Annotated in this window: 44 protein-coding genes (1 of these 44 running past the window's edge); 11 read left to right on the top strand and 33 right to left on the bottom strand. The window is 38.9% G+C overall.

Annotated features, from left to right (window positions below; all coding sequences use genetic code 11):
* The 3 genes from BAU15_RS07295 to rpsP all read right to left on the bottom strand — a co-directional run.
* A protein-coding gene (locus tag BAU15_RS07295) for a hypothetical protein (protein ID WP_237580152.1) crosses the window boundary here: on the bottom strand, window positions 1-488 show its 5' portion. 367 nt of this gene lie to the left of the window's left edge; only the first 488 of its 855 coding nucleotides appear in the window; it begins with the start codon at window positions 486-488; its stop codon lies beyond the left edge, outside the window.
* A 364-nt stretch (window positions 489-852) separates the two neighbouring features.
* Entirely contained in the window at window positions 853-1098 is a 246-nt protein-coding gene (locus BAU15_RS07300) for a KH domain-containing protein (protein ID WP_161842082.1), read from the bottom strand.
* A gap of 11 nt (window positions 1099-1109) precedes the next feature.
* The gene (rpsP, locus tag BAU15_RS07305; protein WP_010769040.1) at window positions 1110-1385 is read right to left on the bottom strand and encodes a 30S ribosomal protein S16; all 276 of its coding nucleotides are present in this window, start codon (window positions 1383-1385) and stop codon (window positions 1110-1112) included.
* Window positions 1386-1765: 380 nt separating this feature from the next.
* Here rpsP and BAU15_RS07310 point away from each other — a divergent pair, with 380 nt between their 5' ends.
* Window positions 1766-2323, top strand: coding sequence for an NADPH-dependent FMN reductase (locus tag BAU15_RS07310; RefSeq protein WP_161842083.1), 558 nt, complete (start codon window positions 1766-1768; stop codon window positions 2321-2323).
* Between the two features lie 103 nt (window positions 2324-2426).
* Here the strand turns inward: BAU15_RS07310 and BAU15_RS07315 are convergent, their stop codons facing one another.
* Complete coding sequence (locus tag BAU15_RS07315) at window positions 2427-2957, bottom strand: dihydrofolate reductase family protein (RefSeq protein WP_161842084.1); 531 nt, start codon at window positions 2955-2957, stop codon at window positions 2427-2429.
* A gap of 309 nt (window positions 2958-3266) precedes the next feature.
* On the opposite strand from BAU15_RS07315, the gene BAU15_RS07320 reads away from it, so the two are divergent.
* The 4 genes from BAU15_RS07320 to BAU15_RS07335 are packed head-to-tail and all read left to right on the top strand — an operon-like array spanning window position 3267 to window position 6302.
* Window positions 3267-3656 (top strand): GntR family transcriptional regulator, encoded by a 390-nt coding sequence (locus BAU15_RS07320; protein ID WP_161842085.1) that lies wholly within the window; start codon window positions 3267-3269, stop codon window positions 3654-3656.
* Window positions 3646-4533: an ATP-binding cassette domain-containing protein gene (locus tag BAU15_RS07325; protein ID WP_161842086.1), complete on the top strand. Its 888-nt coding sequence runs from the start codon at window positions 3646-3648 to the stop codon at window positions 4531-4533. Before BAU15_RS07320 ends, BAU15_RS07325 begins: the two co-directional genes overlap by 11 nt.
* 9 nt (window positions 4534-4542) lie before the next feature.
* The gene (locus BAU15_RS07330; protein WP_161842087.1) at window positions 4543-5775 is read left to right on the top strand and encodes a SoxR reducing system RseC family protein; all 1233 of its coding nucleotides are present in this window, start codon (window positions 4543-4545) and stop codon (window positions 5773-5775) included.
* Between the two features lie 2 nt (window positions 5776-5777).
* Window positions 5778-6302, top strand: a complete 525-nt coding sequence (locus BAU15_RS07335; protein WP_161842088.1) for a VanZ family protein — start codon at window positions 5778-5780, stop codon at window positions 6300-6302.
* A gap of 104 nt (window positions 6303-6406) precedes the next feature.
* Here BAU15_RS07335 and ffh read toward each other — a convergent pair whose 3' ends face one another.
* From ffh to BAU15_RS07350, 3 genes are read right to left on the bottom strand one after another with little or no spacing between them, the layout of a single operon-like run.
* A complete protein-coding gene (gene ffh / locus BAU15_RS07340; protein WP_161842089.1) occupies window positions 6407-7825 on the bottom strand; it encodes a signal recognition particle protein in 1419 nt (472 codons plus the stop codon).
* A 15-nt stretch (window positions 7826-7840) separates the two neighbouring features.
* Window positions 7841-8179: a putative DNA-binding protein gene (locus BAU15_RS07345; protein WP_161842090.1), complete on the bottom strand. Its 339-nt coding sequence runs from the start codon at window positions 8177-8179 to the stop codon at window positions 7841-7843.
* A 10-nt stretch (window positions 8180-8189) separates the two neighbouring features.
* Window positions 8190-8663, bottom strand: a complete 474-nt coding sequence (locus tag BAU15_RS07350) for a 2-thiouracil desulfurase family protein (RefSeq protein WP_161842091.1) — start codon at window positions 8661-8663, stop codon at window positions 8190-8192.
* A 296-nt stretch (window positions 8664-8959) separates the two neighbouring features.
* Here BAU15_RS07350 and BAU15_RS07355 point away from each other — a divergent pair, with 296 nt between their 5' ends.
* Together BAU15_RS07355 and BAU15_RS07360 are read left to right on the top strand one after the other, a co-directional pair.
* Window positions 8960-9670, top strand: coding sequence for a response regulator transcription factor (locus tag BAU15_RS07355; protein ID WP_161842092.1), 711 nt, complete (start codon window positions 8960-8962; stop codon window positions 9668-9670).
* Complete coding sequence (locus tag BAU15_RS07360) at window positions 9667-11475, top strand: sensor histidine kinase (RefSeq protein ID WP_161842093.1); 1809 nt, start codon at window positions 9667-9669, stop codon at window positions 11473-11475. Before BAU15_RS07355 ends, BAU15_RS07360 begins: the two co-directional genes overlap by 4 nt.
* 99 nt (window positions 11476-11574) lie before the next feature.
* Here the strand turns inward: BAU15_RS07360 and BAU15_RS07365 are convergent, their stop codons facing one another.
* From BAU15_RS07365 to BAU15_RS07395, 7 genes are all read right to left on the bottom strand, one after another.
* Entirely contained in the window at window positions 11575-12462 is an 888-nt protein-coding gene (locus tag BAU15_RS07365) for a phosphate ABC transporter substrate-binding protein (RefSeq protein ID WP_161842094.1), read from the bottom strand.
* A gap of 184 nt (window positions 12463-12646) precedes the next feature.
* Window positions 12647-14101 carry a glycoside hydrolase family 1 protein gene (locus BAU15_RS07370; RefSeq protein ID WP_161842095.1) on the bottom strand — a complete coding sequence of 485 codons (1455 nt, stop codon included), beginning with the start codon at window positions 14099-14101 and terminating at the stop codon, window positions 12647-12649.
* A 21-nt stretch (window positions 14102-14122) separates the two neighbouring features.
* A complete protein-coding gene (locus BAU15_RS07375) occupies window positions 14123-15997 on the bottom strand; it encodes a beta-glucoside-specific PTS transporter subunit IIABC (protein WP_161842096.1) in 1875 nt (624 codons plus the stop codon).
* A 117-nt stretch (window positions 15998-16114) separates the two neighbouring features.
* Entirely contained in the window at window positions 16115-16969 is an 855-nt protein-coding gene (licT, locus tag BAU15_RS07380) for a BglG family transcription antiterminator LicT (RefSeq protein ID WP_161842097.1), read from the bottom strand.
* 380 nt (window positions 16970-17349) lie between these two features.
* Entirely contained in the window at window positions 17350-17556 is a 207-nt protein-coding gene (locus BAU15_RS07385) for a PF20097 family protein (protein ID WP_161842098.1), read from the bottom strand.
* 193 nt (window positions 17557-17749) lie between these two features.
* Window positions 17750-19204, bottom strand: coding sequence for a ribosomal protection-like ABC-F family protein (abc-f, locus tag BAU15_RS07390; protein WP_161842099.1), 1455 nt, complete (start codon window positions 19202-19204; stop codon window positions 17750-17752).
* Window positions 19205-19371: 167 nt separating this feature from the next.
* Entirely contained in the window at window positions 19372-20547 is a 1176-nt protein-coding gene (locus BAU15_RS07395; protein ID WP_161842100.1) for a pyridoxal phosphate-dependent aminotransferase, read from the bottom strand.
* A gap of 232 nt (window positions 20548-20779) precedes the next feature.
* On the opposite strand from BAU15_RS07395, the gene BAU15_RS07400 reads away from it, so the two are divergent.
* A complete protein-coding gene (locus BAU15_RS07400; protein ID WP_161842101.1) occupies window positions 20780-21496 on the top strand; it encodes a DUF2087 domain-containing protein in 717 nt (238 codons plus the stop codon).
* 191 nt (window positions 21497-21687) lie between these two features.
* Here BAU15_RS07400 and BAU15_RS07405 read toward each other — a convergent pair whose 3' ends face one another.
* The 10 genes from BAU15_RS07405 to BAU15_RS07450 form a co-directional block, all read right to left on the bottom strand.
* Window positions 21688-22155, bottom strand: a complete 468-nt coding sequence (locus BAU15_RS07405) for a hypothetical protein (RefSeq protein WP_161842102.1) — start codon at window positions 22153-22155, stop codon at window positions 21688-21690.
* 245 nt (window positions 22156-22400) lie between these two features.
* Window positions 22401-22913: a type II toxin-antitoxin system Phd/YefM family antitoxin gene (locus BAU15_RS07410; protein ID WP_161842103.1), complete on the bottom strand. Its 513-nt coding sequence runs from the start codon at window positions 22911-22913 to the stop codon at window positions 22401-22403.
* 56 nt (window positions 22914-22969) lie between these two features.
* Window positions 22970-24343 (bottom strand): hypothetical protein, encoded by a 1374-nt coding sequence (locus tag BAU15_RS07415; RefSeq protein ID WP_161842104.1) that lies wholly within the window; start codon window positions 24341-24343, stop codon window positions 22970-22972.
* Between the two features lie 164 nt (window positions 24344-24507).
* A complete protein-coding gene (locus BAU15_RS07420; protein ID WP_420022123.1) occupies window positions 24508-26667 on the bottom strand; it encodes a heavy metal translocating P-type ATPase in 2160 nt (719 codons plus the stop codon).
* A 183-nt stretch (window positions 26668-26850) separates the two neighbouring features.
* Window positions 26851-29034: a heavy metal translocating P-type ATPase gene (locus BAU15_RS07425; RefSeq protein WP_161842105.1), complete on the bottom strand. Its 2184-nt coding sequence runs from the start codon at window positions 29032-29034 to the stop codon at window positions 26851-26853.
* Window position 29035: 1 nt separating this feature from the next.
* Entirely contained in the window at window positions 29036-29245 is a 210-nt protein-coding gene (gene copZ / locus BAU15_RS07430) for a copper chaperone CopZ (protein WP_161842106.1), read from the bottom strand.
* 130 nt (window positions 29246-29375) lie between these two features.
* On the bottom strand, window positions 29376-29816 hold the full coding sequence (locus BAU15_RS07435) for a CopY/TcrY family copper transport repressor (protein ID WP_161842107.1): 441 nt from the start codon (window positions 29814-29816) through the stop codon (window positions 29376-29378).
* A gap of 273 nt (window positions 29817-30089) precedes the next feature.
* Window positions 30090-31541: an APC family permease gene (locus tag BAU15_RS07440; RefSeq protein WP_161842108.1), complete on the bottom strand. Its 1452-nt coding sequence runs from the start codon at window positions 31539-31541 to the stop codon at window positions 30090-30092.
* Window positions 31542-31850: 309 nt separating this feature from the next.
* Window positions 31851-32033: a hypothetical protein gene (locus BAU15_RS07445; protein ID WP_161842109.1), complete on the bottom strand. Its 183-nt coding sequence runs from the start codon at window positions 32031-32033 to the stop codon at window positions 31851-31853.
* 7 nt (window positions 32034-32040) lie between these two features.
* A complete protein-coding gene (locus BAU15_RS07450) occupies window positions 32041-33267 on the bottom strand; it encodes an MFS transporter (protein ID WP_161842110.1) in 1227 nt (408 codons plus the stop codon).
* Between the two features lie 283 nt (window positions 33268-33550).
* Here BAU15_RS07450 and BAU15_RS07455 point away from each other — a divergent pair, with 283 nt between their 5' ends.
* The gene (locus BAU15_RS07455; RefSeq protein WP_161842111.1) at window positions 33551-34207 is read left to right on the top strand and encodes a Crp/Fnr family transcriptional regulator; all 657 of its coding nucleotides are present in this window, start codon (window positions 33551-33553) and stop codon (window positions 34205-34207) included.
* A 58-nt stretch (window positions 34208-34265) separates the two neighbouring features.
* Here BAU15_RS07455 and BAU15_RS07460 read toward each other — a convergent pair whose 3' ends face one another.
* The 9 genes from BAU15_RS07460 to BAU15_RS07500 form a co-directional block, all read right to left on the bottom strand.
* Window positions 34266-34925, bottom strand: a complete 660-nt coding sequence (locus BAU15_RS07460) for an SGNH/GDSL hydrolase family protein (protein WP_237580153.1) — start codon at window positions 34923-34925, stop codon at window positions 34266-34268.
* Window positions 34926-35161: 236 nt separating this feature from the next.
* Complete coding sequence (gene asnS / locus BAU15_RS07465; RefSeq protein ID WP_161842113.1) at window positions 35162-36460, bottom strand: asparagine--tRNA ligase; 1299 nt, start codon at window positions 36458-36460, stop codon at window positions 35162-35164.
* 49 nt (window positions 36461-36509) lie between these two features.
* A complete protein-coding gene (locus BAU15_RS07470) occupies window positions 36510-37700 on the bottom strand; it encodes a pyridoxal phosphate-dependent aminotransferase (protein WP_161842114.1) in 1191 nt (396 codons plus the stop codon).
* A 32-nt stretch (window positions 37701-37732) separates the two neighbouring features.
* Entirely contained in the window at window positions 37733-38236 is a 504-nt protein-coding gene (locus BAU15_RS07475) for a cell wall elongation regulator TseB-like domain-containing protein (protein ID WP_161842115.1), read from the bottom strand.
* Window positions 38237-38356: 120 nt separating this feature from the next.
* Window positions 38357-41134: a helicase C-terminal domain-containing protein gene (locus BAU15_RS07480; protein ID WP_161842116.1), complete on the bottom strand. Its 2778-nt coding sequence runs from the start codon at window positions 41132-41134 to the stop codon at window positions 38357-38359.
* A gap of 222 nt (window positions 41135-41356) precedes the next feature.
* On the bottom strand, window positions 41357-43468 hold the full coding sequence (locus BAU15_RS07485) for an ABC transporter permease (RefSeq protein WP_161842117.1): 2112 nt from the start codon (window positions 43466-43468) through the stop codon (window positions 41357-41359).
* On the bottom strand, window positions 43440-44213 hold the full coding sequence (locus BAU15_RS07490) for an ABC transporter ATP-binding protein (RefSeq protein ID WP_161842118.1): 774 nt from the start codon (window positions 44211-44213) through the stop codon (window positions 43440-43442). Before BAU15_RS07490 ends, BAU15_RS07485 begins: the two co-directional genes overlap by 29 nt.
* A 318-nt stretch (window positions 44214-44531) precedes the next feature.
* Complete coding sequence (locus tag BAU15_RS07495; protein WP_161842119.1) at window positions 44532-45527, bottom strand: sensor histidine kinase; 996 nt, start codon at window positions 45525-45527, stop codon at window positions 44532-44534.
* On the bottom strand, window positions 45524-46210 hold the full coding sequence (locus BAU15_RS07500; protein ID WP_161842120.1) for a response regulator transcription factor: 687 nt from the start codon (window positions 46208-46210) through the stop codon (window positions 45524-45526). The genes BAU15_RS07495 and BAU15_RS07500 overlap by 4 nt, the downstream gene beginning before the upstream one ends.
* A 277-nt stretch (window positions 46211-46487) precedes the next feature.
* Here BAU15_RS07500 and BAU15_RS07505 point away from each other — a divergent pair, with 277 nt between their 5' ends.
* Window positions 46488-46970 carry a MerR family transcriptional regulator gene (locus BAU15_RS07505; RefSeq protein WP_161842121.1) on the top strand — a complete coding sequence of 161 codons (483 nt, stop codon included), beginning with the start codon at window positions 46488-46490 and terminating at the stop codon, window positions 46968-46970.
* 68 nt (window positions 46971-47038) lie between these two features.
* Window positions 47039-47815 (top strand): SDR family NAD(P)-dependent oxidoreductase, encoded by a 777-nt coding sequence (locus BAU15_RS07510; protein WP_161842122.1) that lies wholly within the window; start codon window positions 47039-47041, stop codon window positions 47813-47815.
* Window positions 47816-47898 lie beyond the last annotated feature (83 nt).

Here is a 47898-nt window from a genome sequence, read left to right on the forward strand (position 1 = left end):
GTTGCTTCTGCTACACTATTAAATGTGTTTTTTAAATAAGAAGCCACCGGGGTTTCCATATTTAATTGTTTCGAATTTAAGACTAACGGTCTGTCTAAAGCAAAGTATAGGACAGAAAGCTTTTGATTGTTCCCGTCAGATGCGACATTTAGATAAGCACCTTCGTTGATTGGTACCGTTGTTGGCAGTAAAACCTCGGGGTACGCGGAAACCAATTGTGCCGGTGCATCGGTTGTTGCTTCAGAACCTGTTTGATTATTCGTAGAGCTAGAAGTTTCAGAGTTTTTTGTAGATGAGCTGTTTTTCGATTCGCTACTTTTTTCAGATGTTTCACTTGTTTTAGTCGTAGAACTTACGTTGCTGCTTGTACTAGTCGAGCTTGCTACGACAGATGAGTTACTTGTTGACGATTCTTCGGTATTGTTCGTTTTTCCACAAGCACCTAGAATAAACGGCACAAGTAGTAAAAGTAAATAAGTCTTTTTCATTGAGAACGCCTCCTTTGACACAATTATACCCTTTTTTATTTTAAGAAAAAAGGAAAACACTCGAATCCTAAGAAATGAGTGAGGAAATAAGGTAGAAAAAATACCAAGTGTAACATTATTAATCTTTATCGTCCTCAGTTGTTCAAGATTTATAGTCTCCATTCATCTATCTACCTTGCCAGATGAAAATAACACAGGCAATCTGTGTAGTAGCTACCATATCAGCAGGCCTCTGTCCTTCTATAAACTATAGCTCAATCATATTAGCAGAAAAAAACATAAAAGCTTGCCCCTTTTTTGCCCCTTTTGGTGTTCAACACAAGAAAAAAAGCGCCTAAACACTATGGTCTAGGCACTTACAAATTTATTTTCCGTCTAAGATGTTTAGACGAACCTTTTTTGGTCCTTCTGTTCGAACGCCGTAAACAATGGTTCTGATTGCTTTCGCAACGCGCCCTTGTTTGCCGATGATGCGGCCGATATCTTCAGGAGCCACAGTCAAATTGTATTCATAGAAATCATCAGATTCTACAATGTTCAATTCAACTTCTTCTGGTTTAGAGACAAGTGGACGAACGATCGTTAAGACTAATTCTCGCAAATCTTTCATATCCAATCACCCTATTTCTTTACGAATTTAGCTTCGTGGTGTTTCTTCATAACGCCTTCTTTTGAAAGGATGTTACGAACAGTATCAGAAGGTTGCGCACCTTTTGACAACCAGTCTAAAACTAAATCTTCTTTTAAAACTACTTCTGCAGGATCTTTCAAAGGATTGTAAGTCCCTACAGTTTCGATGAAACGTCCATCACGAGGAGAACGAGAATCAGCTACAACAATACGGTAAAAAGGACTCTTTTTAGAACCCATACGTTTTAAACGAATTTTAACTGCCATTATATAATTACACCTCCATTAATTTATTCACAAGAGCTAGTTTACCAGTTTTTTTGTGACCTGTAAAGCTTTTTTTCTTTACAGCTGATAAAAAGCTGAATTCTTTTATTATTTACAGGAAAACGGTCTGGAATTTAAAGAGTACATACAGCTAGAACGTTCGCTAAAAACCCTGCCCTTTTTCGGAATGTATTTGTGGAAAATAGCCAAAATATTTCTAACCTATCTTCAGATTTTTTCATCAGCGATATTCCTACTTATCTCACGATTTCCCAAAAATAATATGAGTTATAAATTCGCGAGTGTCTTTCTTTGCAAATTTCCCGAGCCAGACTTATCATTAGTAAGTAGAGTTGATTTAAACAAGGAGGAAATATTTTATGACAAAAAAAATTGGATTTTTAGTAGGTAGTTTAAGAAAAGATTCATTCAGTAAGAAAGTTGCTAAAGCAATTGCAGGCTTATTCCCTGCGGATTTCGAGCCAGTTTTCATCGCATTAGATGAGATTGACATGTATAACCAAGATTTTGATGATGAAAATCGTGTCCCTGCTTCTTGGACAACTTTCCGTAATGAAGTGAAAGAAATGACTGGATTTGTTTTCGTGACACCTGAGTACAATCGTTCAGTTCCAGCTGTCTTGAAAAATGCTTTAGATGTGGGTTCAAGACCTTATGGTGAAAGTGCGTGGGATGGCAAACCTGGTTTAGTCGTTAGTGTTTCACCTGGTGCGATTAGCGGATTTGGTGCCAACCATCATTTACGTCAATCATTAGTCTTCCTAAATGTTCCTACTTTGCAACAACCAGAAGCTTACCTAGGTAATGTCACAGAAATGTTTAATGAAGATGGTACAATTATTGAAGGTACTATGAACTTCTTGAAAACAATTGTGGATACGTATGTTCCTTTCTATGAAGCAAATAAAAAAGCCTAATCCAAAGGTGCAACTAGACATGACTTTGAAATTTTATGAATAATTAATTGAAAAGTGTGAGACAACCAGCAAAATAGTCGGTTGTCTCACACTTTTTTTGCCTTTATTCAGCTTGTTTCTTACGCAAATGCAGTTCCGCGAAATTACCAAGTTTTTCGACTTCCAGTAGTTCTAATTGATTGCGATAAGTTCCCTCTTCGAATAAACGAATGCCTTTTCCTAAAAGAACCGGTGTAAATTGAATCCACCACTCATCGATCATATCCTCTTCTAACAATGGTTTTAACAAATTGCCACCACCGATAATCCAGATATCTTTGCCCTCTTCTGCCCTTAATTTCTTTACGAATTGGACTAGATCTTCTGAAATAAAAGTAAAACCTTCTTTATCTTCTTGAGAACTACGTGAAAAAACGTAATTTGTTTGATCTGGATAAAGATTTTCTCCTTCAGAATACATTAAGGCCTCTTCAAAGGTTTTTCTGCCCATAATAGTTGTATCAATTGTATCTATAAATGCCTCATAATTCATGGGTGTCCCATTATCAGCATCAAATAGCCATTGTAAGCTACGCGACTCATCCGCAAGGTAGCCATCTAAACTAACACCACCGTAAAAAACAATTTTTCTCATAGAATCGTTCCCCTTTTCCTTTGTGTCTATTGATATTCTACCAAAGATTGAGTTTTTCATGGGGATTTTTGTACTTTTAGTTTTTGCCTAAAAACTTCCTGTGCAAAATTTCTGTCATGGGATCACTGCCTCTCTTTTTCACTTGATTCACCTCTTAAAAGGTTCTGAAACTATTCGCTTACCGATTATTTTATTTTTATTAAGTTTTTATTGTATTCCTTAATAAAAAGAAATAAGTTATTTACTATTTCAAGTGTACTATGTATACTAGTACACGTAAACACACTTTGATTGTGAAAGGAGCTATCAATGGTTTCTATTAATAAAACCAGTAGTAAGCCTTATTATGAACAGTTGATGTTAAGTATCAAGCAAGAAATTTTGCAAGGTGTCTTAGTCGCTGGGGATAAACTTCCGTCTGTTCGCGAGCTGGCTCGTGATTTAATGATGAATCCTAACACCATTAGTAAAGCTTATAAGTTACTGGAAAATGAACAAGTATTGATTACTGTTAAAGGAAAAGGAACGTTTGTAAAAAAGTCTGATTCCACTCAACGTGATGACTTTCGTATTCAAATGCTCAAAGGGAAGCTGAAGGATTTATTCATTGAAGCGGGGCATTTACAGGTTACTCATGAAGAATTAGTTGAGTGGATACAAGAATCCGAAGAGATGTGGGGAATGAAAAATGAAGATTGAGATGGTTTCAAAAAAGATTAATGGTAGACAAATTTTGTCAGATATTAATTTTACAACAAATACCAATGAAATAATTGGTTTGATTGGTCGAAATGGATCTGGAAAGACGAGTCTTTTTCGGACGTTAGCTGGACATTATCTTGTAGATAGTGGAGAAGTTTTAATTGAAGGGAAAAATATTTTTATCCATCCGGAGTTAAAGACACATATCTTTTACATCGATGAGCAGATTAACTTCTTCTCTACCTATTCGTTAAAAAAGATTGGGAAGTTTTATCAGACTGCCTACCCTAACTTTGATGGGAAACAATTTTCGGAGTTAATGAAAAGCAATAATTTGCCTATTAATAAAAGTTTTCGGACAATTTCAAAAGGAATGCAGGGCTTATTCAAAATTGTTCTAGCGATTTGTTCGAACGCCCCCTATATTCTCTTAGATGAACCCTTTGATGGACTTGATGTGATTGTCAAAAAGAATGTCATTCGTTTACTATTGGAAAGTCTATCTGATGGTGATCGAACGGTCATTATTTCTTCGCACAATTTAAATGAGTTAGAAGGTATTATTGACCGAGCGTTAATTATAAAAGACGCGACCATCAAGCTAGATTACCAGTTGGAAGAGATGCGCGCACAGGCTAGAAAAGTTCAGATGGTCTTTCGTACCAAGAAAGTACCTCCTTTCATTAAAGAAAATTGCAAGCTGCTGCGGATTCAAGGACGCGTAATTATCGCCATTTTCGAGAATTACACCGAAGAAGTAGAGCAGAAAATTCGTGAAGTAGATCCGGTGTTATTTGAGGAATTACCGCTCACATTAGAAGATTTATTTGAAGCAAATTTGAGTCAAGAATCAGACTACCAATTGTTTAACTAGGAGGACAAAATGAACGTACAAGTAAAAGAAGTCATGAAGGAACGATACGGGAAAGTCGTTCTTATAGGTGTTATATTAATCGCGTTATACTATATTTTTGTGATTCAAAGTGGCATCAGTAATTGGCATTCCGAACAACAATATTATCAATCAGAGGAGTTCGTGCAGCTTTATAACGAGGATCCGGAATCTTATGCCCGAGATTGGGATAACGAGACCCCCATTCCTTACGACTCGATTGAGCACTATATCAAGGATCAATCCTATCTTTATGATAGCTATCCACTCGGTTCACAATTGGTAACTGATATTGATAAAAGTCAAAAAACGTTGGATTATGAGACTGGTTATAGCAGTATGACGATGTTTGAAAATGCTCAAATCTTTTTAGTTATCTTTTTTTTCATCGGATTTCTGTTATTTTTTATAGACTTAAAAACGAATTTTAATACCTTCTTATTTTCTCTCGGAACGACACGGACACAAATTTTTAAAGAAAAACTAAAAGCGGTGGCGCTGCCTTTATTTGGTATATTATTGGTGGGTAAGCTCGCCTTCATCGCAAGTATCTATATTTTTATCCCCAATCAATTTGTCAATATTCAGCTGAGTACCTTGTTATTGACGGCATTATACGGCTATGTCGCGACATTTTTCTTCTTTGCTTGGGGCATGTTCATTGGCACATTGTCCGGCAATCTTATTTTCGGCAGTGGTATGGCTCTCGCTTTTATTAGCTCGTTGATCTTCCTCGGGCCACCGGTCATCATGCAATTGACCTACGTTAAAGATAATTTTCATTATCATAACGATTATGTGACTCCAAGCACGTATTTCTCGCTGAACTTCGATATTGATAAATACAGCCCAACGGCGATTGTCTATCTGTTCTTTCTAGCGATTGGCGTGATTCTCTTGTTTGCTAGCTGGCGCGCCTATCAGCACATTTCTCTGGAAAATAGTAGTCAAACGATTCTCGTTGATAAATATCGCCTACCTATTACGTTATTGATTACGGCCTATTCTTGTTTCATTATTTGGTCGTTGAATTATAGTGCTGCTCTGACAATTTTGCCTGGAAAACCGCGGTATGTATCCTACTTTATTTCCCGCATCATTATTTCTGGACTAATCATCGGACTAGTCACTTATGGCATGGTCTACTTTGTGCCAATAAAAAATAAAATCCGTGGTTGGCGAGAAAAACGTCGTCAGGCAAAAGGATTATCAATAGGAGAATAATTATGCGTAAAAACCGACTAGAGAATACTTTCTTTTGGGGAATGTTCTGTATCTATCTATTCTTATTACTTCAGGTGGTTTTCTTTAGTCGTATGGAATCATTAGGAGTCGGTCTTCGTTTAGTTAATCTGACCCCCTTTGATTCCATTAAAGACTATATTACCGTAGAGGAAAGCACGGGTTATCGCTTGGACGTCAATATTTGGGGCAATATCTTACTTTTTCTTCCATTGGGAATTTATGTACCTTTGATTAGAAAGAAACGAGCTTTTTTTACCACGATGAGTTTACTGATGGGTCTAAGCGTTTTAATCGAGATTTTGCAATATTCCCTAATGATTGGCAGTGCCGACATTGATGATATCATTTTAAACGTCTTTGGTGGTTTGATCGGTTGGCTCATTTATTGCTTACTTCTAGCCATCAGTAAAACGCCGGAACGAGTCAAAAAAGTCATGGCAGTCCTCAGTACTGTCGCCGGCGTGCCACTGATTCTTATCGTTAGCTACCTGTTTTTAAGAAATTAAGAATTACCTAGTTTAGCAGAAATACAAATATTCCCATGAATAGCACAGCAAAAAAGACTTTATCCTCATTATATTTACGAGGATAAAGTCTTTTTGCAATATTTTTATTTTTTTTTCTTTTTCTTCTTCTTGTTTTTCTTGACCATACGGTTCATCGCCATCTTACCTAGCTTACCTTTAACACCGCCACCAAACATTTGATCCATACCAGGAATGTTCATATCGCCTTTAGACATTTGTTGCATCATCTTGCGAGATTCCTTGAATTGCTTGATCATACGGTTGACTTCTACCACGCTGTTTCCAGAACCTGCCGCAATTCTTCGGCGACGACTTGGATTTAATAAATCTGGGTCTTCTCTTTCAGCCGGCGTCATAGAATAGACCATAGCTTTTTTGCGTTCGACATCTTTTGGATCGACTTTGACGTTTTCGATACCTGGCATTTGGTTCATCCCTGGAATCATTTTTAGTAAATCTTCGATTGGCCCCATGCCCATTACTTGATCAAGCTGCTCGATGAAATCATTAAAGTCGAAGCTGTTTTCACGCATTTTTTGCGCCAGCTCTTCAGCTTTTTTCTCATCATAGTCTTGCTGAGCTTTTTCGATCAGGGTTAGCATATCGCCCATTCCTAAGATTCGGCTAGACATCCGATCTGGATGGAAGATTTCTAAGTCAGTTAATTTTTCACCAGACCCGATAAATTTAATCGGTGCACCGGTCACAGAACGGATTGAAAGTGCCGCCCCACCACGTGTATCGCCATCAAGTTTAGTGATAACAACCCCAGTAATCCCTAACTGTTGGTTAAAGCTATCGGCAACATTGACCGCATCTTGTCCGGTCATAGCATCGACAACTAACAGGATTTCGTTTGGTTCGGCGATTTCTTTGATTTGTTTTAATTCATCCATCAAGGCTTCGTCAATATGCAAACGACCGGCCGTATCAATCAGAACATAATCATTTTTCTTTTCGCGAGCCACGGCCATCCCTTGGCGAACAATCTCAACTGGGCTGACATCAGTGCCCATATCAAAGACTGGGACATCTAATTGTTGACCTAAAACTTTCAATTGGTCAATCGCAGCTGGACGATACACGTCACCAGCAATCATTAATGGGCGAGCATTTTCAGTTTTCATCAAATGCTTAGCTAGTTTCCCAGCAAAAGTTGTTTTACCGGCCCCTTGTAAACCGACCATCATGATGACTGTCGGGATTTTTGGTGATTTGTTTAATTCGACTGTTTCAGAACCTAGTGTTTTAGTCAGCTCTTCATCAACGATTTTGACGATTTGTTGGGCGGGTGATAAGCTATCTAACACTTCTGCCCCAACGGCACGTTCACGCACCCGTTTAGTAAAATCTTTTACAACTTGTAAGTTTACATCGGCTTCAAGTAAAGCTAGGCGGATTTCCCGCATCATTTCCTTGACATCAGCCTCAGATACTTTGCCTTTTTTACGTAATTTGCTCATCGCCTGTTGGAGGCGTTCAGTTAAGCTTTCAAATGCCATAGTTTATTCAGTCCTTTATTCATCAATTTCTTGTATTTTTTTTACTAACTCAGAAAGTGTCTCATCTTTTGGATAATGTTCACTCACATAACTATCTACCTTATCTAGTAATTCCCCTCGGACGATATAATCCGAAAATAAATGCAGCTTTCGCTCATAATCCTCGAGAATTTTTTCGGTCCGCTTGATATTGTCATAAACCGCTTGCCGACTGACCTCATACTCTTCAGCAATCTCCCCTAATGAAAAGTCATCTGCATAGTAAAGCTCCATATAGTTCATTTGCTTTTCTGTCAGCAGAGTAGAATAAAATTCAAAGAGTGCGTTCATCCGATTCGTTTTTTCGATTTGCATGTTTTTCGCCTCATTTTTCAAGTTTTCGCCCTTGTTGCGCCAACCATTCTTCGTCTGATAAAACAATCAGATTTTGCTGTAGAAAGTAGGCTGTAGCTACTCCCACACCGGTTTTACTCTGCCCACTGAACTGGCCATCGTAAATCGTATGACGACCACATGAAGGACTTTTTTCTTTGGTAATCAGTTGTGTGATCCCTTGTTCTTTTAATTTTTTATAAGCAAGAATTGCCCCATTTTTGAAATCTTCAGTAACATCTTTCCCCGTATTAGTCACGACACTTGCTTGACCACGCCAAACATCATAGCCATCACCACCGACAATTTCGGCGGGCTCTCTAGGAATGGGTAGCCCTCCGAGCACTTCTGGGCACACCATAATAGCTGCTCCTTGCTCGACAAGACGTTTCAACGGCTCGACTGTTTTTACTTGTCCATCATAGCGGCATAACACACCACCTAAACAGGCACTGATTCCAATCATAGTGAGACTCCTTTTTATTAGTATAGGCGAATATAAACGAAAAATAAAATCGCTCCCCCATTATACCATTTATTGTGCGCTGACAATAGTCCTAGAAGTCTATTCTGTGCTAAAATGAGGAAGTATGAACTATTTGAAAAAAGATCAATGCTTCATGCTTAATAGAAAAACTAATTAGTGTGCTAAAAATAGAGTGAAGGATCAACCGAAAATAAATTTAAAAATAACTGGGGCACGACTACAATTTGCTCGCAGTTTACTCACGGATTGATTTAGAGAAATAAAGGAGGCAACTCATGAAAAAAGTGCTTGTTGTTGATGATGAACCATCAATTGTTACCTTATTAACCTTTAATTTAGAAAAGGAAGGCTATCAGGTTGTTAGCGCAAGTGATGGGCGCGAAGGCTTAGATTTGGCCCTGAATCAACCGTTTGATTTTATTATTTTAGATGTAATGCTACCGTTTATGGATGGACTAGAAATTACACGTACCTTGCGTCAAGAAAAAATTGATGCACCCATCTTAATGTTAACTGCCAAAGATGACCAAATTGATCGCATTTTAGGCTTAGAGATGGGTGCCGATGATTATTTAACGAAACCCTTTAGTCCCAGAGAAGTGTTGGCTCGAATGAAGGCGATTTTTAGAAGAATGACGCCGCGTCAACCGCAAACAGTGGATGAAGAATTGCCCACAGAAATTTTGCGAGTGGGAACAATCCAGGCAGATTTAACAAATTATCAAGTGACAGTCCAAGATTTAGAGATTATATTGACACCAAAAGAATTCGAATTATTGGTTTATTTTATGAAGCGTAAAGATCGCGTGATTAGTCGGGATACACTGCTAGATCGTATATGGAAATTTGATTTTGCAGGACAAAGTCGAATTGTGGATGTGCATGTGAGCCATCTCAGAGAAAAGATTGAGACGGATCCGAAACATCCACGATATCTGAAAACCGTTCGCGGATTTGGTTATAAATTTCAGGAGCCAGAAGCATGAGATTCTTCAAGAAAAATTCGGAAAGTCTAGTTGCGTTACTGCTATTATTGGTAATTTTTGTCAGCGGTTGGCAACTAATTAATCACTTTTTCCATAATGAAGTGGTTGCGCAACAAGAAACTTATCTGAAGAAAAAAGGTGAATTACTGATTCGACAACTGCAATCCGAATCACTCGTCACTTTCCCTTCTATAAAAAAACAAGACACACCGGCAGATTTGGCGCTCCCTGTGGCAGCGGTGGAGTTGTTAGAAAATTATGTCGTGAATTCGTCAGAACGGGTCACATTACTGAATGGGCAAGGCGAAATTCTTTTCGATACCGCCGATGAACAGCTACAAGGGGAAAGAAATGATCGGCCGGAAGTCCAATCGGTGCTGTCTGGTAGTGCTGTCGGTAGTGCCTTACGAGATAGTGTGACACTTAAGGAAGAATTGCTTTATACTGCCCTACCGATAAAAGATCAGAAGGAGATATTGGGTGTTTTGCGTCTAGCGGAGCCTACCAGTGTTTTCTTACAACAGGCTGCTGGATTTCGTCGCTCAATCTTGATTGTTTTTATCTTGTTTTTCGTTATTATAACAAGTCTGGTACTCTACTTGATTCGGCAAAAAAATCGCCCCATCGAAACCGTCTTACCGGTCTTAAAAAGAATGGTGAGACAACCAGCTCAAGTCGGGGTGATTATGCAGGATTCGGATGAGTGGGCAGAGCTTTATCGGACGATTAATACTTTGAGCGAGCAGATGAGTGAGACTTATCTAGCTTACACAGCTACTGAGGAACAATTTTATACCCTACTTAACGAGTTGATGATTGGCGTTTTTATTATTGATGAAGAAGGTAAATTTGTTCTAGTTAATCCTAAGATGCAAGAGCATTTGGCAATGACTGAATTTGTGCCGGGGCAGCTCTATACAGAAACCCTGACAGATACTCAGTTAATTCGACTCATCCATCAAGTGACAAGTGAGCAGCCAGTGGTGCATGAAGAGCTGCAAATCAAAGAGCCTTATGAACAAGTCTTATCATTCAGCTTACGTTATTTAACACAAGCTTCTAAAAATCAAATCATTGGCCTTGCGTATGACTTAACACGCGTCAGACGTTTGGAAAAAATGCAGAAAGATTTTGTTGGAAATGTTTCCCATGAATTGAAAACGCCCGTGACTTCATTAATCGGTTTTACGGAAACGTTGTTAGATGGTGCGATGGACGATCCAACCACATTGAAAGAATTTCTACAAATTATGCAAAAAGATGCGCAGCGATTGCAGAAATTAATTCAGGAGATTATTCAACTATCAAAAGATGGCGAATCGGTAGCTTATGAAACGCAAAAAATCGCGGTGCAGCCCCTACTGACGCAATTAATTCAGAGTTATCAAGGGATGTTGAAAGAAAAAGAGGTTCAAATTGAACTGATTGGCATCCCTACCTTAGAGATTGAGACGAAAATGGAATTATTTTACCCAATCATCAAAAATCTAGTCGAAAATGCGATCCAATATTCACCTGAAAAGAGGACCATTCGAATTACTTATGAGCAACAGGCAACCTTCATTCTGGCGGTTCAAGACTATGGGATTGGGATTGATGAAGAAGATCAGGAACGGATTTTTGAACGTTTTTATCGGGTGGACAAAGCGCGTAGCCGACATTCTGGCGGCACTGGTCTGGGTCTGTCGATTGTCCGTGACTATACGCGTCTTTTGGGCGGCTCGGTGAGCGTCGATAGTCATCTCGGACTAGGATCAACCTTTACTATTCACTTGCCTATAGAAAAAGGTCTAACTCAAGAATAAAAATAGAGCAACCACAATCCAACCTATTATTCGTTGGTCGAGTGGTTGCTCTATTTATTTTTTATTAGATTCTGATGGATCGCTTAAGCGTAAGATTTGTTATTTGAGGTTTCCTTCCACATCTCGTTCGACTTTCATTTCTGTAATTGGCAGATAGCCCAATTCCTTTACCGGTCCCTGTTGAATATCATCGGTCATCATGAAGTCTAAGAAGGCTTTAATATCAGCTTCTGGCTGGCCTTTTGTATACATATGCTCGTAAGACCAGATTTCCCAGCTATTGTCTGCTACATTTTCAGCGGTGGGCTCGACGTTGTCTATGCTCAGTGCTTGGATGGACGTATCAAGATATGAGAAGGCTAAATAACTGATTGCTCCCGGAGTCTGCGCCACAATTTGACGGACTGTTCCAGACGAGTCTTGCTCTTGTGCTTGGATAGTTGTTGCTCCATCAAGTCCCCATTTTTCAAAAGTTGCGCGCGTTCCGCTACCATTCGCACGGTTAATCACCGAAATTTTTTCATCCGTACCACCAACCTCTTGCCAGTTGGTAATTTTCCCTGTGAAAATATCGATCAATTGTTGTTTGGAAAGATTTTTCACGTTGACGTCTTTATTCACAACAGGGGCCATACCAATGACTGCTACTTTATGATCCACTAGCTCTTCTGCAGGAATCCCCTCTTTTTCTTCGGCAAAGACATCGGAATTCCCAATCGTCACCGCACCATCAGCAACTTGACTTAAACCAGTTCCACTTCCTCCGCCTTGCACGGAGATTTGGTAGGTTGGATTTTCTTGTGTGAAGCTCGTTTGAGCGGCATCCACTAATGGTTGTAAGGCCGTTGAACCGACGGCGACAATTTTGACTGGTTGATTTGCGCCTGTGTTCTCTGCCCCTCCTCCAGTTTCCGTGGTTTTCGTTGCGTTACCGCATCCTGCGAGTAATAATCCTAAGGCTGTTAATGTAAAAGCTATTTTTTTCATTTGTGTATGCTCCTCTCTCTAAGTACAAGAAAAGCTTACCAATTAGATGTAAATAGTGAATTGATTTGAAGTAAAGAAGTTGTAAAGGACTGTAATGTTTGTGTAAATAGGTTCCCACTAATAAAAAAAGTAGCACCGAATGAACGATGCTACTTGTTGTTTTTTCAGCCTATTTTAATGGTGATTAAGCTAAATTTTTGCCGTTTGTTTCGATGACTTGTTTGTACCAGTCAAATGATTTTTTCTTTGAGCGATTTAACGTTCCATTACCTTCATCATCTAAATCAACATAGACGAAGCCGTAACGTTTACTCATCTCACCAGTTGAGGCACTAACTAAATCAATACAACCCCACGGTGTGTAACCCATCAAATCAACGCCATCAGCGACTGCATCAGCCATCGCTTCCACGTGTTTACGTAAATAATCAATCCGATAGTCGTCATTAATTGAACCATCTGCTTCAACCGTATCGATAGCACCTAAGCCGTTTTCAACGATGAATAAAGGCTTTTCATAGCGATTATATAATTCATTTAAGGCAATGCGTAGCCCTTCAGGGTCAATTTGCCAACCCCACTCGCTAGCTTCTAGGAAAGGATTACGAACGCCACCTAACAGATTTCCAGAAACCATTTCGGCTTCTTCTTCTGACAAGGTTTCATCAATTGCCGCAGACATGTAATAACTAAAGCCAATATAATCTACCGGATAAGCTGCTAGTAAGTCTAAATCTTCTTGAGTAATTTCTAACGCTTGTTCATCCACCCCATATTTTTCATAGGTTCTTTGTGTATAGGCTGGATATTTCCCACGGACTTGAACGTCTGTGCAGAAAAAGTTGAACTCTTGATTTTGAATTAAAGTCGCCATTTGGTTGACTGGATTCGCGTTCATGCTATAAGTTGTCGCGTAGATAATCATACAACCAATTTGAATATTCGGATTAATTTCATGAGCGATTTTAACAGCTTTACTGCTGGCAACAAATTGGTTATGCCAAGCTTGGAAGACATTTTGATAATCGCCGCCCCCATTTGATTGAACCATTCCTTGGCTAAGTGCAGGGAAATGGAAAGCTGAGTTAATTTCGTTAAAGGTCATCCAATAAGTCACTTTTTTGCCATAGCGCGTCAACACAGTGTTAGCAAAGCGTTCATAAAAATCGATTAGCTGACGATTTTTCCAACCACCATATTCTTTGGCTAAATGTAAAGGCATTTCATAATGAGAGATCGTGATAACAGGTTCAATGTTGTGTTTCAAACATTCGTCGATTAGGCCATCATAGAATTTCAAACCTGCTTCGTTTGGTGTTGTTTCGTCCCCTTTAGGGAAGATACGTGTCCAAGCGATGGAGAAACGGTAACATTTGAAGCCCATCTCAGCGAACAAAGCGATGTCTTCTTTGAAGCGATCATAATGATCAATCCCACGGTGGTTCGGGTAAATGTAGTTTTCTGGATCAATCGTCCAGTCAAATTCTTTACTGCCAAGAATCGTAAAACGTTGTTTGCCACCTGGCATTGCATCAGCGACAGAAAGTCCTTTGCCATCGCGATCGAATGCTCCTTCTAATTGATTGGCAGCTGTTGCGCCACCCCATAAAAAGTCTGGTCTAAATGTTTGTTTCGTCATTTTGTGCCCTCTTTTCAGTTTTTATTTCACAATCGTTAGGAAGTCTTCCCCTTGGATGATTTCCTCTTGATTTAAGTCTAACACATCTGCGAAGTCGTTGGTATTCGTAATCACGATTGGTGTGATTGTTGAATAGCCAGCCGCTTGAATAGCGGCAACATCAAATGAAACTAACGCTTGTCCCGCACTAATTTTATCGCCTTGGTTGACGTGAGCGGTGAAGCCTTTTCCATCTAATTCAACCGTGTCCATCCCAATATGCATTAAAATTTCGATACCATCTGTTGTCGTAAAGCCAACTGCATGTCCAGTTGGGAAAATCGTCGTAATTTCGCCATCAGCAGGCGCGATTAATTCCCCTTGTTCAGGCTCAATTGCTAGCCCTTTACCCATTGCCCCAGAAGAGAACACGGGATCTTTGACTTCAGCTAAAGGAACAATTTTTCCACTTAATGGACTTTTTAAAATATGACGTGCGTCTGTTTCTGCTAAATGAGCAGTTGAACCTGTATTTTTTGCATCAGTCGTTGAAGCTGTCTTTGGATCATCAAAACCAATGACGATTGTGCCGATGAAGGCTAATGCGAAAGCTACGGCTGTACCAATAACAGCCATCATGACATTTGATTCAACACCGTCAATTGTACTGATAAATGAAGGAATTGATAGTAAGCTAACTAAGCCGTTGGCAAACATTTTAACTCCACTCATTCCGACTAATGCCCCACCAATCGCACCACTGACACAGGCTACGATAAATGGTTTTTTCAATGGTAAAGTTACCCCATAAACAGTTGGTTCAGTAATTCCGAAGAAAGAGGTAATCGTTGAAGTAATCCCTAATTGACGTAATTTTAAATCTTTCGTGCGTAAAGCTACGGCTAAAGCAGCTCCCCCTTGAGATAAGACAGCTGGTAGTAACATAGGTGCTAGGACGTCAAAACCAAGTTGTTCAAGGTTCAAGAAAATTAGTGGAACAAAGCCCCAATGCATACCAAACATTACAAAGACTTGCCAGAAACCACCCATAATTAAACCAGCGACTAATGGACTAAAGCCATAAACTGAATTAAATAGACTTCCTAACCCTTGTCCGATAATTGTTCCGATAGGACCAAGAACGATAAAGGTTAAGGGAACCATCACAAGTAAAACAATCAAAGGAACAAGAATTGTTTGTAAGAATTGTGGCACAATTTTTTTAACTAATGGCTCTAATTTACTTTGAACCCAGACAGCTAAAATAATCGGAATAACCGATGAAGTATAGCCAGATGGTGATAGAACAGCTGGGATGCCAAAGAAATCTAAGCCTGTTCCAGCGCCAGCAATTGCTGAGATAGCTGGATACACAAGCGCCATCGCGATAGCTGCTGCTAGAAATTCATTTGTTTTGAATTTTCGTGCGGCAGTGATTGCTAACATAACCGGTAAGAAGGTAAAGAGTCCATCAGCGGCTGCAAAGAGAATTTGGTAAGCCCCTTGCGCGTCTGTTAACCAACCAAGTACAACGGCTAGAGATAGAAATCCTTTTAGGACCCCAGCTGCCGCCATAGCACCTAAGAACGGCGTGAAAATTCCTGAGATGACATCAATAAATTGATTCAGAATATTGCCTTTTTCACCGCTATCTTCGTCTGATGCTTCTCCTAGACCAGAATTATCAACAATTGCTTTGTAAACGTCAGCAACATTACTCCCAATCACGACTTGGTACTGACCCCCACTTTGCACAACTTGAATGACATCCGGGTCAGCTTTTAATCTTTCTGTATCAGCGACTGCTTCATCCTTTAATTTGAAGCGTAGACGTGTCGCACAGTGAACCAAACTGTTGACGTTTTTTTCGCCGCCGACTGCCTCCAATACGCGTTTTCCAACTGCTTTGTTATCCATTTTTTATTCCTTCTTTCTTTTATATGTATACAAAAAAACCTAAATTGAAAAAACACCTGTCCGAAGACAAAGCTTGTTTTTTCAATCTAGGTTTTGCCTGCCAAACAGTAACAATCCTTATGATTGAGTAGAATGTTGATTTTCTCCAGCGATTCGCTGAATATGAATCGTTAAGTAAACCTGTTCCGATTTATCAATCGGTTTTTGCTGCGTCTGTACTAAGAAGTCATTAATTCTTTGGACGCATTTGAATGCTTGCGGATATTTCGATTGAATCAACTCATATAAAAATGCATCAGCTTCTTCATGAGTTTCATCTCTTAAATAACGTTGTGCAAAAAATTGCAGATGGGTCACAATCCGCTGATAATTTAGTGAATCATCATTGAAGACGAGACCAAAATAACGACTAATAATGCTGAGAATATCGCGCACCATAGTTGTTGCTGTCATAGTCACTTCCATATTGCCATGGGCTTGTTCACTATTAACGAAGTGGAAGGCAATAAAGCCAGCCTCATCTTCTGGAAACAAAATACCTGTCTGTTCCTCAATCATTTTTAGAGATTCTTTGGCAATTTTGAACTCTCTGCCATAAAATTTCTTAATCTCAAATAGTAAAGGATTCGGAATCAAGACATTTTCTTTAGCCCGTTGCAAGGCGTAGTGAATATGGTCGGTCAATGTCACATAGATATTAGGTGAAAGCTCTATACCTAGGATTTCTTCCGCCCTATCGACAATTTTTTTCACTAAATAAATTTCTTCGGAAGGTACATCAGCTAGTAATTGTTGGAACTGCCCCATGGTTGAAGAGTCTTTTAGAATAAACTCCTTCTCAATCTTGGTTGCTTCCAATGAGTCACCAATCTTTTTTTGAAACGCTAGACCGCGGCCCATAAAGATGATTTCGTCACCCGCTTCATTTTTTGAAAGGACGACATTATTATTGTAAATTTTTTCGATGAGCATAGATGTCCTCCTCCAAGAAAAAAATAAAAAAACCTAGAATCCGCCCTGAAAATGGTTAGCTAGATCCTGGTTTTGCCTGCCGAACAGTAACAATCCTTATCTTTTACAAGTTGAGAATAGCATAAATTTAAAATGAGTGCAAGCCCTTTCTCTCAAGAAAACTAAGTTTATCCTGTAAAAATAACAAGATGAATTTCCAATTTATTTAATCCGACCTTCTGTTTTAGCCGCTCCTAAAAAAGAATCAGAGCTGAAAAAGAACCCCTTTCTTCTCCTTAGTGCCGCGTGACAGCATAGAGGAGAAGAAAGAAGTCTCAATAACAGATTCATTTTCAGATTTTATTCTAATAAATGTAGAGTATATCGCTTGTTTTGGTCAGCTAGGCTTGTTGCGATTTTAAATCAATCGTCAGCGTCTCGCAGTTTCTGCAATGGAACGCTTCAGTGTTGGTCCGACCAAGTAGACTATTTCTTTTTAGGGTTATGTACGGTGCAGAGCTCCCTTTTGCCGGCGCCCACTTGAGCGCGTAGCGATCCCCTTGGATAGCGCCTTTGATCATTTCTGTCTCACATTTAGCACATTTCATATGATAGACCTCCTATTTATAGCAAATTTATTTTTTTACATAGCCTCTATTGTGAATGACTCACAACTTGGCTTAAACTAGCTTTTAGAAAATTTATTTTGTAGGATTTTCTTTCTATCATTATTATGGCTAATTGCTTGCCAAATGTCATGGGACTTTAGTTGTAAATTTTCTCTGTCTCAAAATGAACTAGTTACCTAGAAAGAGGCTGTATTCTGACAGTCTGGGTAGCTATTTTTTGAAAACCACTGTCGTGCTCAACAAAAAGTAACGTGGGCTGATAGACTTCTATCGTCTCGATTAATTGTTCTCGATTTCTGAAGTCGAGGTAATTGAGCGGCTCATCCCAAATGAATAATTCTGCCGGTGTTAGAAGGGATTTTGCGACTTCGACTTTCTTTTGTTGGCCCATACTCATTAGTTCAATTGGCGTCTCAAATACAATCCGCTCCATGCCTAATTTATGCAAGCAATTTAAAAAAGTTGTGTAATCTAAAGCTTGCTCTTCGGCGAATACTTGCAATGATCCCTTATAGGTATCGTAATCTTGTTTGATTAGGCTAACAGTTAGATTCTCGGAAGAAAGTACGCGTCCAGCCTGTTCAGCATTGCCCAAGCCCATGATATGCTCTAAGATACTGGTTTTTCCAGAGCCATTTCGACCGTCTAAGACGATTCGATCGCCATTTTTTATCGAAAAAGAAATGGGCTCAAATAACCATTCCTGATCATAACGTAACGAAAAATCTTCCACTAATAAAAGTGGTTCACGAATCGCGTACTGAGGACTCAAAGTCAGACTGTCAGTCGTTGTCGTTTTGACCATCAATTGTTTTTTCTGTTCAATTTCACGAGCTTTTCGTTGTTCAATGGCTTTCGCCCGCTTATTGAGTCTAGCCGCAATGTTCCGCCCTTTATTATCAGATTCGCGTAACGATCCCCATCGTTTCTTTTCGATAGCAGTGTCATTTAAGCGGTCGATTTCTTTGGCTAATCGGTTATTCTTATCATTCACTTCGCGTTCTTCTAACGCTTTTTGTTCTATGATATCGTAGAAATTTCCTGCGTACAGTTTAATTATCTGTTGGTCGATGATGAGCAGATGATCACAGACAGCATTCATAAAATCTGTATCGTGACTCACCACAATATAGCCTTGCTTCGCTTTCAAATAATCACGCACATGCTCTCGACTTTCTTTATCTAAATGATTGGTCGGCTCATCAATTAGAGGAAAACTAGTGGTGTCTATAAATAATAAGGCTAGCAGTAGTTTTGTTAGTTCGCCACCGGAAAGTTGTGAGAGCGGCGCCCAAATCAACTCTTTCCGGAGTTTGAGTAATTCGCATTCCCGTTCAAGTTCCCACTGCTCAAAAAATTGTAGTTGTTGCAAGGCAAAAAGAGCAGGCATGTCGCTACTTTTCTCAATCGGTTGAGGAAAATATTGAAAGGCCTGATCGGCTTGTATTTGGCCTTGATAAGGAATTTCACCAGATAAAATTTTTAAAAAAGTCGTTTTCCCGACGCCATTGTCTCCAGTGATGCCTAACTTCCAAGTATCGTCTAAGTCTAATGAAACTTGATCAAATAAAAGATGCACCTGTTGATCATAGCCGGACGAAAGGCTTCTAATTTTTATGCTAGTCATTGTCTCACCCCTTCCAATGTGTTTTTCACTTCAGCGTTGACAGTATTTGTCTTTTTCAGGGTTACCTTCGAATTTATACCATACATAATTAGTCTTCTATTATAAAATAAGCTACTTGACCGTCATGGGATCAAATAACTTATTTTTTACTATAGATGCTAGCTTATTTAAGCTTTTTCATTTTTCATATAAGTTTCTAACCGCTTCATGGCTTCTTTCAAAACATCCAGAGACGTAGCGTAGCTGAGTCTCACGTACCCTTCTGCTTCAGGTCCAAAAGCGATACCCGGAATAACTGCCAAAGCATTTTTCTCGGCTAAATCGACACAAAAGGCCATTGAATCTTGCGTATAGCCTGCGGGGATTTTTGCAAAAATGTAGAATGCGCCTGAAGGCTTAGCAACCTCAAAGCCCAAAGAAGTCATCTTCTCATATAGAAAATCTCTCCTTTTTAAGTATTCTACTTTCATCACGTCGGCATCATTAATCCCCTCAACTAAGGCTTTTACTGCAGCTTTTTGAGAAACCGTTGCTGCTGAGGTAACTAAATATTGATGCACCTTGATAATTTGACTAGTCAACGCAACTGGGGCAAAAATAAAGCCAATGCGCCAACCTGTCATAGCATGTGATTTTGAAAGACCATTAATCAGAATAGTTTGCTCTCTTAAATATTCCGCAATTGATACATGTGGCTCGCCATAGCTTAGCTCACTGTAGACCTCATCGCTGATCACGAAGACTGGGTATTTACGCAACACATCAGCAATCGCTTGGACTTCTTCTCTAGAATAAGTAACACCTGTGGGATTACTAGGATAATTTAAAATAATCGCTTTTACTGCATCGCCATGTTCAGCCATGGCTTCCTCAATCATCTCTGGTGAAAGGACAAATTGGTTGGGTCGAGTATCGATATACACGGGTTCTGCCCCAGCCAATAAGATCATCGGCTCATAGCCTGGATAGATAGGTGCCGGCAAAAGGACTTTATCTCCGGGATTTAAGACCGCTAGTAAGGTGGCAGAAATTGCCTCCGTCGCCCCGACCGTAACTAAAGCTTCGGTCTGGCTATCATATGAAAGGTTATATTTTTCCTTTAGAAAATAGGTTGCCGCTTCTCGAACATCTAATAAACCGGCCATGCCTGTATAATGGCTATAATTCTGTTCGATGGCTTCTTTTCCGGCTGACTTTACATGCTCCGGTGTATTAAAATCAGGCTCACCCAACGTTAATTTTAAAATGTCAGGAATTGGCGAGACGGTTTCATCAAATTGTCGGATTGTTGAAACGGCAATCTGATACACTTGTTGATTGAAACGATTTTCTAACTTATTCATGGACATGACCACCCTATCTACTCTTATTGCCATCTATAGTACCATAAAATAGGTGGAAAATGAATTTTTTATGATAATTCACTGTTAATAAAATGAGAAACTGTTTGTTTGGGGAAATACCACTAATCTACTTATTAGCAAACAAAGTTATATTTATCTATTATATTGCAAACAATTATGTATGATGATATATTTGTTACAAATGAAAAACTATTATTATGGAGGGAAATCGATGACCCAAGCATTTTATAAAATTGATGAATATATTCAAGGCTACTCTTTCTCAGAACAACATTATCACTGTCTGTTTTGCTCGGCTACCTTTGAGGAGGGACTGATTTATCCAGCAGATACCCTGCTGCAAAGTGCTGAGCGAGCCATTAAGCAACATGTCCAAAAACAACATGCAGGAGCCTTACAGGCTTTGTTGGCCCTGCCTCGCGCAACAAGCGGCTTATCTGAAACTCAACAAGAGATGATGAATTTATTTGCGCAAGAAATCAGTGACACAGTGATCGCGCAGAGATTGGAAATTTCCACGTCAACTGTTCGAAATCACCGCTTCAAATTAAAAGAAAAAGAACGACAAGCGCGCGTTTTCTTAGCAATGATGACACTTTTATCAATTGAAACGGCTCCCTTACCCCATGTCGGTGCGAAGATGATCGATGAACGTTATCAAATAACTGAAGAGGAAAAAGTTCGCGTCAGTCAAACTTATATAGATGAGAATGGCTTTGTCAAACAGTTTCCTAGTAAAGAAAAGCGCAAGATTATCATTTTAGGGGAAGCCGTGAAACGATTTGACCGCAATAAAAATTACTCTGAAGCAGCTGTCAATACTATTTTGAAGCAAATGTTTGACGACCATGTGACCGTTCGCCGCTATCTGATTGAGTATGGCTTCATGAATCGTACTAAAGATGGGCAAACGTATTGGCTTCAATAGGTAGCTGTAAGTAAGTATCTGTTAATGGCGCCTTTTATTTATACTTCTTAAAAAAACGAAGACATTGGCAACGTGCGCTAATGTCTTCGTTTTTGATATAAATAAACATTTTTTTGGAATAGAGTACTTGCTGATTGAAGCATTTAGATAAAGCTGCTGATCTGAATAATTAGTACTTGAGGATAGCCAACTTAATCTACTGGTTCTTTTTCCAATAGAATATGGAAAACAAAAAAAGTAATAATCGCTAAAACTAAAGAGCCAACAGCCAAATAATAGGCCGGTTTAATGGCAATGAAATACAGAGAATAGTAGGCTTGGCTATCAAATAGACCACTCTGACTCAACCCAGTAGGACCTAAAATCATTCGCGGCAATAAAGCGACTCCGGTAGTAAAACAAGCAAGACAACTTAGATAAATCGGCGCTAAGACTCGTTTTACACGAGAAAAATAAAGCCAAACAAGCGCTACGGTTAACAGAAAATAAAGCCACCCTAAGACTGGAAAATTTTTAAGGACTAGCCAGCCAGTCCCCTGAATTGAGCCTAAAATTTCGGCGTCCTTGACAACTGCACTGAGCCAGCGAAAAGGCAAAAGAGCAATGGGTATAAGCCAAAAAATTAAAAATATATTTCTATAGTGAATGATCTTTTTCAACTGTACCACTCCTCAATAAGTTAGAATATTTTCGATAAAAACTTTTTTTGTTTTTGTTTACAATTTTACTAGCATACTGAATTATAACAAGAATAAACGAAATATTGTTTGGGAATTGCTTGCTTTTTTGCGAAAATCCTATTAAATTTTGTTCATTTTCGAGTAAATTATTTGAAATATCTATAAAAAAAGACTAAAGAGAATTTTTTTCTCTTCAGTCTGAGTTATGCACGTGAACGGTTTTTTTATAATTCTCTCAAATAGACCTTTTTGATTAGTAATTTGTCAAATAACTGTGATTGGCTATCCTGCTCTCCAATTACCTCAGCAAGGATTATTTTATGATTGTTCTTTTTACGCAATTGATAAACAATTTTACCAGATTCATTTAGTTCGTTCATCATATCGATTACGCCACCAAATCCAGTTTTTTTAGTAATAAAGCCAAGTGCTACCATTCGTTCATCTAAATTCTTAGCAGAGATCGTTGCTCCATCAACTAATGTTTGATGTAAAATCATTGCAAGACCTTCTAATTCTTCAGCTATCGGAATTTCTGGCTCAGGTTCAGGACGTCGTTCTAACTCATGTAGTAGATTTTCGTATTGCTCTTTTGTCAGCATAACTCCTGCAATCTTCTCTCGATTGAAAATATAAACACCGGTACCCGCGACTCTTGCTTGGTTAAAGACATCCATTGGTGATTTTTTCACTTCAGTGATAGAAGATGTAGGAACATCTAGCTTTTTCAGTTCCATTCGGTTCTCCTCCTCGCATTGACAAAGACCATTATATCACAGCTTATCGATGGGATTCATTTTTTATTACTCTTTTTTTCGCTCTTTTCTTCTAGTTGCATAATAACGGTTGTTAGTTCGACAATCAGTTCTTCAAAAAACAGCGAGGAGAAAAACAGAGTGACAACTGATTTATTGATGGGTGGCGTTAATTGATAATAATCTGTGATGCAAATATCTGCATACGATGGAATCTCGTTGCCAAAATGAATGGTCACTTGCACTGCATGAAATGAAGAAATATTATGCTGAATCGCTTTTTGCAATCGTTTCAGATTTTTCTTAGGCAACTTTAAAAATAAGCAGATATATAAAGGTCGATCGACTTCCGATAAAGAGAGAATGGGTTCGATTAGTTGATAGTTGGCAATTATTTGTGCATGCTCCCCTCTATTATTGCTGACTATCGAAGCGGGTTGCCTTTCCGTGATCTTTTGCAATCTTTCAAACATTTTAGGATGGTCGATTAACTTTTGATAGGCCTTTTCTTTTTCGGTAGTAGTTAGAGATTGCTCGGCGTGTAAGGCCTGAGAAATAATGCGTTGTTTCAGTAGTTTTGTTAACATCGCTTGTTTACTTCGTTCAGATAATTCTGGGAAAACATGTTGAATAAAAAGAAACCATGGCTTGATATCTGGGAAGATCAAGTAAATATCAATTAATTTGTATGGAAATACATGCATTTGAAAATCGCTTGTTGTTTCAGCATGCAAAAATAGATAAAGATAGAGAGACTCCGCCTCAGATAGTCTAAGATATGCTTGTCTAAAGTAATGGAAATTTTGATCAGTTTTCGCAAATTTCCAACAGAATTCTGGTAGCTTCAGTTGGCTTGGAGATTGTCTGAAGTCAATGATTTTACTCATGAGCTGTTCAGAAGAAGCCGTCAGCTCTTCTGCTTTTCGAGTAAAGTCTGGCTGAATTTCCAGCGGGCATAAATCAGGAAAATCTCGAGCAAAATCAAAGAGAAATTTCCGAATAGCCCACTCATTTCCCAATAAGGCGGATTCGTTAGCTTGAATGGAAAATCCCAAATGCGCCAAACGTTGATTGATTCGTTTGTATTGATGATGGGTATAAGCTGGTTGCAATGGCAGCCCCCAAGCCGCTTTGGCAAGAATCTCAAAAAGAGGACTGTTGGAAAAGAAATCAGCTACTAGTTGATAAATAGTTGTAGCAGTCTGATATTGCCAAAAAACCAATTTATTTTCTCGAAACAAACGAACTTGAGGATAACTATGTTCAATAATCGAAAGTCTGACATTGATTGTTCTTTCGTGCCAAGAAAAATGTCTGGCCAATTCATGTACCGTAAATTTATTTTCTTTCATGTAAAGAAGCAGGTTTAAATCTTGCTGTGTCCTTTTTTCTAAAAAATAAATCCAATCCATTTTACACACCCCTTTACCTATGTATTAAAAGTAACACATCTGGAAGCGTTTTAGTTATTTTGTTTTGGCCTAATATTGAGTCAAAAATGCAAAAAAAAATAAAGAAAATCTTTTTTACTCAGATTTTCTTTATTTTTATCGTATTTACTCGTGAAGTGACCAGGTTATTTATCGATTTTCAATAGCATCGCATTAATCGCTACAACGATTGTACTAAGGGACATAAGAATGGCCCCGACAGCTGGATTTAAGAGAATTCCGATAGGTGCAAGGACTCCTGCTGCTAATGGAATCGCGAATAAGTTATAACCAGCACCCCACCAGAGATTTTGAATCATTTTCTTTCTTGTTTGTTTAGAAAGATTTAGAAAATGTAAAATATCTTCAGGATTACTGTTAGTCAAAACGACATCAGCTGAATCAATTGCGACATCTGTCCCAGCCCCAATCGCCATACCGACAGTTGCTCGAGCAAGACTAGGCGCATCATTGATCCCATCGCCCACCATCATTACTCGTTTGCCTTCATCTAAATATTTACGGACAATTTTTTCTTTATCATCTGGCAATAATTCACCGTAGAATGTTTCGATTCCTAGATAACTTGCTACAGCAGCGGCTGCGGTTTTGTTATCACCCGTCAACATAACAGGTTGAATGCCGTTTTCTTTTAATGAGTGAATAAATCGCTTGGCTTCCGGCTTAATTTCATCACCTAAAGCGAGTAAAGCAACTAATTCTTGATCAATCACTAGATAACTAATCGTATTTCCTTGCGCTTTATATTTTTCTGCTACAGAAGTATCAAAGGAATAGTTTTGCCGAAGTACCTCTGCTTCATTGACAATCCGAACCGTCTTATCTTGAACCGTGCCTTCGAGACCGATCCCAGATAAGCTAGTTAAATCATGTGCTGCATAGACTTCAATAGCTTGTTCTTTCAAATAAGTCATGATACCGATTGCTAATGGATGGTTAGCATTGGCTTCTAAGGCCCCAATGTAGCTGAAGGCTTGTGTTTTTGTATAGTCAGAAGAAAATAATTCTAAGCCTGTGACGGTGAATTTTCCTTCGGTCAGCGTGCCCGTTTTATCTAACATAATAACATCCATTTGATTGGCTTGTTCTAAAGCATTTCTATTTTTCAATAGTAAGCCATTTTTTGCGGCAATCGAGGTTGAACGAGCGATAACTAATGGAATAGCTAAGCCTAAAGCATGGGGACAAGCGATGACAAAGACGGTCACCATACGATCCAACGCAGTCGGTAAATCAGTGACTAGCCACCAAATAACGAAGGCTAAAATCCCAGCTAACAAGGCAATGTAAAACAGCCATTTAGCCACTTTGTCAGACAAGCTTTCAAGTTTAGATTTTTCACTTTGGGCTTGTTTGACCATTTCCATGACTTGTGCCAGGTAGCCATTTTCACCCGTACCAGTTACCTTAATTTGAATCATCCCATTGCCATTGACAGAACCGCCAATAACTGAATCGCCAGTATTTTTTTTCACACCTTTTGATTCACCCGTGACAGCTGATTCGTCCACGGTCGTTTGTCCTTTGATGATTTGACCATCGGTAGGCATCTTATCGCCAGAGCGTACAATTAATACGTCCCCAGTAGCTACTTCTTGAAGCGAAATTTCTTCTTCTTGCCCTGCTTGATTGATACGTTTAACCGTATCTGGTAACAACTCAGCTAATTTTTGCAAAGCGTTACTAGCATTAGAAACGGCGCTCATCTCAATCCAATGCCCCAATAGCATAATAACGATTAAAGTCGCCAATTCCCAAAAGAAATCCATGACATGTGGCTGATTGGTAAAATTATTGATGACAAAAGCATAGAGACTGTAAATGTAGGAAACTGAGATTCCCATCGCAATTAAGGTCATCATCGCCGGACTTTTTTGTTGCAGTTCCATCTTAGCCCCTGATAAGAAAGGCTGACCGCCGTAAAAGAATAAGAAAGTTGCTAAGGCGAGGACAAGCCATTCTGATCCAGGAAATGTAAATTGAAACGGAAGCGTGATACCCATCATTGGGGAAAGAATGATGATGGGTATCGCGATGATCAAGGAGAGCCAGAATTTTTGCTTAAAATTGCCCATATGCATCGAGTGATCCATGCCACCCATATCATGTCCGCTATGATCCATATGCATGTGGTCTATGCCCGCCATGTCATGTGAGCCATGAGCCATGTGCATAGTGTGGTCCTGTTTATCGTGATCCATGTTGTTCATATCATGCGTGTGATGGTTCATGTGATTTTCATGATTAGGAGTCATATTGTGCATCGAATGATCCATATGGCCCATCTCAGCATTTTCATGTGTTTCGTGATTCATTTCATGCTCTGTGTGGTTCATAGGGTGCATCTTATCCTGTGCATGATCTGATTTTGATTGATTTGTTAGTTGCTCGTGTACGTCTGAATTTTCAGCATTTGTTGATTTGTTCGAATGATCTGACAATTTGTTTGTCATCACAATCCCTTCTTCCTAAAGTTTCTTACGATTTAGGCTAAGTGAATTCAACAAGACACTTACTGAACTAAAGGCCATGGCAGCACCTGCGACGATTGGATTTAAAAATCCTAAGGCTGCAAACGGAATGCCAACTGTATTGTAGATAAAGGCCCAAAATAGATTTTGTTTAATTTTGCTAAGAGTGGCTTGAGACAAGTGAATCATTTTTTCAACATAGACTAAATCATTATTCATCAGTGTGACATCCGCTGTTTCCATGGCGATATCCGTACCGCTACCCATGGCGATGCCGACATTTGCTAAAGCTAAGGCTGGCGCGTCATTAATCCCATCGCCGACCATGCCGACAAACTCGTTTTCGGCTTGCAGTTTAGCTACATAATTGGCTTTATCTTCAGGTAAGACTTCAGCGAAGATGTGGTCAGGTGTTAAGCCAACCTGTTGGCCAATATATTCAGCAGCTGTTTTGTTGTCGCCTGTCAACATATAGACTGCAACATTGCGTTCTTTGAGTTTTTGAATCGCTTCTTTTGAAGAAGGTTTGACTTGGTCTGAGACCGCGATCATTGCTAGTAAAGAATCTTCGTCTGCTAAAAACATGACTGTTTTCCCTTGTTTTTCCCAAGCAATGGCTTGTTCTTCAACAGCGGTGTAGTCGATGTTTTGGCTTTGCAACAGTTTTCTAGTACCAGCGTAATAGGTTACCCCGTCGATATCGCCTTTAATCCCAGCACCTGGTAAAGCGCTGAAATTCGTGACAGCTTTTGTCGCCACTTGTTGCTCTGATCCATAAGCGACGATGGCTTTTGCCAACGGATGCTCAGAATCTTTTTCTAATGAAGTGAAAAGTGTTAAAGCGTCGTCGTTACTACTATGATAATCCGTAACGCTCGGTTTTCCAACTGTTATGGTCCCTGTTTTATCAAGAATGATACTGGTAATGTGAGTCGCTGCTTCTAACGCTTCCCCACCTTTGATTAAGATCCCTTTTTTAGCACCGAGCCCAGTTCCAACCATAATAGCAGTCGGAGTGGCTAGTCCTAAGGCACAAGGACAGGCAATAACTAAGACAGAGACACTATGAATTAAAGCGGTTTGCCAATCGCCTAAAATAAAGCCCGTTAAGAGTAAAGTTGCTAAGGCAATCACCAAGACGGTTGGTACAAAGATACCTGAAATCTTATCAGCAATTTGTTGAATTGGGGCTTTGGTTCCTTGTGCTTCTTCCACCATGCGAATAATTTTCGACAAAATCGTATCTTGACCGACTTTGGTAGCTTCTATGCGCAAACTTCCGTTAGTATTGACTGTTCCGCCGAACAAGACATCATCTGCTTTTTTTTCGACAGGTAAACTTTCCCCTGTGAGCATACTTTCATCAACCGCACTAGTACCAGAAATTAAGATACCATCGACAGGAATTTGTTCGCCCGGACGGACTTGAATCATTTCACCCATCGCTACTTCTTCGATTGGGATACTTATTTCTTGGCCGTTACGAATGACGTTTGCAGTCTTTGCTTGGAGCGCCATTAATTGTTTAATTGCATTGCCAGTTTTTGCTTTGGCATTGGTTTCTAAATATTTCCCTAATAAAATTAAGGTAATAATCATCGCACTACTTTCAAAATAAAGATCCATATGATTATCGGTAAAGAAACCATTGTAGATACTCAATAGATAGGCAGCTGTTGTTCCCATCGCAACCAGTACGTCCATGTTAGGCGCCATTGTTTTAATCGCGTGGTAGGCACCTTTGTAATAACGCGCCCCAATATAAAATTGAACGGGAGTGGCTAAGACTAACTGCACCCATGGATTATGGAAAAATTGCACCCAAGCGGCGTGACTGCCTAATAATGAAGCAATCATGGCGATCATCAATGGTGCCGTTAATACCGCACTGAAAATCAAGTCAAATTTAATCTTTTTGATATAGTTTTCTTTTTCTTTCTCGATTTCTTGTTTATGGGCATCATCAAAGACAATCGCGCCATAGCCAATCGATTCGACACTTTGAATTAATTCGGTTGGTGTCGTTTCTTGGTATTGTACTGTCGCTTTTTCAGTTGCCAGGTTAACGGTCGCTGAAACGACACCTGGTTGCGCATTGAGCTCTTTTTCGACACGTGAAGAACAGTTGGCACAGGTCATGCCAGTAATCACGAAGGTTTCCATTTTTGTTGCTGAAGACATCCTACATCACCTCAGTTGCATAACCAGTTTCGGTAACTTTTGCGGCAATCTGTTGCGCGTTGACTTGCGTTTCATCAAATTTTACAGTCCCTGTTTCTTTTTTTAGATTAATTTTTACTTTTTGAATTCCTGGTAATTGATTGATACTTTCTTCAACCTTTGCGACACAGTGGTTACAGCTCATTCCGTTAATTGAAAAGTTTTGTTTCATGATAAATTTCCTCCTAATAATTGTGTTTTTTAGTTTTATATAATGATTCTTAATTTGACTAATTATTTGTGTAGATTTTTTCGTTCATTTAACTATCGATTAATTGTTGATTCATCACGTATTCCCTATCTTATTGATGATGGGTACAGTTACACTGCCCTGGAATACAATTACATGAAATTGCTTCGACTGGTTCCTTCTTATCTAGCTCGTCAAGAATGAGTTGAATGTCTTCTTTGGTTAAGGTTGCTTCGGAGACTAGATCAGCGATCGTTTGTCCAACCTTTGTGGCACAAATATGGGAAAATAAATTTTCTGTGGCACTGCGAACAGTCGATTCTTCAGAAACTAGTGGATGATAAATGAATTTCTTCCCTGATTGTTCGGTCCAAACAATCTCTTTTTTCACTAAGCGTCCCAACAATGTTTTGATGGTTGCTGGTTTCCAGTCCATTGATTCTGATAAAATTTCACTAATTTCTTGGGCGGTTGCTGCATCCAATGTCCAAATGACTCGCATCACTTCCCATTCAGAATCACTTATTTTAATCGGTTCAAGTGTGGTATTCATGTTATTCACCTCGCTATCGTTTACATTTGTAATCTTTAATTCTTTTTAAGTTTACAACTGTAAACGGAAAACGTCAAGAAAAATGTTTCCTTTTATTCAAAAAATAGTTTAAGACTCTTCTAACTCAGTAGATTCAGTGTTTCTTGATATTATCTGTCACGATTATACAGGTAGCTAAACAATAATTTATAGAGAATTTTTTAAATGAAGAACAAAAAACGATCACTCACTAAGCAAATCAGTGAGCGATCGTTAAGTTATTAATAGTGGTCATTATTTTTGTGCATCGAGCGCTTTTTGTTTATCGCGACGAGCAATTGCTGGTAAAATCATTCCTAATAAAATCAAGACAATCGGTGTCACAATATTTGAAATTAATTGGAACCACCAAGCATCAGGACTTGCAGCGTACTCAACTTTTGGTACCATTCCTAGAATACAAGCAACGGCTGTAAAGAAGAAACACCACGCTCCGAAGAAGAAACCAACTTTCGGATTTTTAACAAATTTATATTCTGAAGTGAATTTTTTGTAAGCTTTGTTTAACATCATGTAAGCAAAGAATACCCATAGGTAACGCATTGGCATAACAACTGAGTTCAAGTTAGTCAACCATTTAACCAATTCGTTCATATCTTGAATCCCAAAGATTGGTAATAGGATGATGATACTTACTAAAATCCCAGTTAAGACATAGCCATTGACTAATGTTCCTTTAGGCGTACGTTTACGTAACCAGTTTGGTACAAAATCAGGATCTGCATCTGCTAATAAAATACGTAGCGGTGCATCGATTGAGAAGGCTAAAGCTGAAATTTGACCAACCATGTTCGTTAACGCATAGATAATCATTAATGTGTTACCAATTCCGTAGTAATTACCTAAGATTTGGAAGGCTGCATACGCGCCGTTCGCCATTAAATCTTTTGGCATATTGTTGCTGGCAAATAACATACCCATAGCGACTGATCCTAAAACGGCACAGACGCCGACCATTGCTGCAAGAAAGATCATGCCTTTAGGGAATTCTTTAGCAGGATTCCGTGTTGCATTTACATAAGGAGAAATTTTTTCAGCTCCCCCTACCGCAAAGACTAGCATCGAAACGGTTGTAAAGTAAGTAAAGTCAAAGGTTGGAATATAAGTTTTGACTTGAGTCATGTTTTCTGTTGCAAAATGAACAGTTGAATTAATAAATGGTGCTGTGACAGCTAACAGAATGAAAAGAATAGACATCACGAACATCGCTGTTCCTGCTAAACCACCGATTACCTTCAATGTAGACAAGCCTTTTGTTGATAAATATAAGAAGGCTAAAAAGATAATTAAAGAAATAATCGCCACTAATTGAACGGACATCGTATTCACGATATTACCGTTTCCTTGAACCGCCCATCCTAAGGCAATCAAGATTGCTTGAGGTTTTTGAGCAAGGTAAGGAATGTGTACTACCCAGTAAGTCCATGCGGCATAATATGCCAAGCGTTTATTCATGGTGGTGTTTTCAACCCATGAGCTAACCCCTCCAGGACTGTCTTTGAAAGCTGAACCAAGTTGTCCGACAATTAAAGCATAAGGGACAAAATAAATTGCAAGAATTAATAGCCATGAAGTAACGACTGAGATACCTTGTTGTGCATAATTGTTTACCACATTACCCATGCCCCAAACCATGTTGAAAGCAATCAGAGCAACGGTAAACCAACGTAATTGTTTTTCGTTCATCAGTTTTCTCCTTTTTATTTTCTTAGAATATAGAATTAACTATGTAATAATAATCATTTTCCCATTAAGTAGCAATGATAGGTTGATTATAGTGTGTGTTATTTTATGTGTTAGCCATTCTTTAGCCATGCTTTTCTCATCTAAAAATAGGAAAGTGGGTTGTATTCTAATTTTTATCCAATCAAATTTGGCTATTTCTAGCCATCCTCTTGCCATTTATAAGAAATAAAAGCTTACCTACCCTATTAAAGAACTAATAGAGTAGATAAGTTAGGTGTAAACTCTTGTATTAATCGTTTTTCTTAGTGATTAACCTATAAAATTATCGTTTCTGACGGTACTTTGAAGCTGTTTAAGGCCATCACTTAAAGAATCTTGTTGAACTTCAAGTAAGTGCGTGTTGCCTTCAATTTTACTTAACTTTGTACTGACTTCATCGAGTTTTAATAAGGTTTGTTCTAAAACTTCAATAATTCGTGTATCTGTATTCATTATTTACTCACTCCTCAACTGAATTGACGGTCATAGGTTCGGCCGCGGGTTCTTCCCCTGGTTTTGATTGATAAAAGAATTTATAGAGAACAATACAGATGATTGGTAAAATACCGGCAACCAAGTAGATTCCTTGGAATGAAAGGACGCTTCTTAATTCACCTAAAATGTACGGTCCTACTCCTAAGCCCAAATCTAAGCCAATAAAGTAAGTCGATAAGGCAATCCCAACGCGATGAGGATCTTTGACCGTTTTTAGACAAATTGCTTGTCCATTTGACATAAATGTTCCGTAACCAAGCCCAATTAAGGCACCTGAACCCAATAACATCCAGCTATTTGTTGTAATACTTAGTAAAAATAAACCAAGTGTTAAGAAGAGATAGCTAGGATAAATCACGTAATCTTCGCCATGGTTATCAAAAATTTTGCCTGACATTGGTCGTGTCGCAGTAATCACTAATGCATAGACAACAAAGAAAAATGAGCTGGCGCTGACTAAATCAATAATCTTGGCATAAGACGAAAGAAATGACAGAACGCTTGAATAAGAAAGTCCCATTAAAAAGGCGACAAATGAAATAAAGAGGACGCGTTTTTCAACAAAACTGCTAAAGCTCCATTTTTTAAGCATGGTTCTATGTTCGTCTGACAAATGAATATTTTTTACTGGGAAAATAAAACAAGCGACAGTTGTCAATAAAATAGCAATAATAGAGAACATAATAATGAAGTAGAAGTTTGTATAGTTCAACAAAATCATGCCAATAAATGGACCAATCGCCGCAGCTAAGCTGGTACTTAAGCCATAATAGTTAATCCCTTCCCCGTAGCGTGATTTAGGAATATAAGCAGTAACAATTGCGTTTGTCGCAGTTGAAACGGCACCATAACCAAAACCATTTAATAGACGAATTCCATACAAGATTGGAATTGATGGAATATATAAATACGCGACAGTTGTTACCAAATAAAAAAGTGCACCATAACGAAGAACCGCTTTTCGGCCGACTAATTCTAAGGTTTTACCCATAAATAACCGAGCAAAAAGAGTCCCTATAATATAAATTCCTGAGGCCAATCCAGCCTGTCCAAGTGTTGCGTGTAGCTTATCTTGTGCGATGACCGCGATAATCACCATTAATAAATAATACACGAGATAAACCACAAAATTTATCAAGGTGATGCTAATAAATCCTTTATTAAATAATTTTTCTTTTGTTTGTTCACCCATTGCAGTTCCTCCAGTTATAATTTTTATGAAAATATTTATGAAATTTTCTACGTTTTTCACTATACTCGTTTCTGCAAGAAAAAAAATTCGGATTTGTGCATGAGAAAATGAATTATCAAAGGAGGATGAATAAATTAATTGACAAAAGTTAACAACATTTGTTGTTGTTCAGTGTTAAAAGATTCGGTTAAATGAAGTAGGTTATTTCTTTCATGAAAAAGGGTATTTCTTTCATTCTATGGTAGAATAAAGAAACAGCACGATAGAGAGTGGAGGCAAAGGCGTGAACAATCAAGTGTTACAAGAATATTTGGACAAACATTCATTCCCTGTAGTGGTAAAATTGAAGAAAAAATATTTAACGTATGAAGGGCTACAAGATCGCTATGTCTACATACTGAAGGCTGGTGTCATAAAAACTAGCGTCATTTCAAGAGATGGTCGAGAATTTAATTTGCGCTACATTAATGAATTGGAGATTGTGTCTCTATTAAAAGATGAATATTCGCAGATTACAGATGCCCCATTTAATATCCGCGTAGAATCTAAAAAAGCGGAATTATATAAAATTGATCGTGTGCAGTTCTGGCAAGATGTTAATCAAAGTGCTGCCTTACAGGGGTATGTAAAAGATTATTATCGCTTTTGTCTCGTCCATTCGATGAAAAAGATGCAGCAAATGTTGATGAATGGTAAATTTGGGGCAGTTTGTACGCAGATTTACGAGTTGTATGATACTTTCGGTGTAAAAACAGAGTCTGGTTACTTAATCGATTTTGTTGTAACCAATGAAGAAATTGCCCATTTTTGTGGAATTTCTTCTGCCAGCAGTGTGAACCGAATGATGCAACAGTTAAAAGACATTGGAGCAATTGAAATGGTCAACCGGAAAATTTTGATCAAAGATTTAGAAATTATTAAAGATAATATTATCATCTAAAGAAACTAGCAAAACGGCCTCTCTCTAAGACAGAGAAACAGTTTTGCTAGTTTTTATATTAATTAATAAAACCAGTCCCTTGGAGCCAACTTTCAGCGATTTCAGCATGCCCGGCTAAGGTTGGATGAACCCCGTCATCACCTGTATAGTGCTCAAATCCGTGTGAGATTCCTAAAGCATTCAGTTTCCCATCTAAAGGAATAAATGTAGCTTGATATTCTTCAGCTAACGTTCGAACCACTTGAATTTTCTGATCTAAATCTTTTCGCCAAGTCAATCGTTCTTTTGGTTCAGGCAAGACAAACGGTTCCATTAAGACAATCTTCGCTGTCGTTTCTTTGGTGACTTGTTCAAGTAAATCACGGTAGACTTTTTCAAATCGGACAGCCTCTTCTCGACTACCAAATGTCGCAGAATCTGTATTATGCCAGGTATCATTAATCCCGATTAATATCGACACGACCGTTGGTTTTAGTTGCAGACAGTCTTCAGTCCAACGCTGCTGTAAATCGACAATCTTATTTCCACTAATGCCTCGATTCAAGCAGTCGATTCGATAATTAGGCAGCCCCTTTGCTAGAGCAGCTGCGATGAGCATCGGATACCCTTGTCCTAAGTCATGAAAATCATCGCGATTACGTCCGACATCCGTGATACTGTCTCCTATAAATAAAATTCGTGACTGATCATTTTTCTGGATAAACTCAGGTCTATTCAAACTCAACACTCCTCTGTGTTTTTCTTTCATTATGGCACAAGAAAAACAGGATTCAAGAGGCAATTGATGATTTCCTTATCTTTTAGTAAACTAAGATAAACTTTAAACCTAACTCAGGATGTGGCTCCTTAATATAGAATCCGAAGAGAGCTCCTTACTTTTTTGTACCAAAATGACTAATCGAATTAAAAAAAGAGCGTGTGACAAAGATTTCTTTGCCACAGCTCTTTTTAATTTTATGGGTAAATACGATTTAATAAACGTGGGAATGGAATAGCTTCACGGACATGTTCAATACCAGATAACCAAGTTACTGTTCGTTCAAGACCGAGACCAAAACCAGTATGTGGAACTGATCCATATTTACGTAAATCTAAGTACCAAGAGTACTCATTCTCATCTAAGCCTTGTTTGCGGATTTCTTCTAGGACATATTCATAATCCGTTGCACGTTCAGAACCACCAATAATTTCTCCATATCCTTCTGGCGCGATCATGTCGGCACAGATGACAACATCTTCACGGGTTGGATGTGGTTTCATGTAGAATGGTTTGATTGCTTTTGGATAGTTTAAGATAAAGACCGGTTGCTCAAATGAGTTAGCGATAAAGGTTTCGTGTGGAGAACCAAAGTCATCGCCCCATTCAATATCTTCAAAACCATTTTTCTTCAATAGCTCAACGGCATCATCGTAAGTAATCCGTGGGAAAGGCAATTGTGTATATTTTTTCAACAATTCTTTGTCACGTTCTAAAACATCAAGCGCATAGTCACAGTTATCAAGCACATTTTGGACTAAGAAAGCCACATATTGTTCTTGGATTTCTAAGCTTTGTTCTTGATGCATGAAGGCCATTTCAGGCTCAATCATCCAAAATTCAATTAAGTGACGACGTGTTTTTGATTTTTCAGCACGGAATGTTGGGCCGAATGAGAAAACTTTCCCAAAAGCCATCGCCGCTGCTTCCATATATAATTGGCCACTTTGAGAAAGGTAAGCCTTTTGATCAAAATAGTTTGTCTCAAACAAATCAGTCGTGCCTTCTGGTGCAGAACCAGTTAATATCGGAGGGTCAACTTTGGTAAAGCCATTGTTATTGAAGAATTCATACGTTGCTCGAATAATCTCATTACGAATTTGCATAATCGCATGTTGGCGTGAAGAACGTAGCCATAAATGGCGATGGTCCATCAAAAAGTCTGTCCCGTGCTCTTTTGGTGTGATTGGGTATTCTTGACTTTCGCCAACAACTTCGACTGAAGTAATACCAATCTCATAGCCAAATTTTGAACGACTATCTTCACGAATCTCACCAACAATCCAGATAGATGTTTCTTGATGTAAATTTTTCGCAAGCTGGAACATGTCCTCGCCTACTTCATTTTTCACAACAATCCCTTGGAAATAAGCTGTCCCATCTCTTAATTGTAGAAAGGCAATTTTCCCACTTGAGCGTTTGTTGGCTACCCAAGCGCCAATTTTTACAGTTTCGCCAACGTGATGTTTGGCATCAATAATTTGAATTTGTTCCACGTCTGTCTCTCCATTTCTATTTCTGTCTAGCCATCCCGAGCTTGATTTTTTATGCTTTTCGTTTACTGTCGATAAATTTGGCAATCCGTTCGATTGCTTCTTCTAATATTCCGAGGTTCGTGGCATAACTGATGCGAATATGCTCATCAGAGCCAAAGCCTTCACCTGTTACTAAAGCAACTTGGGCTTCCTCTAATAAGTCATCGACCCACTTAGTCACATTTTCATAACCACATAGATTGAGCATTTCTTTGACATTTGGGAACAAATAGAAAGCCCCTTGAGGTTTTTCTAGATAAATACCTGGTAATGCTGCCACCAAAGGATAAATCTTATTTAAACGCTCTTCAAAGGCAACGCGCATCTCTTCCACCGTATCCTGTTCGCCACTTAATGCTTCGACTGCCGCGTATTGACTGACAGCGGTAGGATTACTGGTTGCTTGTGATGCAATATCAATCATTGCTTGAATAATCGTTTCATCCCCTACGGCATACCCAATTCGCCAACCAGTCATGGCATAAGTTTTTGAAACCCCATTGATGATGATTGTGTGCTTACGAATTTCCTCTGAAATAGTCGCAATCGGCGTAAACTCATTTCCATTATAAACTAAACGACCATAAATATCATCGGCAATTATTAAGAGATCTTTTTCGACTGCCCAATTACCAATAGCTGTCAATTCTTCCTTGGTGTAAATCATTCCAGTCGGATTCGACGGAGAATTCAAAATCATCGCTTTGGTCTTCTCCGTATAGGCAGCTTCAAGCTGAGCCACAGTGACCTTAAATTGTTGGCTTTCATGACATTTAACAAATACCGGCGTACCGCCTGCGAGCTTGACTTGTTCACCGTAGCTGACCCAATAAGGTACGGGAATGATGACCTCGTCTCCTGCGTCCAGGATTGCTTGGAATAAGCTATATAAGGCGAATTTTGCACCATCAGTGACAATCGTTTGACTCGTTTTATAGGTCAGGCCATAGTTTTTTTCTAGATAATTTACGATAGCTTGACGTAATTCTGGAATGCCGGCTGTTGGTGTATAGTAGCTAGCACTGCCATTTTTGATGGCAGCAATGGCTGCTTCTTGGATATTTTCTGGTGTAGCAAAGTCTGGCTCCCCGACAGTCAAAGTGAGGATATCCAGTCCCTGTGCTTTTAGAGCTTTAGCCTTTGCTGAAGCCACTAAAGTAACTGATGGCTCAAGCTGTTCGGCACGTTGTGAGATTTTCATACAAAATTAACTCCCTTCATTTTTGGGCTTTTTTAAGTTTCTTTAATGCTCTTTATTTCCTTCCCATCATTAAAGGAAAGTAAATAATAGGTTAGCTGATTTTGGCTATCTTTCGTCATAATCTCCCAAGTAGGTTGATTTTCGTAAATTCCCAGACTGCGTTTAACGACCGCTTCTCCAGGATGGTCACGTAGGACGACTTGCTCAGCCTGTTGTTCAGAGAGCCCATCTTTTTGGTTTAACACTTTTACTTTGTCTCCCGATTTGGAAATAATCACAGCCACCTCATGGTTTTTGTCATCTTTTCCCAAAACACTAAAGTATGTTTCTTTTCTGGTAAACCAATAAAATTGATCCACCGTCTTAACCTGAGCGTATTTTTCAGCAATTTCCACAGCTTCGGCTTTGGCCTGAGCCATTGGACGATTTGCACGGATATAAAAGACAGCCGTTAAGACGATAATTGTTAGTAAGACGGTGATAGCTGAAATTAAAATTAGCCCAACACGTTTCTCATTTTTTGCTTCATTATTCACTAAATGGCGCTCCTTTTCTATTGAGTGTGCATGCTAAACTTAGTGAGAATCACTTGTGTTCAATTATAGCAGATTTTTTTCAAAAAAACGTTACTTCAAGAACAGATTGTTCGGCGTCGATTATTCTTTTCTTTTTCTTAAGAATTGCTGAATATCAGCTAGCATATCGGCCATTGATAATTCTTGAATGGGTAGTTTCTTTGGCAATGCATTTTGTAGTCTTCGGCTATATTTGGCAGTTAAGAACCGTCTATCTAAGACAATTAAAACACCTTTATCTGTCTCTGTTCGAATCAATCGGCCTAATGCTTGTCGTAATTTTAGCGCAGCACGAGGAACAGATTCTTGGTAGAATGGATTCAAACCTTCTGCTTGTAAAAATTCATTTCTGGCACGGACAAGCGGTCTTTTGGGATTATCAAATGGCAACCGAGTTACCAACACGATTTGTAGCACATCGCCAGGTAAATCAATACCTTCCCAAAAACTATCGGCTCCGAAGAGAATACTATTGTCCGACAATGAGAAACGCTTCAGGATTTTTTCACGACTACCACTAACCCCTTGCGCCAATAATTCACGTCCCTGATTTAAAAAGGTCTCATGCAACTGATAGTACACCCTTTGTAAAATATCATGAGAAGTAAATAAGACTAGAATGGAGCGATTCTCTTGTTGGGCTAACTCGCGAATGGTCGACGCCAGGTACTGAGTGTATTCGTGCGGACTTGATTCAGCAATCGAAAGCCCCTCCGTAGGGACATATACGCGAGCTTGATTCTCATAATCATAAGGATTAGGAATAACTTTAAGCGGTGTTTCCGGTAAGCCTAAACGTTGAGAAAAATAGGTTCGATTTGCGCCGATTTTTAGAGTGCCTCCCATATACATGATCTTTTTGTAGCGTTTGTACCATGCTGTTTTAGGTAATAAGGCCGCTTCAAAATCGTGGATATGCAACGTACCACCGGCTTGGCTTTTCGCTGGAACTACCCAATGAACTAACTGGTTGTCCCAGCTTGTGAGCCATTGCGTCACAGTGAATGCTTGTTGTTTCATCGAGTCAAAAAGACCAAATAATTGAGTTAAAGTTAGACGTTCTTGACTTACTAGACGACTTTGCAGGGGTTCTAAGACCGGAATTAATTGGTCTTGCAATGTGAGCAGCTCTCGATACAAGAGTAGCAAGCGCTCAATGGCACGTTCCCCTTCTATTGAAAGAGCATCTAGTTGTTCTTTGAAAATCACCTGTTCTTCTTCTAAAGAGGTATTTCTTGGAAAGAGATCCAATAACTCTTGGAAGAAGTCAAGCTGCTCCTCCACGAGCTCTTCTAGCTCTTGCTGATATAAGGTAACTAATCGTTGAGTTCGTTCATCCTCAGTCAACAAATCAGCAAGGCGAGAAAAGAGTTGCGTCGGTTCCATCAACTGCTGCACGCGTTTTTTGAATTTGATTGAATCAAATTGATGGTCACTAATTTTTTCAGCGATTTCTGGCAAATGATGGGCCTCATCGATTAGTAAGTAATCGCTTTTTGGCAATAACGGTGTTTCTCGTAAAGATTCCTGCGCTAAAAAGGCGTGATTTACTATTAAAAAATTACTTTGGTCAACTTTTTTATAGAGATGGCGTAGAAAATCTTCTTGATAAAATGAATGTGTTTTAGATAATGATGAAAGCCCATGATGTCTGACTTCTTGCCAAAATACGTGATTCAGACTCGTCATATGTAATTCATCAAAATCACCAGTCTCTGTCTGCGTCAGCCAAACAAGTACCTTCATTTGAAAGAGTGCATATTGTTTTTGTTCAACTGGTTGCAGTAGGGTCGCTTTAAATCGTTGAAGATCAATGTAATGGCGCTGACTTTTTACAACTGTTGCTTGAATCGGCTGATCCAATATCTGGTTCAATAAAGGAATATCTTTTGTGAGAATCTGTTGCTGTAACAGAAGTGAAACAGTACTGATAATCGCAGGCTTTTCCGGTGTTGCAAGGAAACTGAGCGGAAATAAATAGCCGATAGTCTTGCCCATACCTGTAGCTGCTTCGATTAAGATATCTTTGGCTGTATTTTCTATTGAAAAGTGAGTAAAGACATCATTCATTAAACGTGCTTGTTCTTTTCGGTAGGTCAATTTTTTCTGAAAGATCTTTTGTTTTCCGGCTTTCTTTAAAGGAAAGTCTTTCTCCCCATAATGAATTTCTGAAAATAATGGTTGCTCTTTTTTTCGAATAGCTAAGCCGTCAACCACTTGTAAAGAATCAGAGATTGGTCCGGAATTTTCTCGCATCGAATCCGTCACCTGTTGAATGTATTCTCCTGTATTCATACCCGTCAGACCACTTAATTTGCCAATCTGTTCCATCGTCAATATAGGTAATCTTCTCATGTGGGCTTCAATCGTCAAAAATAATTCTGCGGTGACTTTTGCGTCGCTATCTGCTTGATGCGGATTGTCATGAGTTAAGCCGTAGCTGTCAGCAAGATCCCCTAAGCGAAAGCTAGTTTCTGTAGGTAAAAATATTTGAGCTAGCTCCACTGTATCAATACCTGGTATCGTCAATTCAGGGACACCACAGCGAACCAGTTCATGGTTCAAAAAAGTATAATCAAAATAAATATTGTGGGCGACAAATGTCGTTTCAGCTAATAAATTATAGATAGTCAAAGCAATATCTTCGAAATACGGTGCTTTTTGCACGCGACTATTACTGAGGCCAGTTAAGCTTTGGATTTGTTTTGAAACTACTCGATTTGGGTTGACGTCTGTTGCAAACTGCGAGACAATCTTCCCTTTCTCAACTAAGACACAGCCAAATTGAATGATTCGGTCTTCTTTTGGATTGGTGCCCGTCGTTTCAATGTCCACAATTGCGTAGGTTGTTGGTTTCATTCTATTCCTCCTCGCCTTTGTCTGCTGAAAATTATACTACAACTTGACCGAAAAGTATGCAGTTCCTCTTTGTTTCTTAGGCTATAGGAAACCTATACGAAAGAGGGCATAGAAAAAGAACTTGAGAAAGCTTGCGCTTCTTCAAGTTCTTTTGTGGGTTTGTGCCTCAACTTTTCAGGCTAAAGAGCGTTGCAACAGTCATTTCTATCAAAATACTTTTACTTAATTTCCGCCTTCAGCAAGTTTATCTAAATGCTTGAGGTAACGGAATTTGGAAATCAAATAGAAAATGAATAGGCAGACAAAGTAAATGCCAATGATTTTAAAATAAATGATCCAGACAAAGCCAGCGTCGCGACCTAAAAGCATCGTCAAGGCGAACAAGGCCATGGCAAAATGGGCAACCGCGATTAAAACGGGTGGGAAATACATTAAAAGCATTTCATTTCTGACAATTTTGTGGCGGTCTTTTTCACTAACTCCTAAGATATTCAATGAGCGATGGTAACGACCATCACGATCTAAATCACCGAATAGGCGGAAATAAAGAATCGATGCGGAGAAGCTAAAGAAGACTGAACCTAAGAGAATTCCAATCATCAGAATTAATCCATTGGCTTGGCGAGCATTCTGCCAAGTAGTGTAGAGTGAATCAACATGGAAATAATCTGGCATTTCTCCTACCGGTTGCTCTTCATCGGTTGTGGCATTTGTGTCCTCTGATTGCTCCTGATTGGTCTCATCGTAAGAATCTTGTATCTGAGTATAGGCGTCCTCTTCACGCTTGTTCATTTCAGTCATGATTTCTTGATCAATCTCCGGATAATCCATCCAATCTTTAATATGAAAGATCCCTACGTGATTTTCTATTGATCTCTCCTCTTGACCAGATTCTGCTAGATTATTTTCAGTGAAACGGTCATACAACGAATCAGAAACAACCGATAATTGAAGAACCGATAAATTGAGCGAAAATGGTAATTGGACAACCTCGAGCTGGCTTTCTTCATCCCCTAGCTTCATGTTATATAGGGAGGTGCGCTGAGCGACTGTCGCATTCTTCGCTTCAATTAATGCGGAATTGCTATTGGTGAACATGAATAATTGATTGTCCTTCATTGATAAGTCAGGCAAATCAAATTCTTTGGCTAATTTTTTATAACTACTCAACGAAATTGCCGGGTAAGAATTGCTATATGATTGTCCTGGCACAGTTAAGTAGGGCGAATACTGATAGCTAACCGTCTCTTCGAAAACAGGTTCGCCGGTTTCTTTTAATTTTTCACGGATAAACGAAAAGTTGTCTTTTTGAACGTCAGTCATCGGTGAATCAATACGCCCAGAATAAACATAGGCAGCCGTATTCCCTTGGGTATCACCGAATTCAGAACTACCCAAGACCGCTGTCACACCAATCCCTACAAAGGCCACGGAAGAAACCACTGCAATCAAGGAATACATCATGGCGTTATCCTTCATTCGAAAGATCAGTTCACTAATCGTTAGCATATTCGTGCCACGATAAAATAAACGACTCTTTTTAAGTAATTTTAATAGCATGATACTCCCTTGTCGAAAGAATAGGAAGGTGCCGATAATCGTACATAGGACGCAAGATAATAATAAGAAAAATAGATAAGGCGAGCTTTGCGTGTCGGTTGCAAATAGCCAGATAGAGAGATAGCCTAGACCGAGAAAGGCAAAGCTTAAGATGGCTAAGAAGCCATTACTTTTTGGTTCAGGTTGACCCTTATCATCCTCTTTTGCCATGGAAGAAAGTTCCTCGGTTTGGATACGGAACAAGCTAAATAAGGAGATGAGAAAGAAGATCAGGACGAAGATACCAAAGCTGAGAACCATCGCTTGCCAAGGCCAATAAAATTTCAGTCCCGCTTTGAGTTCTAGGATATTTTGGCTAACCAGTAAAATAACTTTGGATAAGAGCACACCGAGAAGGACGCCAACCGTCGTTGCGACAGTTCCCAGCGCTAAATTCTCAAAGAAAATTAACTTGCGCAAATCCTTCGTGCTCATGCCTAAAGTCAGGTAAACCGAAAAATCTCGTTTGCGCGAATGGAGAAAGACCGAAAATGTGTACCACAAGAAAATAAATGAGAGCAGCACAATCACGATCTGGGAAGCTTTGAGTCCCATACCCGCGAAATAACTAATCCGATCGCTACTGGCTTGAATATTTTTACTTATCTGCGGATGAAAATTCAGTAAAGAAAAAATAAAAAAGACGAATACTGAAAACAAACTACTGAAGAAATAAGCACCATAGCTTCTGGTATTTCTGGTTAAATTACGAAAGATGAGGGTTTTGAAATTCATGACTAGCCCCTCCTAAATGTGCGAGAACCGCTAATATATTTTGATAGAATTCTTCCCGATTGTCGCCACAATAAATGTCATTGAAGAATTTCCCATCCTTGATAAAGACCACTCGATCAGAATAACTAGCAGAGAAAGCATCGTGCGTCACCATTAGTGTGGTGACTTTTTTCTGCTTATTGGTTTGACTTAGTAGCTCCATCACGGTACGCGCAGATTTTGAATCCAAGTTTCCGGTTGGCTCATCCGCTAAAATTAATGATGGATCATGAATCAAGGCGCGAGCAATAGCGACACGCTGTGATTCCCCACCAGATAGTTCAAAAATCCGTTTCTTAGCTAGCTTTTGAATGCCTAACTCTTTCAACAAATGCGCACATTTTGTTTGCATCTCATTGACTGGTACGCGATCAAGAGTTAGTGGCATCATGATATTTTCTTCAACATTTAAGGGAGCCAATAAATTATAGCTTTGAAAAACGAAGCCTAGATTTTGTCTACGAAAAGCTGAAATTTTTGATTTAGAAAATTCATGTGGATTCTGTCCTTCAATGAAGACTGAACCACCTGTTGGTTTGTCCAGAGTTGCAATGACATTCAATAAGGTTGTTTTGCCGCTACCAGACGGCCCCATAATGCTGACGAATTCGCCCTCTTGAACCTTCAAACTAATTTGTTTCAGGACTTCCACTGGGACAGCCCCTTGATACACTTTGGATACATCTTTTACTTCTAATAGTGCCATAATTTTTTTCCTCCTTGTTCTTTGTCTTTAGTTTACAAGCAAAGAAGAAAAACTCCTATGGGTAAACTTGTCAGCATTCTTACAAACTTGTCACGTTTTATCATCAGGCATATCTACAAACGTTAGCGTATTTCTGTGGAGAGTTCTCTGAAATATTTTAGTTACGCCTTTGCGAAATGGGTCGCTTAGATAGAAAGAAAAAATGAGACGAAGTAAATGAAAAGTACCTCATTCTCATCTAAATTCGCTCATCTTCGCTTATTTCTAACTGACCTTGCTTTTTATAATGTTCATCTATCTTATAGCAATCGTTCACTGCTATTCTTTTTCTGGCGCGTCTAGTTGGATCCAATCAGTAAATAGGATGGCGATGGATGTACCGGCACCTACCTGTGATTCGACTTTCAGTGCTAAGCCTAGCTCGGTAGCCGCTTTTTCACTGAGGTAAAGCCCCATTCCGGTTGCTTCTTGTTGTTTACGTCCGTTCTCACCAGTGAAAAATGGTTGGAAAATTTTTGGTAAGTCCGATGACGGGATACCAATGCCTTGGTCTTTAACGATCAAGGCAAAGCCGTCTGCTCGTTGTTCACCATAAATCGTCACAGTCGCTTCCTCTTTTGAGTATTTGATGGCGTTTGATAAGAGTTGGTAAAGAATAAAGTGTAACCATTTTTGATCACTTTGGACTTGAATAGTTGGTGACATGTCTAATTTTGGATAGACGTGACTACGAATCAAGTTTTGTTTGTGTTCTTGAATGACCTCTTTGGCTACCTCACTGATCCGTAAAGGACGTATAACAAAATCTTCACGTAGATTTTGAATACGGCTCATCGTCAAGGCTTGCATGAGCCCTTCTTTTAAGCGATCGGTTTCTTCGCGCAAACTTTCTACATCAATTGTTGGTTCTTGGCTAAGTAATTCGATGACAGCTAAAGGTGTTTTCATTTGGTGAATCCACAAATCCATAAAATCGTGTTGCTGCTGTTGATTCTTTTTTAAAGTAGTCGTTTCTTGGTAATATTTTTGGTGATGACGCGCAAATAACGCATCTAGTTCTTTCCCGACTGGTGTCGAAAGCTCATTAAGCTCATCATAAATCTCCTTGGAATCGGATAGTTTTTGATAGAATTTTTTTTGCTTATAGTAACGATAACCATAGAAAAGGCTTGTTAAAAATAGTGCTAATACAAAGATATATAGTACTAAACGACTACTCCGATAGCCGTCAAGCCAAATCAGAAGTAGCGCGAGGCAGACCAGCCCAATCTGAAAACTAAAATTAAGCGAATTTTCTTTGATAAATAATTTCATGCGTCTTCCTTTCGTAATTGATAGCCTTGGCCCCTGACTGTATGCAAGACGTTCTCCATGCCAAGTGTGGCTAATTTCTTTCTCAAACGAGTGATATTTACCGACAGCGTATTGTCATCGACAAAGTTTTCATCATCCCAAAGCTTATTTAAGATTTGCTCCCGACGAACAATCTTTGGCGTCGCAGTTAAAAATAAGTCCAGCAACTCGCCTTCGCGCTTAGTCAGTAACTCTGTCTTCCCTTGGAAACTCATCTCTAAACGTTCCGGATAATAAGAAAGTCCTTCCCATGAAAAAGCGCGTTCCTCTTGGGCTGGTAAATACTCACCCACTCGCCGCAACAAGCTTTTAATTTTAGCAATCAGAATTTCATAGGAAAAAGGTTTAACTAAATAATCATCAGCGCCATATTCTAAGGCCATGACCTGATCCATGTTACTATCTCGCGAAGAGATGAATAAAATCGGAACTAAAGAAGTTTCACGAATCTTTCGACACCAGTAAAAACCATCAAAATAAGGCAAATTCACATCAAGTAAAACTAGCTGAGGCTGTTCTTTATTGAAAGTCTCGTTAATGGTCTGGAAGTCCTCTGGCGTCACTACTTGGTAACCATATTTTTCTAATTGTGAGGTAACTAAACGCACAATTTTCTCATCATCTTCCACTAAAAATATTTTCATATTGGACCTCTTCTCTGTTGAAGTATTCTTACATTCATCTTACCCGATTTTTAGACAAAATGGAAAAACTTTAAATGGTTTCCAAAGTTTTTTAAAAGGTTATTAATAGTCATTTTGAAATCAGTCTCGGATTGAGTAGCGAACAGACAATGATTTGTTGAGACAACCAGAATGAAGAGGTAAATTCGGTTGGTTGTTATTTTCTGTAAGTAGAAGTGAATTGAGATTGACTCCCAAGTATACTTCGTAGTTATACTATAGATAGGAGGTGATTCACATGAGAAGTCATGAGATAAGTAAATTACTGGGAATTCCCGTTTCTACTCTTCATTATTATGAGAAAGCTGGATTATTGACACCGACTAGAAATGAGAATGGCTATCGTATCTACCAACAAAATGACGTTGAGACCATGAAGTTTGTTTTATTTCTTAAAGAAATGAAGTTTACCTTACCCGAAATCAGAACGATTCTGAGTCAATTCTCTCGTCTCAATGCCTATAAAGATTTAGCTGAATATGGAGAAGCAACTGCTTTTTTTGCTGAAAAGAAGCGACAATTCCAGCAATCAATTGAACGGTATCAATTAGCCATAGAAATGATTGATTTAATTTTCGAGAAACATTTTGAACACCCGAGTGCGGATAATGCGCTAGAAAATAAAGAAGCAATAATTAGAAGAATATATCAGCTGACAGAACGATTTTGGCAAGTGAAACTTGAATCTACCCCATTGAATAAAGAAAACTTTTTCGAATAACTACTTGACCCCAAAGGCTACTTTGGCGATATACTGAGCGCACTAAATAAGTTTGGAGGCTAACAATAATGAAACAAACGGTACTGATCACTGGCGCGTCTTCAGGAATTGGCAAGGGGTTTGCTTATGCTTACGCAAAAAAATCAAATAATCTTGTATTAATAGCGCGAAGTAGGGATAAATTACAGAAAATAAAGTCTGATTTAGAGCAGAGATACGAAATTTCCGTTGATTTTATCATGTTAGATTTGGCGGAAATCGGCGCTTCGACAACCGTTATCAAGAAAGTAAAAGAAGCGGGACTATCGATTGATGTAGTAATTAATAATGCTGGATTTTCAACTAAAGGACTATTTGGCTCAGCTGATTTGAAAGAACAACGGGATGAAATGATGGTAAATATGCTGACGCTCACGGAACTAGCGCATTTATTTACTAAGGAGTGGGCTGGGCAACGTGGGAAAACTATCATTAACTTGGCTTCAGCGGCCGCGTTTCAAGCCACGCCGTATTCGGCAGTTTACAGTGCCTCAAAAGCATACGTTCTGTCATTGACAGAAGCCTTACATATTGAGTATAAAGATCGCGGTATTTTTTATTTAGCTGTCTGTTCTGGCCCAACAGATACTGCTTTTTTTGATAAAATTGGCGATTTTGGATTTTCTAAGAAAAGAACTGTCGAACAGGTTGTTGCGACAACTTTTAGAGCTATAGAAAAGAATAAGATGGTGGCTAAAGACGGTTGGCTAACCGTCGTAAGATCACAAATTAATCGCGTGTTACCAAGAAAAACAATCACCAAAATTGTGGGGAGAATTGCTGGGAAATATTGGGAAAACATCTAGCGGTAAAGGCTAATACTATTTATTTGCGACAATTGGATTGATCTTTTTCTCTTCATTCCTTTAATCGAGTAGAGGTCCGAACG

This window comes from Candidatus Enterococcus huntleyi, from assembly GCF_009933175.1.
GTDB lineage: Bacteria > Bacillota > Bacilli > Lactobacillales > Enterococcaceae > Enterococcus_K > Enterococcus_K huntleyi.

What these genes read in the sequence shown, in the direction of transcription:
- BAU15_RS07300 (WP_161842082.1), bottom strand. Translation starts at nt 1,098, where the DNA reads ATGAAAGATTTGCGAGAATTAGTCTTAACGATCGTTCGTCCACTTGTC.
- rpsP (WP_010769040.1), bottom strand. Translation starts at nt 1,385, where the DNA reads ATGGCAGTTAAAATTCGTTTAAAACGTATGGGTTCTAAAAAGAGTCCT.
- BAU15_RS07310 (WP_161842083.1), top strand. Translation starts at nt 1,766, where the DNA reads ATGACAAAAAAAATTGGATTTTTAGTAGGTAGTTTAAGAAAAGATTCA.
- BAU15_RS07315 (WP_161842084.1), bottom strand. Translation starts at nt 2,957, where the DNA reads ATGAGAAAAATTGTTTTTTACGGTGGTGTTAGTTTAGATGGCTACCTT.
- BAU15_RS07320 (WP_161842085.1), top strand. Translation starts at nt 3,267, where the DNA reads ATGGTTTCTATTAATAAAACCAGTAGTAAGCCTTATTATGAACAGTTG.
- BAU15_RS07325 (WP_161842086.1), top strand. Translation starts at nt 3,646, where the DNA reads ATGAAGATTGAGATGGTTTCAAAAAAGATTAATGGTAGACAAATTTTG.
- BAU15_RS07330 (WP_161842087.1), top strand. Translation starts at nt 4,543, where the DNA reads ATGAACGTACAAGTAAAAGAAGTCATGAAGGAACGATACGGGAAAGTC.
- BAU15_RS07335 (WP_161842088.1), top strand. Translation starts at nt 5,778, where the DNA reads ATGCGTAAAAACCGACTAGAGAATACTTTCTTTTGGGGAATGTTCTGT.
- ffh (WP_161842089.1), bottom strand. Translation starts at nt 7,825, where the DNA reads ATGGCATTTGAAAGCTTAACTGAACGCCTCCAACAGGCGATGAGCAAA.
- BAU15_RS07345 (WP_161842090.1), bottom strand. Translation starts at nt 8,179, where the DNA reads ATGCAAATCGAAAAAACGAATCGGATGAACGCACTCTTTGAATTTTAT.
- BAU15_RS07350 (WP_161842091.1), bottom strand. Translation starts at nt 8,663, where the DNA reads ATGATTGGAATCAGTGCCTGTTTAGGTGGTGTGTTATGCCGCTATGAT.
- BAU15_RS07355 (WP_161842092.1), top strand. Translation starts at nt 8,960, where the DNA reads ATGAAAAAAGTGCTTGTTGTTGATGATGAACCATCAATTGTTACCTTA.
- BAU15_RS07360 (WP_161842093.1), top strand. Translation starts at nt 9,667, where the DNA reads ATGAGATTCTTCAAGAAAAATTCGGAAAGTCTAGTTGCGTTACTGCTA.
- BAU15_RS07365 (WP_161842094.1), bottom strand. Translation starts at nt 12,462, where the DNA reads ATGAAAAAAATAGCTTTTACATTAACAGCCTTAGGATTATTACTCGCA.
- BAU15_RS07370 (WP_161842095.1), bottom strand. Translation starts at nt 14,101, where the DNA reads ATGACGAAACAAACATTTAGACCAGACTTTTTATGGGGTGGCGCAACA.
- BAU15_RS07375 (WP_161842096.1), bottom strand. Translation starts at nt 15,997, where the DNA reads ATGGATAACAAAGCAGTTGGAAAACGCGTATTGGAGGCAGTCGGCGGC.
- licT (WP_161842097.1), bottom strand. Translation starts at nt 16,969, where the DNA reads ATGCTCATCGAAAAAATTTACAATAATAATGTCGTCCTTTCAAAAAAT.
- BAU15_RS07385 (WP_161842098.1), bottom strand. Translation starts at nt 17,556, where the DNA reads ATGAAATGTGCTAAATGTGAGACAGAAATGATCAAAGGCGCTATCCAA.
- abc-f (WP_161842099.1), bottom strand. Translation starts at nt 19,204, where the DNA reads ATGACTAGCATAAAAATTAGAAGCCTTTCGTCCGGCTATGATCAACAG.
- BAU15_RS07395 (WP_161842100.1), bottom strand. Translation starts at nt 20,547, where the DNA reads ATGAATAAGTTAGAAAATCGTTTCAATCAACAAGTGTATCAGATTGCC.
- BAU15_RS07400 (WP_161842101.1), top strand. Translation starts at nt 20,780, where the DNA reads ATGACCCAAGCATTTTATAAAATTGATGAATATATTCAAGGCTACTCT.
- BAU15_RS07410 (WP_161842103.1), bottom strand. Translation starts at nt 22,913, where the DNA reads ATGGAACTGAAAAAGCTAGATGTTCCTACATCTTCTATCACTGAAGTG.
- BAU15_RS07415 (WP_161842104.1), bottom strand. Translation starts at nt 24,343, where the DNA reads ATGGATTGGATTTATTTTTTAGAAAAAAGGACACAGCAAGATTTAAAC.
- BAU15_RS07420 (WP_420022123.1), bottom strand. Translation starts at nt 26,667, where the DNA reads ATGGGCCATATGGATCATTCGATGCACAATATGACTCCTAATCATGAA.
- BAU15_RS07425 (WP_161842105.1), bottom strand. Translation starts at nt 29,034, where the DNA reads ATGTCTTCAGCAACAAAAATGGAAACCTTCGTGATTACTGGCATGACC.
- copZ (WP_161842106.1), bottom strand. Translation starts at nt 29,245, where the DNA reads ATGAAACAAAACTTTTCAATTAACGGAATGAGCTGTAACCACTGTGTC.
- BAU15_RS07435 (WP_161842107.1), bottom strand. Translation starts at nt 29,816, where the DNA reads ATGAATACCACACTTGAACCGATTAAAATAAGTGATTCTGAATGGGAA.
- BAU15_RS07440 (WP_161842108.1), bottom strand. Translation starts at nt 31,541, where the DNA reads ATGAACGAAAAACAATTACGTTGGTTTACCGTTGCTCTGATTGCTTTC.
- BAU15_RS07445 (WP_161842109.1), bottom strand. Translation starts at nt 32,033, where the DNA reads ATGAATACAGATACACGAATTATTGAAGTTTTAGAACAAACCTTATTA.
- BAU15_RS07450 (WP_161842110.1), bottom strand. Translation starts at nt 33,267, where the DNA reads ATGGGTGAACAAACAAAAGAAAAATTATTTAATAAAGGATTTATTAGC.
- BAU15_RS07470 (WP_161842114.1), bottom strand. Translation starts at nt 37,700, where the DNA reads ATGAAAATCTCACAACGTGCCGAACAGCTTGAGCCATCAGTTACTTTA.
- BAU15_RS07480 (WP_161842116.1), bottom strand. Translation starts at nt 41,134, where the DNA reads ATGAAACCAACAACCTACGCAATTGTGGACATTGAAACGACGGGCACC.
- BAU15_RS07485 (WP_161842117.1), bottom strand. Translation starts at nt 43,468, where the DNA reads ATGAATTTCAAAACCCTCATCTTTCGTAATTTAACCAGAAATACCAGA.
- BAU15_RS07490 (WP_161842118.1), bottom strand. Translation starts at nt 44,213, where the DNA reads ATGGCACTATTAGAAGTAAAAGATGTATCCAAAGTGTATCAAGGGGCT.
- BAU15_RS07495 (WP_161842119.1), bottom strand. Translation starts at nt 45,527, where the DNA reads ATGAAATTATTTATCAAAGAAAATTCGCTTAATTTTAGTTTTCAGATT.
- BAU15_RS07500 (WP_161842120.1), bottom strand. Translation starts at nt 46,210, where the DNA reads ATGAAAATATTTTTAGTGGAAGATGATGAGAAAATTGTGCGTTTAGTT.
- BAU15_RS07505 (WP_161842121.1), top strand. Translation starts at nt 46,488, where the DNA reads ATGAGAAGTCATGAGATAAGTAAATTACTGGGAATTCCCGTTTCTACT.
- BAU15_RS07510 (WP_161842122.1), top strand. Translation starts at nt 47,039, where the DNA reads ATGAAACAAACGGTACTGATCACTGGCGCGTCTTCAGGAATTGGCAAG.